Consider the following 56,775-nt stretch of genomic DNA (forward strand, 5'->3'; position numbering starts at 1 on the left):
GAGCATTGGAACCACCTGATCCCATCCCGAACTCAGCAGTGAAACGATGCATCGCCGATGGTAGTGTGGGGTTTCCCCATGTGAGAGTAGGTCATCGTCAAGATTAAATTCCGAAACCCCTATCTGCGTCTGCAGGTAGGGGTTTCGTTTTAGTAGAAGTCACCTATTTTGCTGGCACGTTACCGCTGTAACGGGCTGGTTACAGAATTTCTTGACGACCATAGAGCATTGGAACCACCTGATCCCATCCCGAACTCAGCAGTGAAACGATGCATCGCCGATGGTAGTGTGGGGTTTCCCCATGTGAGAGTAGGTCATCGTCAAGATTGAATTCCAGAACCCCTGTCTGCCAACGCAGACAGGGGTTTTGTCTTTCCGGGATCTGTAAAAGCTGGAGTCAGGTGCTGGCTTTGTGAGAATCACGAGTCGTTAAAACTGGTAGCTCACCGTGGCGGCAACGTTGCGCTCTTCACCCAAGTAGCAGAAGTCCAGGCTGGCACAAGACGCCACGTAAGACTCGTTGGATTGAAGGCCCTGGGTTTGAGTCGGAGTCGTCGACAGCGTGATGCCCGCCTGACGCGCGAATTGGTTGAGCGCATCGCTCAAGGGGCCGGCGGCAACGTGGTAGCGGTGGCTGCTGGCCTCGCTGCCCGGTGCCGCGAAGCCAAGTGTTGGCAGCAGGCCAACACCCAAAGCGGTCGAGAACAGCGCTGCGCGGATGGCGTGGCGCAAAACGCCTGATTCCGCTGCGTAATTGAGGGGGGGCTTACTGAAGGCGCGCGCAGTCATTGTAGATTTCCGTGGGAAGTCGCTGAAGTCAGAATTGAGGTACTTACTGACTAAGCCGGCCGTGCACGAAAAACCCGCCAAAATAATTCAAGCCTGCCGCTCCAGTGCCACCCACCAGCGAGTGCGGTAGCGCAGTTGCACAGGCAGGGTTTGCGGCAGGATGGCCAGCAGCTTGTCGGTGTCTTCGAGACGGAAGACCCCGGACAGCCGCAAGTCGGCAATGTCCGCCGAGCACGTCAGATAACCGTGCCGGTAGCGTGCGACTTCATTGAGGAAATCCCCCAGGCGCATGTTGCGGGTCACGATCAGGCCGTCGACCCAGGTACCGACATCCATGTTCAGCGGCGGTACCGGTTTCGCCTGGTGGTGATCGATCAGATAGCTCTGTCCGGCGTCCACCCGAATCGGCACACCGTCAGCGGCCAGCGGCGAATGAATCGCGACGATGCCACTGGTGACACTGAGTCGGGTGCAGTCGGTATCCTGGCGCAGGATGAAACGGGCACCTACCCCTTCATACACTCCGTGGCGACTGTGCACCCGTAACGGTCGATCAAACGAAGATCCTTCGTCGATTCCGCCACAGGTCACGATGATTTCGCCGCGAGTCAGTTTGATCAGCCGCTGCTGCGCGGTGTAATCCAGATCCACCGCACTGGCGGTGTTGAGCTCCAGGCGTGTGCCATCGGGCAGTTGGAAGCCGCGTCGCTCACCGGTGGCGGTGGAGAAGTCGGCGGTCCATGGTTGCCAGCCCACGGCCTCCTTGCCCAGCCAGGCGGCGGAGCCCATCAGCAACACGCCCGACAGCAGCTTCAGGGCCTGGCGTCGGCCCAGTCCCTGGGCACTGTTTTCCAGCGTGTTGAAGGCGACTTGGGCGCCAGGCACCGCCCGCAGGTTACTGCTCAGTTCGGCATGCAGGGATTGCACTCGTTGCCAGGCCAGTTCGTGTTCATGGTGTTCTGCCCGCCAGCTATCGCATTGCAGACGCAGCCTTGGATTGGTCGCGTTATTACGCAGCCGCAGCAGCCAATTGATGGCTTGCTTGACCACTTGCTGATGCGGCTCGCCGCGGCGATTCAGCACTAAGCTATCCACCGGCATCATGCTTCATACCGCAGCATGTAGCAGTGATACAGCGCGTCGGCCACATAACGCTCCACCGAGCGCAGGGACAAGCCCATCTGTTCAGCGATCTGCTTGTGGGTCAGTCCTTCGCACTGAGCCAGCAGAAACGCCTGACGCACTTTCGGCTTCAGGCCTTCAAGCAGGCGAGCGATGCTTTCGAGCAGTTCGAGCAGTTCGAGCACCAGTGCCAGCGCCTCGGCGCTCGGGGTTTCGGCCTCGGGCAAATGGACGATGCTTTCCAGGTAGGCGCGCTCGATTTCCTCACGGCGCCAATGATCGATCACCAGGCCCCGGGCGATGGTGCGCAGAAAGGCGCGTGGTGCCTTGAGTTCCAGGCGTTCGGTGCGTTGCAGCAGACGAACGAACGTGTCCTGAGCCAGATCCGCCGCATCGGCGGCGTTGCCCAGTCGAGCGCGCAGCCACGTGTTGAGCCAACCGTGATGGCTACAGTAAAGCGCCTGTACTGCGAACTCGGGTGAGGACATGAACGCGAAGCCTGGACGTCATAAATGATAATTAGTCGCATTGTTATCAAGGGCCGGGGAATTTGCAACTGCTGCTGAGCGTTACGTCAGTTGGACCGCGTTATCGTTCTTCGCGAGCAAGCCCGCTCCCACACTCGATCTTCAGTGAACACAATATTTGTGTACGACGTCGATCCAGTGTGGGAGCGGGCTTGCTCGCGAAAGCGGTGGACCAGTCACCGCTGAATAAAAGTCTTACACGAACAGCTTCAACACATTGTTCATCGCATCATCGGCAAACCCCTGCACGAATTCCTTGAACCCTGGCAACGCCTCGGCATCACCCCGGACCGGTTCGGCAATGATGGTCCAGGTCGCCCGCGACGTGTTCGCTCCCAGCGCTTCAACACTCATCGCCGCCCACAAGTTGGCCACGCCCAGGGTGTTGTAGATCGTGGTCCAGGTCATGCTCCGTGCCGGCTCATCCCGGGAGTTGAGTTGTTCGACCACCAGATTGCCGTCCCTGAAGAATTTCTTGCGCAGGGATGACACGCCTTCGCCGGTCATCTCGATGTGCGACAGTGCCGGAATGAAGCGATCGAAGCCGGCAAAGTTGCCGACCACGGCCCAGACTTGCGCGGCATCGGCCGGCACTTCCACCGACGCCACGACAGTGCAGCCTTGAGGGTTTTTGATCAGGGTATCGGGTTGCAGAGTGCTCATGGTATTGCTCCGTTCTTGGTTGAGATGATTCAGATAAAATTGATTTGTTTGAGGTAGTCGCAGCCGCGACGCAGCAGCGCCGGGGATTTTTCCGGGTAGTGCGCGCCCATCTGGCGCACGCCAGCGTGGGCGTTGTCGTGGCCAATCATCGAGATATCGCCGATGTCTTCTTCGAAGCCGTTGAGGTAGAAACCGAGTACGCCGAACAGCGCGTTGTCGCTGTCGACCTGGCCCAGTTGCTGCTGCCAGTCGGCGACGCTGACCATCGAAAACTCCCGGCCGGCCTCACGAAATGATGCGACGTAGGCGTCCCAGCTCAAGGGTTCGGGGTTGTGCAGGTTGAACACCGCTTTGTCGGGCTGATAGCGGCTGGCGTGGAAGGCAATGAAACGGGCGAGGAAATCCACCGGCATCAGGTCGAAATTCAGGGCGAATTCCGGTACCTGACCGAGCTGGATCGAACCCTTGAGCATCAGCATCAAACGATTCTTGTGCGGTTGGCAGACCCCCGTGAGGCTGTTGAAACTGATATTGCCGGGGCGATACAGATTGACCCGGACCCCACGCTCGCGAGCCCGCTCGAGGATGCGTTCACCCACCCATTTCGACAGGTTGTAGCCGTTCTTGATGTAGATCGGCGGGGTCGGTGCGGCAGGCAACTCAAGGACCCGCCCATCGGCGCAAAGGGTGCTGGAAGCCGAAAGCGTCGAGACGAAGTTGAAGATCTTTTTGCTGCGCCCTTCGCACAATCGCAGGCATTCGAAAATCGGTTCGACGTTGTCCCGCGCCAATGACTCGTAATCGAGGACGTGATTGACGTTGGCGGCGTTATGCACCAGTGCGCCAAACTCCCGGTCCAGTCGCTCATAGACATCCGCGGCGAGCCCCAGCCCGGGGCGGGTAATGTCCGCCGCATAAACCTGCACCCGGCTCAGGTCCAGATGCTCCAGACGGTTCTCTCGCATGGCATGAGCAAAGCGTTCGGCCGCCGATTGCCCGCCACCCTCCCGCACCAGGCAGGCGACTTCGCTGGTGCCCCGGGCCAGCAGTGCCTCGACGATGTGCACACCGACAAAACTGTTGGCGCCGGTGACGATCACCTTGTGCACGTCGCCCATGGCGCTCACCGGCAATGGCTGCACATCCAGCTCGCGGAAGGCGTCGGCCATGGCCTGTTCGCTCAACACTTGTTCGGTGCCGGAGCCACGAACCAGCGTCGCCAGTTTGCTGATGGTCGGCCGTTCGATGAAGCGGTTGATCGAGATGCTGCGACCGAATTCTTCACGCAATCGCAGGAGCATCCGCGACAACAGGATCGAGTGGCCGCCCAGGTTGAAGAAGCTTTCGTCGGTGGAAATTTCACTGGCTGGCAGTTCCAGCAACTCCGCCCAGATTGCCAATAACAGGGCTTCATCGGCACTGGCGGGCAAGCGCCGTGAGTGGTGTTCGGTAATGCTGACGGGCAGGTCGAGCAGCGCCTTACGGTCGACCTTGCCGTTGCTGGCGAACGGCATGCTCGACAGTTCGGTCCAGGCAATTGGCTGCATGTAGTCGGGCAGGAACTCAATGGCATGTGCTTTCAGCGCTTCGCGAGCGACACCAGGTTGCTCTTCCTGAGGCTGCGCGAGGAAGGCCAAAATCCGCCGTTGGCTGTCGATGACCACTGTCACCTGACGGTACATCTGACTGTCGCGCAGGCAGCGTTCGATCTCTTCCGGCTCGACTCGAAAGCCCCGGATCTTCACCTGGTTGTCCCGGCGTCCGCACAGCTCGATGCCCGCGCCGGTCCACTTGGCCATGTCGCCGGTGCGGTAGGCGCGCAGGCTCTCACCATTGGCCAGGCGCAGATTCAGATAGCGTTCGGCGGTCTGCTGCGGGTTATTCAAGTAACCCATGCACACCCCCGGGCCGACAATGTACAACTCGCCTACGGTCTGTTGCGCCACCGGTTGAAAATCCTCATCGAGAATCAGCACCTGGCTGTTCGCAATCGGCGCGCCGAGGGTGCGATTGCTGTCGCCGCTGCGCAGTTGTCGCGCGGTGATCAGCACCGTGGCTTCGGTCGGCCCATAGAGGTTGTAGAGCTTGCCCTGGCGAGTCAGTTGCTCGATGACACAGGGCTCGCAGACATCGCCGCCGGTCATGACATGCTCCAGGCACTGCAATTGATCCAGTGGCAGGATGCTCAACAGCGCGGGCGGCAAAAAGGCATGGCTCAGTCGTTGGTGGCGGATCAGTTCCACCAGTTGCAACGGGTCGCGACGTTGATCGTCGCTGGGCACGATCAACTCGGCACCCTGCAGCAGGGTCGGGAAAATATCGATCAGCGACGAGTCGAAACTCAGCGACGAAAACTGTAACACCCGGCTCTGTTCGGTCAGTTGCACGTAGTCGGCATACCACGTACTGAAGTGGGCGAGGTTGGCCTGGCTGAGTAATACGCCTTTGGGATGGCCGGTGGTGCCCGAGGTATAGAGCGCCATGCACGGCGCCGCGAGATCGGGGCGCGAGCGCATCAATGGTTGATCGAGGTTCACTTGATCGACACCGATCCGGGTGATGTCCAGGCCGGGCATCTGGGCCGCGAGCGGGTGTTGCCCGTCATGCAGCAACAATAGCGCCCCGGCATTCGACAGGATGTACTGCTGGCGTTGCAGTGGATGGCTTGGCTCCAGTGGCAGATACACCGCACCGCTGCCGAGAATCGCCAGAATCCCCGCATACAGTGCGCTGCATTTCGCCAGGCAGATCCCGACCACCAGTGGTCCCTGATGCTGATCGAGCAAGGGTTGCAGACGCTGCGCAATGGCGCGGCTCAGGGCATGCAGTTCGCGATAGCTCAGAGAGTTGCCGGCGACGTTCAGCGCCGGACGCTCGGGGCACTGGTTGAAGCGCTGCTCAAGGCGCTCGATCAGCGGTGTCTGCGCCAGTTGCAGCAGCCAAGGCGCTGCGGTGGTGTTGAGCCGATGGACGAACGCCAGGCTTTCCAGAAACAGCAGGCTCTCGATCTGCTCGAAGGAGGCGCAGGGTGCGGGTGGGGCGAGCAGAAAATACTCGGCATCCCGGGAGTAGCGGCTGATCAACAACGCAACCTGGTCCACCAGTTCAGCCACTGCTCGTACCCGCAACGCCTGACCGTTACCTGAAGGTTCATCGGCGATCGGCACCCGAGTCAGCAGCGTCGAGCCGAACTGGCACAGCAGGTCGAGCGGCGGCAGGCCTGAAGTTCCCGGCGCGCCGACGCCCAATTGCAGGGTCAGTCGCGGTGCATCGCCAAAGGAATGAACGGACAGGCTGGCGTCATCGATCAGCAAATCGACGTGACCCGTCGCCTGCTCGTCGAGGGAGGTCGACTGCCTTGGCGAATGACCCTGTTGTTCGAGTTCCAGCGCCAGGTCGGTCAAGGCCTGGCTGCGTCCAATAAGCAGAATGTCGAGACGTCTCATGATGTGCTCCTCGTTAAGCCAGGTAGTCGCCGAGGGCGTCTTGCACGCACGGCGAGTCGAGCAACGAACTGCTGCGGAAAAACCGCACGATGTTGGCGACCAGCGGGTGATGGCGATTGATCGGAAAGGCCAGTCCCGAGACTTCGCCCTTGAGTGCGCAGCGTGCGCCATCGCTGATCGGCAAGGACTCGATCAGCCGCAAGTCGAAGGACTTCTGGATGTCGTTGGTCAGGTACTGGCCGATGAACACCGGCAGGATGTGCGCAATGCAGCGACGGTCGTCTTCGCTTGCGGTGTGCCAGTAGATGCGTACCAGCCGCGTCCAGAAGCCGGAGTGGCGGCCCTCGTCGAGCAAATGGTCGGCCATCAAGCCCTTGATCGACTGCTTGACTGTATCGTCCTTGGCGAACGCCGCCACATCACCGGTCACGGTGTTCTCGGCGATGGCTACACAGATCAATTCCACGGCGCTGCGCAGGTGTTGCGGCGCGAGTGCGACGGCCGCCGGAATCGCCCGGCTCAATTCGATTTCATCCGGCAGCCCGATCGGCGTGATGCCGGTCATGGCGATGGTCTGCTGCATGAAATCCATGGCCACCAGCGCGTGGTAGTCCTCGTCCACCACCACCGTCATGGCGTCGTAACGGCAGGCGAACGGGAAGGCCAGCGGGAAACGGTTTTTCGCGATGCTGCGGGCGGTCTTGTCGACGATCTCGGTTTCGAAGATCACCACGTCATTGATGAACTTGTAGAGCGTCTGGACCAAGGCGAAGTCGCGCTGCCCGGGGCATTCGCGCAGGAAGGTTTCGCTCAGCACCAACGGCTGACGGCTCAAGGGATAAATCAGCTTCTCGTCGTTCTCCAGCACTCGTCGTGGACGGGTGCGGATGGTGGCGCGGCTCTCCCAGGCATCGGCGAAGGATTGGTAGTCGGCGGTGTTCATGCGTTCACCTCGGCTACCGGTTCGCTCATGCTCCGGCGCAGGCCATCCCACAGGGCGATGCGGCTTTCCACGGCTGCGATGGCGCTGGCATAGACGTCTTCTTCACGCTGCGGATCGCCATCGACCAGGCGGGCGAGGAGTTTTTCCGCCGCCGGGCCGTGGTCCTCGGAGTCGACCTCGATGTGCCGCTGCAGGTAATAACGGAAGGTCGGCGCTTGCTCGATACCGATGCCCCAGTCGTCGAGGATCCGCTGGAACATCTGCGGGATGACACCCTCACGACCATGCAGAAAGGCCGCTGCAACGCTATGGCCCGGCGCATGAAGGGCGGTGTGCAAGGTGTGGCGCACAAACTGCGCGGCTGCCGGATCGACATCCACACTTTGCAAGGCCACGTCATAGCTGACACCTTCCTGTTGCAGCGCCACGAAGCGTTCCACGGCGACCGTCCTTGCACCGACTTCGCGCATGGCATCCAGATACAGCTCGAAGTGGCTGTAGTGACCTTGGGCCGGACGGTCGTCGGACTCTTCACCCAACACTATCTCGTTGATCAGGCGCGCCGCCTGCGGATCTGGCGGCGGCAACCAGGGCAATTGGACGCAGGTCAATTCCTGTTGCAGGCGCTTGGTCAGGGACATGAAGTCCCACACCGCAAACACGTGGGATTCCATGAAGCGTTGAAGTGCCGGGAGTGAATGTATTTCAGAAAAGATCGGGTGTGCGCTCAGTTGTGCTTTTTTCTGATCGAGACGGTCTTTAGTCGATGTCATGGGTGCGCCTATAAGTGTGTGGTCAATAAGTAACGAGTGAATAAGGTTTTCTGCTGGCGAGCGGGTATCTCAAACTAATTGATCTGGGTTGGGTGTATATAAACTTTCTGATTACGGCCTGCCGGCCAATGTTCGTTGGTGGCGATGAAAAACTAATACACAAGTAAAGTTCTGATCAAGATATTTCTTTATTATTTTAAAGTTTAACTTTGTCGGGCGCGACAAGTTCCAATAAGACTTTTGGGTGAAGTTTTATTTGGTCGTAGTTACTCCTTCCGGCTTATATAAGTCAGAATCGAAACAGAGAGTGAATGCCTCACTCGAAGCAACTTTCAAATGGCTAGCGTCAAGGTGATCTGAGGGGGTGGAAGTTGGCCTGGGATCGCCGATTCTTCCTTTCCGGTGACAAGACTCCTTTCGTTGATTCTTGTTGCGAGGACTGCTCGCTCGTGCGGTGCGTCACCCGTTCATTATTCGTTGGCGGACCAAGCGTGAGCCTAATTCAAGGAAGCCGCCATCACCGAGTGGTGAATGCTCTCGGTGCAATGATCGGGTTTGAGGGTGGTGAGTCGAAGGCAGGACCTTGGAGGAGGGGATGCAATCACGGCAAGCGAGAGCGAGCAGTTCGCTTTGCTTGTTCAAGCCTGCCGCTGGAATTACTTCGGGGTTTTCCGGTTCTTTGCCTCGGGGCTTTCGAGGTAGCGCGTGATGACCTCGACCCCGCGATTGAGGTGTTGTTCGAGCATCTTCACCGAGCGTTCAATGTCGCGGTCTTCCACGGCCCGCAACATCGCCCGGTGATCTTCCTGGGACAGTTTGCCCAGGCCCATGGCTTCCAGGTTGAAGCGCAGGAAGCGTTCTTCCTCGTTCAAGCCGTCTTCCACCAGGTTCAACAGTCGCCGGTTCGGCGCCTTGTTGTACAACGTCATATGGAACAGACGGTTGAGCCGGCCGATTTCGGTGTAGTCGTGTTGTGTTTCCAGTTCATCGATGTAGCGGGCGGCCTGTTCAAAATCCTCGTTGGTCAGCAACGGGATCGACAAGCGCAGGGCTTCGGATTCCAACAGAATCCGCAGGGCGTAAGTTTCAACGGCATCGCCCTGAACCAGCGGCGCAACCACCGCACCTTTATGAGCGATCACGTTGAGCAGCGACTGGGCTTCGAGCTGGCGCAAGGCTTCGCGCACCGGCATCCGGCTGACGCCGAACAGATCGGCCAGGTCTTGCTGCCTAAGGGCGGTGCCGCAAGGGATGCGACCGTCGAGTATGGCAGCACGCAGGGTCTCTTCGATCACCGAGCGTGCCAGATGAGCAGGAATCGGCCCGCTGACCTTGATGCTGCTGAGAGGGTTGGGCTTCTGTGTCACTACAACGCACCCTGATTGACTGAGATGATTTTTGGATCCAATGAACAGTAGTAATGGTTATACAACATGTCAAACCGTGTAAAAGGCTATATCAAGAGTTTAGCGCGTCAGCAGTGATCGCACCGTGCCATTGTCTTTTACCGGGGCAGCCTTCACCATCACTCGACTCTATCTGCCCCATCTGGAAGCCTCGCCGTGGCGGCATGTTTTGCGATTCCCCGGACATTGCGCTGGCTATGCGGCGCGCTGCTGCTGGCCGGCATCATGCCGGGCGGTCTGCACGCGGACTGGGATTTTTCCCTGATCAGCCGTCGAGCGCAGGCATTATACGGACCGCTGGGCGAAGGTCAGCAACGCATCAATGCCTGGCAACAGTTGCTGGCCACGCAGAAGCAGATCAGCGAGCTGCAACAGCTCGACGTGGTCAACCAGTTCTTCAACAGACAGCTGCGTTACGAAGAGGACATCGACCTGTGGCGTCTGATCGATTATTGGCAAACCCCGATCGAAACCCTGTGGCAAGGCGCCGGCGATTGCGAAGACTTTGCTATCGCCAAATATTTCAGCCTGCGCCATCTCGGTGTTTCCAGTGACAAATTGCGTATCACCTACGTCAAGGCCGTGAGCCTGAACCGCGCCCATATGGTGTTGACCTATTACTCGAGTCCTGAGGCCGTGCCGCTGGTGCTCGACAGCCTGATTGATGCGATCAGGCCCGCCAGCCAACGAGCCGACCTGCTGCCGGTCTACGCTTTTAATGCCCAAGGATTGTGGCTACCGGGTGCCAAGGGCAACAAACAGGTGGGAGACACCAAACATCTGTCCCGTTGGCAGGATGTGCTGGAGAAAATGCAGGCAGAAGGTTTCCCGGTCGAGACGACCCACTAGGAGCACGCCCTCAGATGTCTCTGTTCAAACAGCTGTCGATGGCTCTCTGTCTGTTCCTGGTGGTCGCCTTCACCGGCAACTTCATCGTCAGCCTGGAAAGCTCGCGTGCCCAATACGTCAACCAGTTGCGCTCCCACGCCCAGGATGCCGCGACGGCGCTGGCGCTGTCCCTGACGCCGAACATTGACGATCCGGCAATGGTCGAGTTGCTGGTCAGCTCGATCTTCGACAGCGGGTATTACGCGAGCATCCGGGTAGTCGATCTGTCGAACGACAAGACCCTGGTCGAGCGCAGTGGCATGACGGCGGTGAGTCATGTGCCGGACTGGTTCGTCGACCTGATCGGTCTGGAACCGGCGGGCGGCGATGCCATCGTCAGCCGAGGCTGGGAGCAGGCCGCCAGGGTCGAAGTGGTCAGCCACCCGATGTTCGCGCTGGCCAAGCTCTGGCAGAGCGCATTGGGCAGTCTGGGCTGGCTGCTGATCTGTGGCATGGTCAGTGCGGTGCTGGGCGCGCTGTTGCTGCGCCGGCAACTGAAGCCGCTCGATTATATGGTCGAGCAGTCCCACGCCATCGCCCGTCGGGAATACCTCAGCCTGCCAGACCTGCCGCGCACCCCCGAACTGCGCCGCGTGGTGCAGGCCATGAACCAGATGGTCGAAAAGCTCAAGGCGCTGTTCCAGGAGCAGGCCGAGCGCAGTGAAAAACTGCGGGCCGAGTCCTATCAGGACACCCTGACCGGGTTGGCCAACCGGCGCTATTTCGAGATGCAATTGAACGCGTGGGTGAGTAATCCGGAGCAAGCCAGCTCAGGTTATCTGCTGCTGTTGCGGGTGAAGGATCTGGCCGGTTTGAACCAGCGCCTGGGCGGTCAATACACCGATGAACTGCTGATAGCGGTCAGCGAACAACTGTCCCGTGAGTGCGCCAGATACCCGCAAACGCTGAACCTCATCACGCGCATCCGTGGCGGCGAATTCGCCGTGCTGGCGCCGGGGCTGGTGCGCGAAGAAGCGCTGCAACTGGCGCAGAACATCGGCGCTGCGTTGGCCAGCCTGCACGCGACCGGCGCCACGGACGTGGCGTCGGTCGCCTCGGTCGGGCTGGCACCCTTTGATCATGGCGACTCGCCGCAGGCGATCCTGGGGCTGGCAGACCAGGCATTGGCGCAGGCCGAAGGCCAGGGTGAGAACTGGGTCTGCCTTGACCACAGCGCAGCGGCCGGGGTCGGTGATGACCACCATGCCTGGCACAGCTTGCTTGACCGGGCGCTGAATCAGCAGCGTTTCAAGCTGTATTTCCAGCCGGTGGTGGCCAGCCAGGACCGGCAATTGGTACTGCACTACAAAGTGCTTTCGCGTTTGCTCGACGAGCAGGGCCAGGCCATTCCCGCCGGGCGTTTCTTGCCGTGGCTCGAGCGTTTTGGCTGGACCGCGCGGCTGGACCACCTGATGCTGGACTTGGTGCTTGATCAAATGGCCGATCACCAAGAGTCGCTGGCGCTGAACCTCTCCCGCGCGACATTGGTCGATCCGCAGGCGCTGAATAAAATCTTCGAGATTTTACGTGCGCATTCCCATCTGGGATCGCGGCTGACCCTGGAAATCGGCGAGGAGCAACTGCCGGAGCAGGCGGTGCTTGAAGAGCTGACGCGGCGTCTGCGGGAGCTCGGGTTCTCATTGAGCCTGCAACACTTTGGCGGGCGCTTCAGCATGATCGGCAATCTGGCGCGGCTTGGGTTGGCCTATCTGAAGATCGACGGCAGCTACATCCGGGCGATTGACCGGGAGAGTGACAAGCGGGTGTTCATCGAGGCGATTCAGCGGGCTGCCCACAGTATCGATCTGCCTTTGATTGCCGAACGGGTCGAGACTGAAGGGGAGTTGTCGGTGATGCGTGAGCTGGGGGTGTATGGGGTTCAGGGGCGGTTGTTCGGGGAGCCGACGTCATGGAAGTAAGGCCTTCAACTTGCGTCGTCTGTGAGTCCGTATTCGCGAGCAGGCTCACACATTGATTCTCGGTCGAGCGCAGAACCTCATTCACTGGAGATCCCTGTAGGAGGCCGCCCAGCCTACGAAGAGGCTGCGCTTTCGCGCAGAGAACATGTCGATAAATCGGCAAATAATTTATCTTAAAAATCAATGAGATAAATTTTGTTCTATAAGAGCTGGCTTGCCGGCGAAGGCGTCAGCACAGACACCATCAGAGCTGGCGTGGGAACGATCGGATGGGGGACAGCGGCGTCGGAGATTTCCTTCAAGTTGTAGCGGTATTGGTGAACTTGTCCAGCTTCGGGACCATGGATAGTCTGGGATTGTCACTGAAAAAACGGTGACACGGACGTGCAAGTCCGAGTAAAAGACCCACCCAACCAATGCCACGAGCTTTCATCGAGCATTTATGCTCGTTGTAATCGCTTTATGGCGGCTGTGTGCGGGAGACCTTCGGGTCTGCCGAGGTTTCTGGGTGGCTTTACTCGGTCTTGCACCCCGCACATGGCTGCCACCTTATTCGCGTGCAAGCGAACCTGGTTCAGCTTCCATTTTTTAAGGAAACCCACCATGTTCAAGGTAACTCCGAACCCGCCAGAGGACTCTGGCATCTCGTCCCACGAATCCCTCGATTCCCCAAAACTCCCCGAAGCCGCCGAGCGCGCTCTCGATCATCATTTTCCCTCTCAGGAAAAACCACAGAAACCCCGCAAGAGCCTCCTCTTCTCCATATCTCCAGATATCCACATCGAAGCCCTTCTGGCCAACGCCTCCGAAGACCTGCTCTCGATCAGCGCCATCGCCGCCGACCTCGCCGACGATGTGGAAGGCTCACGCCGTTCTGTCGCCCTGGCGCTCAGCCGAATGGCCGATGGGGTTCATTTGTTGGTGGAACGGGCACTTGATCACCTTGAATCGCCGGAGATGATGCAGTCCCAGGCAAAGGTTTAGCGGGACAATCCTATGGTGAACTGAAGATCGCCTTCGCGAGCAAGCCCGCTCCCACATTGGATCTAGGCCGTACACAAATAATGTGTTCGCTGAAGATCTATTGTGGGAGCGGGCTTGCTCGCGAAGGCGTCAGTACAAGCGATGATGATACTGAAGACTAAATCAATCCCGCCTCATCATCGACCAAATGACTCAACCCACCCAGCGCCTCACGGGCCTGGGACCGGTCCATGAGCTTGGCTTGCGCGGCGGCCGGCAGATCAGTCACGCGGATCACCCCTTTGCTGGTCAATACCTGGATCAAGTCGTCGAGCACCCGGATCATGTCCAGGTCGCTTTGCTGGAGCTGTTTGAGGCTGGTCGCCATCACCTCGCTGGCGAACCAAACCTGCAGGTCTGGATGGTCGGCCGGCAGCGTTTCGGTGGCTTCGGCGTAGGCCTGGGCTTCCACGCGCATCAGTCGGCCTTCTGCATTGCGTTGCACATAGAACATGGTGCATCCCTCGAGCGTTGATTCCATGACAGCCAAGAGCAGCATAGGCCAATCGCCGGCTGTGCGGGTTCCTATGGCTACCCATGTAAACGTCAACAGCCCCTAGCCCGCGCCAAGTGCTGCCGGTGCAGCCAAACGCACGGAATCCTGGTCAGTGAGAAAACTGAGTTGAGCATCCAGTTTTCGACTGCTTACTTGTCGATCCCCAGCATCCCCAGCCAATCATTGGGAAATCGAACATTCAATGGCAATTGATCGATTCTCCAACGTGCCGGTAGTGGTTGATCAAACTTGGCAGCGACCTGCAATCCCATTTCGCTCGCGGCGAATGGCCCGCGCAGAACGAGTGGCGTGCGACTGGCACTGTCCACCGCCTGCACCACGTGAGCATCCAGCCATTCTCCGTCCGGCATATGCACTTTCAGTGGCTGACCCGTCTGCGCGTAGTTGATGTAAAGCGGTTCCAGATAGATCCACAGCAAGGGATCGGTCAACTGTTCCAGACGCATCAGCAGCGTGCCCGGGCCGACGTTCTCACCTGGCGAGACCAGCACTTCTGCTATCCGTCCACTCTGCGGTGCAGTCACTGACAAGGCTTCCAGCCGCGTCTTCAGCCATTGTTGTTCGGTGTTTTGCTGTATCACCTCCAAATCAAATCCTTGAGGTGATAGATGAGCTAACTGCTCACGACGTTCGAAAGCCAACAAATTCGATTGAAGTCCGTCGCGTTCGGCCTGCGCAGCCAGTACTTCTCCATGAGTAGCTGCGCCCTGCCGCACTAGGCTTTCCAGCTGCTGGACCCGTTGTTCTGCGCGATTTGTCGTGGCTCTGAGCAATTGACGCTCCTTTGTCGCCAAATCGTTATCGCCGAGCTGCCGGGGTGCAACGGGCATGGCTGCAAGCTGCAATAATCGGACGCGCCATTCCAGATTATCGACTTTGGTTAGCAGTTGGTCGGTCTGCACATGATCACCAGCGGTGACGAGCACTTGTTCGATCCGACCGGCCTCTCGTGCACGCACGTCCTGAATAGGCAGGTGCAGCTGTGCTGGCGCGTCAATCAGCAGAAAACCATAAAGCAGCTTGCCGACAAGCCAGAGTAACGGGCTGGCTACCAGGAACAGGATCAGATACCAACGTAGGCGAAATGCCATACGCTTGCCTGGGGCGTAGAGCACATTCAAACCATGTTCCTGAGTGGGGTTGTGCTCTTTATTGCTATTAAAACGAATCTTCATGAGCATCTCACCATTTTGGGAAGTCTCGCCAGGCTTGCCAGTCAATGCCGACAATACCCTGAGGTTGTAACTGGTCACGCCATACCGCTACCTGGCGTTGCATTTGTTCAGCGGAGGCGCCGGCCCAACTTTCAGTGGATGACAACTGGCGCTCGGCGCTCTGGGCCAGACGAAATTGCAGAGCCGGCCAACGCTGCGCAATCTCCCCTGCCAATTGCGCACTGTGCTGTGGATTGCGGGTATAAATCATCAGGCTGACCTGACCAATTCCGATTGCCGGGAGTACACAAGGCACGCAGGGGTGTCCGGCCTGGGGCGCCGCGAACCAGCGATGGTGGCTCGATATTTCTACTGGCCAATGACTGACCGCCGATGCCGCACTCAAAGTGTCGAGCCAGTCTTGCAGGCGTTGATCGGGTACCGGCCAGCCGAGTTGCTCAACTTCGAGATCCAGATGGAGGCTGGAAAACGCCAACCCCTGAAGTTTTTCCAATAAATTTGTTAATTTCCGGCGCTGCTGGGGCTCGATCCAGCTTGGGTCGCCAAGCAAAAGACTCACTTGCAGGCCGCTGCGTGCGGCCTCTTGAAGTAATTGATTAAGCGCCTGGCGAGTCGCCGACAGATTGCTCACCTGGGCAGCGTTGAGTCCAAGATAGACTTTCTCCATGCCGGCTTTACGCAATGCTTGCAGTTCCGTCGGACGACGCTTTGGGTCCAGTAAGGCTTCGCTGCTCCAGACATAAGTGGCCTGAAGCCATTTTTCCGGCTCGAACGAAATACTCTGACGTCGTGCCAGGGACGTGGAGGCCGTACCTGTTGCTGAGGTTTTCGGCTTGACCATTGGCGACCACTCCAAACGCTCGTCACCCAGCAATGCAGAAAACTGTGGGCTGTCTTCGGTGAAGAGATTCAGCTCTGCCTGACGCAACCAGGCGGCATGCCACGCGGCAATTAATTCGAATCCCGACTGGAAATAAATGCGCTCGGTGGTCAATAGGGTATTGAGGTTTTCATCGGCGTCGAGCTTGCCCCGAGCCTTTTCCTCATCAAGAGCCAGCGAGGCGGTACGCCATTGCTGGCTGCGCTGCCTGATTGACGCTTGCGCGGTACTTTGGGCGCGCAATGCCTTGCTCAGCTCCAGTCCCAACGAACGTTGTTCGGCCTCAACTCGGTCATTCGCCGCTTCGTAGCGTGCGTCGGCGACTTGTTGGCGAGCCCGCGTATTGCCGACCAGGTCGAAAGGCGTAGAGAAATTGAGACTGGCCACCAAGCCGCTGCCCGCTTTATCCGAACCGCTGCGATACTCCCGAGTGCCGGTCAGAGCGACATCGGAGTCAATCGACGAATACCAGGGGTTGTCTCGCTCTTTGTCGGCCAGATCACGCAGGTTTTGCTTTTCCGCTACCCTTGGATGTTGATTCAGCAGCGCCTGCCATTGAACCAATGGTTGTGGTTGTGGCGCCAGAGGCTCGGCCACTGCCTGGGCGCCATCGGGTAATACGCTCATGCTGATGCTGGCCAAATCTTCGCGTACATCTACTTCGATCCTGGTCAGCGCCTTGCATCGGGTTGAAAGCGCTTCCCACTCGTCTGACTGCAACTGACCTTCGGAGGCGCGCGACAAACCTTTTTGCACGCGCAGGCGAATCGCCTGACCCGCCTTTTTGGCCGCGGGAATGAGTTCACCGCAAAAAGCTGCTTCCTGTTGTACGCGCCACCAATCAGCGTATGCGCTACGCAATGCCAGGCGCTGGCTTACCTCCTCTAAAGCAATGCGTGATTGCTGTTGTTGGCGTTCGTACCGATTGGCTTGCAACAGGTCGAGCTGACGTTTAAGGCTACCCAACAGAGGATGGCGTACACCAAGACTAAAATTTCGACCGTAATAATCATCGCGGATTTCATCTGTGACCAACTCTTGAAAACGCCCGGAGCCAGCGCCGGCGTATACTTGCCATCCGGCCCTGTCTTGATGAAGCCTGGCTTCTGCGTCGAGGGCTCGAAGGTCAGCCTGGCCAGCACGCAGCAGAGGATCTGATTGTTGCTTATCTATCAATTCTTGAAGTGTCAGCGGTTGAGCCAGCAATGAAGTAGATGACAGCACTAAAGTTAGAGCAAAAAACACCGATCGCATGTTAAAACCTTGTGGCTTTTTTCAAGACCCACCATGGCGCCATGCTGCTTTCTTCATGGCCACGACGGAACACTTCATTGAGCATGGCGACTGCACTCCAGCTGCGCATAATCAACATGAACAGCGGATAAAGCGGCACTAGCAATCCAAAACGCAGGTCCTGTCGAGGCCGATCGGAAACCATTAACAGCATGGCCCCGAATAATAGTGCGGTGATCGTCAGGTACAGCAGATAGACCAGAGCAGACAAGACCAACAGCGTTGAGACAGGCAGGATGAACAATGCCAGTAAGGTGTAGCCCACAATGATGAAGGGCAGCGCCAATTGAAAAAAGAAGCCGCTGAGGAGGACCATCAAAAAGGTCCGCCACCCTAATAGCGTCGGATTTATACTATGGCTGTGCTTGCGAACGTACAGGAAAAAAAGGTCGCCGTCCCAGCGTAGTCTCTGCATGAGAAACTGTTTGAACGTCGTCGGTGCATCAGTATGGCCAATGGCTTCAGGTTCGAATGGAATTCTTAAGTTATGACGTCCGAAATAACTTTTGATTCGCAGTGTTATATCAAGGTCTTCTGCTGTATGAGTATCCCAGCCACCAATTTTCATAAGGAAACTGCGACGGAACGCGCCGAAGGCCCCAGAGATATTATTGACCAGATTCCATTCGGCCAATCCGATCTTCGATAGATGGATCGAAAGTAAGTACTCCAGCGCTTGCATCGCCGCAGTCATGGAACTCCAGGCATTACGAACGCGCAAGCTCCCAGCCACCGCCGGAACCGACGGGTCCGCAAAATGCCGCACCATGGCACTGACCATGTTGTTGTCAAACGATGTATCACCATCCAAGGCCATTACGATCTCGCCGCTGGCATGGGCCAGACCGGCATTCAATGAAGACACTCGGCCGCCACGCTGCCATTTCGCAATCGGACGCAGATGTCGTCGTGGATATAAATGAGGGTCTACCTGGAAGTCCCGTACAGCATGTAGCGTAGGCTGGTTCACGGTAGCACCGTCCACCACCGGTATCATCTCGATGTGTCCGGGGTAGGTTTGTTCGCACAGGCTTAATAGCGTCTGCTGTACATCCATCCCTTCGCTGTAGCAGGTGATGATACAAGACACTTTCGGTTGATAAAGGCTGAGTTGTGGGGTGCCGGTTTGCCGTCGTATGAACCAGCGCAATACTCCCAGCAACACCAGTGTATTGAACGGCAATTCAAGCAGCAGGAAGAACGGAAAGAGCATGTAGAACAATCGACTCAAACCATCCGGTCCCGCCAGTTGAGTGAGAATGTCCTGACTCTGATCGAAGAGTGGATTCATCGCTGCCTCAAGCCAGTTCACTGGCTAGACGGGCCAGCAACAATTCGGAGTTTTCCTGATCAAGCAGATCTTGTGGCGCGGTGCAACTGACGACACGCAGAGATATCTCACTGACCTCAGGTGTCGAAAACAACTCGGCGACTTGCACCAGACGTTGTTTGACACTCAGCAGTCCCTCGGTTCCAGTGTGCGGGAGCATGAGCCAGAGGAATTCTTCCGAGCTTCGGGAGCAACGATCGGTTTCCCTGACTGCTTGCTGCAAACGATCGACCAGACTGTCGACGAAGGCATGCCCACGGTGCTCGCCAAGTCGAAGAAGAGTATCGGTCAAGTTGACGAAGCGCAGACCAATCAGTGAAAAAGCCGGCTGTTTATGGCGGCGTACGATCTGAATTTGCCACGTGAGCAGGTCATAGAAATCTTTACCGCCCAGTAAATTGAGTCGCCCGAAGTGATTGCCCTCGTCAAACTCCTTATTAAAGCCTTGGCGGCAGCGCAAACGTCCTGCTTCAGTCAAGCGATAGTGCCTGATTTCGCGTACTCGCAGCTTGTCGGGGGCATGTGCCAAGCCACAATCCAGGCAGCGCGCCTGAACATCGGCGTCAATAAAAAATGCCTGACATGGCCGGCAGCGATAGTTTTCCAGCGGTCGATCATAGTCGCTACCAATGTGTCGCAATCGGTTCAAACAGTTAGGGCAAAGTAACATCCCGTCTTTCAGAAAATTCTCTTGGGCACCCACATGGCCACAGGTAAAGCAGTGCAGTGAAGGCTGGCGTGAAATGTCCAGGGCCTGGCATTCAGGGCATACATCAACATAGTTCAAGCGCCCCGAACCGCAGCCTGTACAGAGCCGGACGCGATCGACCAGTACACCCTCTTCCAGCCAGTCTTGCTGGGCCATCAGTTTCAACCAGACGAAGGTATTGATTTGCTCTTCCTCGGCCAAAACCTCCAGCAATGGGTAGCGATAATGCTGAGGCACCTCTGGATCGCGCAGTGCATGCACTTCTGCGCTAGAGCGCAACCACAACCACGAAAGCACCCGGCTTTCAAATCGATCCGACGCGCTCGCGCGATTAAAGAGACTGAACCGTGCTTTCCACAACCTCCAGAGCGGCGTTATTTCTTTGAGTTCAGAAGGGGGGGGACCATCGCCCAGCGCTTTGCACCAACCGTCCAGATCACGGCAGCAGTAAATCAAGCTGAAGCGATAAGACACATCCATACGCAGCTTGCGAAGCAATTGCCCCGCAGAGACACCAGGCATGTCAAGCAACAACACATCAAACGCGGGTGCGGCCAAAAGGCTGTCTGGATCGGTAAAGTGTTCCAATTCCAAAGAAGCAAAACCCGAAGTGAAATTGCCAAGAACAGCAATCCGGGGAGGTGAAGTGGGCATGATGGGGTACCTGGGGGAGCAGACAAATAACGCGAAGCAAGCGCAGATGAGAAATAGTAGCACTTCGTCAATAAACCGTCTATTTCGAGGGTTGGCGATGATTTTGATTTTATTCGTCAAAAAAATGACAAGCCTTCGGCGGCATAAAAGTGGCGCGGGCTTTCATGTGCGCCCGGCATGGGCGGAATCTCACGAGTTTTGGTCGACACCGGAAAAATTCTGCTTCAGTTCCGTTTACCACAAGCCGGATCTGCGGATGGCGGTTGAGGGTATGCTCTACCGGATTCGTTCATGCTGACCCAGGCATGGCACCCCCGTTTTGGACAAGGATCCGGCGCCGCGGTGGATGCGCGAAACCTGAAGTCCTGCTGCGACGAGACGTGGCTGGCGGCGCAACCTGTGTAGGAGCGATCCTTGTAGGACGAGGCTTACCCGCGAAGACGGCCTCAAATACGTCACATCTTTAAAAGGCCATATCATTATTCGATAATGATATTTAAATTTCAGTTCTTATATCTATAAAGTCACTTCCCTGCGTACCCTCCGACCAATCGGCGCGCCGCACGACACGAACCAACACGGGACCTCCGTGAGATTCTGATCGACGCGCGCGCCCTTGAGCGTGCCGTGCGTGGGAGTAATTTATGTCTGCTGCTACTGCTACCCCAAGCGCCGCGAGTATCGCGCCGCAAACGTTCGAAATCCGCCCATTCGCCGGCGCCGTTGGCGCCGAGATCATCGGCCTCGACCTGTCCCGCCCGATCAATGATCACGACTTCGCCCGAATTCACCGGGCGCACCTGGAACACCATGTTGTGGTGTTCCGCGATCAACACATCACCCCCGAGCAGCAAATCGCCTTCAGCCGCCGTTTCGGTGTGTTGCAGATCCACGTGCTCAAACAGTTCCTGCTGGCCGGGCACCCGGAAATTCTCATCGTTTCCAACATCATCGAAAACCGCCAGTCCATCGGTCTCGGCGACGCCGGCAAGTTCTGGCACTCCGACCTTTCCTACAAAGAACTGCCAAGCCTGGGCTCGATGCTGCACGCCCAGGAGCTGCCCTCCGAAGGCGGCGACACCTTGTTCGCGGACATGCACAAAGCCTGGGACAACCTGCCCGGGGCATTGCGCAAAGCCGTCGAAGGTCGCTCGGCGGCGCACTCCTATACGGCGCGCTACAGCGAGAGCAAATTCGAAGGCAATTGGCGGCCGACCCTGACGCCGGAGCAACTTGCCCAGGTCGCAGAAGTGGTGCACCCGATCGTGCGCACCCACCCGGAAAACGGCCGCAAGGCGTTGTTCGTCAGCGAAGGTTTCACCACCCGTATCGTCGGTTTGCCGGAAGACGAGAGCCAGCCACTGCTCGCCGAGCTCTACGCCCACAGCGTGCTGGCGCAGAACATCTATCGCCATCAATGGCAGGCCCACGACCTGGTGTTCTGGGACAACCGCTCGCTGATCCACCTTGCCGCCGGCTGCCCGAGCCATCTGCGCCGCAAGCTGTATCGCACCACCATCCAGGGCGACGCGCCTTTCTGATTTGTAGGAGAATTCCCATGTCCAAACGTCTTTCATTTGCCCCCTTGGCCGCGACGATCGGCCTGGGTTTGAGCCTGATCGCCGGCAGCCTGGTGGCGCCGACCGTGGCCCAGGCCGAAGGTGAAATCCGCATCGCCGAGCAGTTCGGCATTGTTTACCTGTTGCTCAACGTCGTGCGCGATCAGAACCTGATCGAGAAGTACGGCAAACAGGAAGGCCTCGACATCAAGGTCGACTGGACTCAGCTCTCCGGCGGTGCGGCGGTCAACGATGCATTGCTCTCTGGTTCGATCGATATCGCCGGTGCTGGCGTCGGTCCGTTGCTGACCATCTGGGACCGCACCCACGGCAAGCAGAACGTCAAGGCCGTAGCCTCGCTCGGCAACTTTCCGTACTACCTGGTGAGCAACAATCCCAAGGTCAAGACCATCGCCGATTTCACCGAGCAGGACCGCATTGCGGTGCCGGCGGTAGGGGTGTCGGTGCAGTCGCGCTTCCTGCAATACGCGGCTGCCAGGCAATGGGGCGACAAGGAGTTCAATCGCCTCGACAAGTACACCATCGCCGTTCCGCATCCTGACGCCACGGCGGCGCTGATCGCTGGCGGCACCGAATTGAGCGGGCACTTCTCCAACCCGCCGTTCCAGGATCAGGCGCTGGCCAATCCCAACGTGCATGTGGTGCTGAACACCTATGACCTGCTGGGCCCGAACTCGCCGACGGTGCTGTTCGCCACCGAGAAATTCCGCAACGAGAACCCGAAGACCTACAAGGCTTTCGTCGAGGCGTTGACCGAAGCGGCGCAGTTTGCCCAGAACGATAAGGGCGCGGCGGCCGACACTTACATCCGTGTCACCAAGGCGAAAATTGATCGCGCTGCGCTGTTGAAGATCATCGACAACCCGCAGTTCGAATTCAGCGTCACGCCGAAAAACACTTACCCGTTGGCCGAGTTTCTCTACCGGGTCGGCGCGATCAAGCACAAACCGGATTCGTGGAAGGATTACTTCTTCCAGGATGCCAAACCATTGCAAGGGAGCTGATAGAGATGAACGCCCCTGTGCAAGGCCACACGGCCAGCAACCCGATCGCGGCAGCCCGGGCGCTGTTGTCGGTCGACAAGGTCAGCCTGGAATACCGCACACCGCAACGTGTGGTTCGGGCGACCCATCAGGTCAGTTTCGAAATCGATCCGGCCGATCGCTTTGTGCTGCTCGGCCCGTCCGGTTGCGGTAAATCCACCTTGCTCAAGGCCGCCGCCGGATTCATCCAGCCTTGCGAGGGCGAGATTCGGCTGCAAGGGCAAACCGTCACTGCGCCGGGGCCCGACCGGATTGTGGTGTTCCAGGAGTTCGATCAGCTGCCGCCGTGGAAAACCGTCAAACAGAACGTGATGTTTCCGTTGCTGGCCTCCCGAACCCTTAAGAAAAAGGAAGCCGAAGAACGGGCCTTGCACTATCTGGAGAAGGTCGGGCTCGCCGCGTTTGCCGACGCCTATCCGCACACCTTGTCCGGCGGCATGAAGGCCCGAGTGGCCATCGCCCGGGCATTGGCGATGCAGCCGAAAATCCTGCTGATGGATGAACCCTTCGCCGCGCTCGATGCGCTGACCCGACGCAAGATGCAGGAAGAGTTGCTGCTGCTCTGGGAAGAGGTGCGCTTCACGTTGCTGTTCGTCACTCACTCCATCGAAGAAGCGCTGGTGGTGGGCAATCGGATTTTGCTGCTGTCGCCGCATCCGGGTCGCGTGCGGGCCGAAGTCCACAGCCATCAATACGATTTGCACAGCCTCGGCGGCGTGGAGTTTCAAGCGTCGGCGCGGCGCATTCATCGCTTGTTGTTCGATGAAAGCCAGTCACCGGAAACCGAGCGCGAGCTGGATTTTTCCGACATCCGCATCGCTTATTGAGCCATTGAAAGGAGTGCCCGATGAGCCGGTTTTCATCTGTGCGACAAGAATTCGAAACCGTTTTGCAGCCCCTGACGAGCGTGCCGCTGGAGCGTGAACTGCCGCTGGGTCAGCGTCTGTGGCAACAGGGCTGGATTCGTAAAAGCCTGATCCTGATTTTGCTGGCGGTGCTGTGGGAAGTGGTTGCCCGGATTCAGAACAACGACCTGCTGCTGCCAAGTTTTGTGCAAACCGCTCATGCGCTGTATGACGGCCTGCTCAGCGGCGAGTTACTGGGCAAGGTGTGGATTTCCCTGGTGGTGTTGCTCAAGGGTTACCTGATCGGCATCGTGCTGGCATTTGCCCTGACTACCTTGGCGGTGTCGACGCAGTTCGGTCGCGACCTGCTGAGTACGCTGACCTCGATGTTCAACCCGCTACCGGCGATTGCCCTGTTGCCGTTGGCACTGCTGTGGTTTGGCCTGGGGCAGAACAGCCTGATTTTCGTGCTGGTGCATTCGGTGCTCTGGGCCTTGGCGCTGAACACCTATGCCGGGTTTCTCGGCGTCTCGGAAACCCTGCGCATGGCCGGGCGCAACTACGGCCTCAAGGGGATGCGTTTTGTGTTGTTCATCCTGATTCCGGCGGCGCTGCCGTCGATTCTCGCCGGGCTGAAAATAGGCTGGGCCTTCGCCTGGCGCACGTTGATCGCGGCTGAATTGGTGTTTGGTGCAACCAGTGGTAAGGGCGGGTTGGGTTGGTACATTTTTCAGAATCGTAATGAGCTGTACACCGACAAGGTGTTTGCCGGGTTGGCGGTGGTGATTTTGATTGGGTTGCTGGTGGAGAATCTGGTGTTCGATACGTTGGAGCGGGTGACGGTGAAGCGGTGGGGGATGCAGCGGTGAGATAGGATTCCCGTGCCTATCTTCTTTGTCGAATGGTCATTCCCGAGGTTGACAGACCATCTAACCGATCCAGTGCTTGCCGTTGAAGTCGAGCGGAATGTCTTATTGCCGAAAAATCTCCTCCAACGGTTGCTGTATCAATAGGATCTATTGAGGATGATAAATACGCTTCATATTCAGGTAATGGCCTTGAGAACAGTGCAGGATCTTGTCTTGAGTAAGCGGGCGGTCGTTGACCAGCGGTCACAGGCAGCATCGTTGAGCTGTTGAGAGGATAGGCAGGTGGTAAAGATGGAGCGGCCCCCGGGGCGCCACGAGGAGGGTATGTCTCGAAGTAAGCAGGGGGACTGTTGCTAGGTCTTCTGAAGGAGGCCTCGTACCACCCTAAATGTCTAAAGTCAGTGCGCAGTGCCCGAGCACCAAGATAAGTTGAGGCTGCACCCGATATCACACTTGTAGCGGAAAGTAATTGAGTGGCTTGAGGAGCATAGTTAAACATTGCGGAAGCCCCGGCAGCGAGACCTGTTATCCCGGATAACGTCCCGAGACCGTTTGCTAGTCTAGCTCGCCCGCCATATATAAATAAACTACTAAGATTTAAGCCTGTTCCTAGAATGGAAGTAAAATATCCCAATGCCCCGATATTCCTTGCACTGGAAAGCAGTGCAAGTACGCTCCAATGTCCTGTCGGATCCGAACGGTTCACAGGATCCCCCACGCAATACATATACGGATTTAACCCACCCCGCCCAAACGGACCCCAGTTGTCTGGGCTATGAAAACGCATTAATCGGGGGTTGTAAGCACGGTAGCCGTTGCCCAGCAAATACCAGCAGGTTTGCGCCTCGCGCAGCTCACCGTTGAAGCCCAGCCGCGTCGCGACTTCCTGTTGCGCAGACTGATGGCCGTAGACGGCGTAAGCCAGGCGATTGATGTCATCGCCAACCACTTCGGCGAGCGCCGATTTTTGGCTATCAGTCGCCAGCAAAATGGTGCGTTGCGTGTTCGATTTCTGTTGATCGACCGGATCTGTTGGGGTCATGGAGCGGCCTTCCCGGGTAAATGAGCGAAGTGAGTGCCGTTCTTTGGTTTTACGCGCTTGTGCCAAGGTTGAGAACTATCAGAACTGCTAGGGTGCCGCCTCGCAAACCCGTACACGCTCATCTGTAGGAGCGAAGCTTGCTCGCGATGAATGTGACTCGGTCCCTAGGTAGACCGCGTTATCGTTTATCGCGAGCAAGCTTGCTCCTACAGGGGGGCAGGCTGTTAGCATTGCGTTTGAATCAATCCAGATCAGACATGAGTGCTCAGTATGCAACTCCCGGACATGAACCTCCTGGTCGCCCTCGACGCCTTGCTCGACGAAGGCAGTGTGGTGGGCGCCGCGCGGCGGATGAATCTCAGCCCGGCGGCGATGAGCCGCACGCTGACGCGAATTCGCGAGGCCATTGGCGATCCGATCCTGGTGCGCGCCGGTCGTGGTTTGGTGCCGACGCCCAAGGCGCTGGCGTTGCGCGAGCAGGTGCGGGATGTGGTCGAGCAGGCGGCGTTGCTGTTCCGCTCCGCCGATGAAGTGCAGTTGGGAAGCTTGCGGCGGCGGTTCAGTATTCGCGCCAACGATTTCTTCGTGGGGGTCTACGGCGGCAAGTTGTTCGACACGATGGAACGTCAGGCGCCGCACTGTGAATTGCGCTTTGTCCCGGAAGGCGATGGGGATGACGAAGCCTTGCGTGAAGGCCGCATCGATTTAAGCGTCAGTAACAACCGGCCGCTGATGCCGGAGGTGAAGGTGCAGAACCTGTTTTCCACGCACTTTGTCGGGTTGGTACGCGAGGACCATCCGTTGTTCGATGAAGAGATCACCGCGGAGCGCTACGCCGGTTTTTCTCATATCAGCATGTCGCGCCGGGGCATCGCCCGTGGCCCCATCGACACGGCGCTCAACGCCTTGGGATTGGAGCGGCGGGTGGCGGTGATTGCGCCGAGTTTCCATGCGGCGATGTTTGCGTTGCCTGATTCCGATTTGATTCTGCCTGTACCGAAAGAGGCGTTGCTGAGTGTGCGGCGTTTGGGGTTGAAGTTGCGTTCATTCACCCTGCCGATTCCGCTGCCGACCCTCATGCTGACCCAGGCCTGGCACCCGCGTTTCGACAAGGACCCGGCGCATCGGTGGATGCGCGAGACGCTGAAAGCCTGTTGCGACGAGACGTGGCTGGCCGCACAACCCACCTCAACCTGAACGCCAGCTCCTGCAGGGGTTTTGTATTGCTGCATGGAACGCACTTATAACTTGCCAATAAGTTGATTTTCGACAGCTGCCACGCTTCATAAAATGCCCCGGCATTCAATCCCGGAGCTGCAGTACATGACTTCCCTCACGGTCACGGCACCGCTCGCCGAGGCCAGCCCGGCCGCCGTCGTCGCGCCACCGGTGTTCGGCCCGCGAATCATCATCGGCCTGCTGGGCGTGTTGCTGGCGGTGCTGGTGTCGGGCCTGAACGAGATGGTGACCAAAGTTGCCCTGGCCGACATTCGCGGCGCGCTGGCGGTCGGCTACGACGAAGGTACCTGGCTGGTCGCCAGCTACGCCGCGACCTCGGTAGCCGCCATGGCGTTCGCACCCTGGTGTGCGGTGACGTTTTCGTTGCGGCGGTTCACCCTCTGCGCGATCAGTGCGTTCACCCTGTTGGGCGTGTTGTGCCCGTTCGCCCCGAACTACGAAAGCCTGCTGGTCATGCGCACTCTGCAAGGCCTGGCCGGTGGCGCGTTGCCGCCGATGCTGATGACCGTCGCGCTGCGTTTTTTGCCGGCTAACGTGAAGCTATACGGTCTGGCCGGTTACGCCCTGACGGCCACCTTCGGTCCCGGCCTCGGCACTCCGTTGGCCGGGTTATGGACCGAGTATGTCGGCTGGCAATGGACCTTCTGGCAAATCATCGCACCGTGCCTGATTGCCATGGTCGCGGTGGCCTACGGCTTGCCCCGGGATCCGCTGCGCCTGGAGCGTTTCAAACACTTCAACTGGCGCGGTTTGCTGCTGGGTTTCCCGGCGATCTGCATGCTGGTGATCGGCATCCTGCAGGGCAACCGGCTGGACTGGTTCGAGTCGAGCCTGATCTGCGGATTGCTCGGGGGCGGGCTGTTGTTGCTGGTGCTGTTCCTGATCAACGAATGGTCGCAGCCGATGCCGTTTTTCAAGATACAGATGCTCGGTGTCCGCAATCTGTCGTTCGCCTTGCTGACCCTGGCCGGGGTGCTGGTGGTGCTGTTGGCGGTGATCATCATTCCGTCGAGCTACCTGGCTCAGGTCCAGGGTTATCGCCCGGTGCAGACCGCGCCGATCATGCTGCTGGCGGCACTGCCGCAGCTGATCGCACTGCCTTTGGTGGCAGCGCTGTGCAACCTGCGCTGGGTCGATTGTCGCTGGGTGCTGGGCATGGGTCTCTGCATGCTGGTGCTGTCGTGCATCGGGGGTTCGCAGCTGACGTCGGTATGGATTCGCGACGATTTCTATGCGCTGCAACTGCTGCAGATCTTCGGTCAGCCCATGGCAGTGTTGCCGTTGCTGATGCTCTCCACCGGCAGCATCAGCCCCCTGGAAGGGCCGTTTGCCTCGGCCTGGTTCAACACCGTGAAAGGCCTGTCGGCGGTGATCGCCACCGGTGTGATCGAAGCGCTGACCACCTCGAGGCTGCACTTTCATTCAACCATGTTGGTGGACAGCCTCGGTAACTCGCCCTTGGCCGACAGCGACAGCGCGGGCCTTGCCCATCGATTGCATGAACAGGCCGTGGTGCTGACGGCTTCGGATCTTTATCTGTGCATGAGCGGCGTCGCCCTGGTGCTGATCCTGCTGATTTTCTGGCTGCCGACGCGGATCTATCCACCGCGCGCGCCGACTTGAATGCTCCACTGGAACAGAAGGTTGTTATGACGACTCAAGCAAAGCAAAAAGTGGCCATAGGTGCCGTCGCGGTGGTGGCGGTCGGTGTGCTGGTTTATCTGCTGGTGCCGGGGATTTTCGCCCAGCGTACGCACCAGAGCACCAATGACGCCTTTGTCTCGGCGGACTTCACTCTGGTGGCGCCGCGCGTGGCCGGGTTTATCAAGGATGTGCTGGTGGAAGACAACCAGCAGGTCAAGGCCGGGCAGCTGCTGGCGGTCATCGATGACCGCGATCTGCGCGCCGCCGCTCAGGCCGCCGACGCCGAGACACTGGTGGCGAGGGCACAACTGCAAAATGCGCGGGCGACCCTCGAGCGTCAGACTTCGGTGATCGCCCAGGCCCAGGCCACCGTCGTTTCCGCCAAAGCCGAGATGGCCTTCGCCGAGCATGAATTGAACCGCTACAACCACCTCGCCGGGGTCGGTGCCGGTACGGTGCAGAATGCTCAGCAAGCACGCACGCGCATCGATCAGGCCAGCGCGCGGTTGGCCAACGCCACGGCGGTACTGGCCGCGGAACGCAAGCAAGTGGAGATCCTTGCCGCTCAGCGCGACGCGGCCGACGGTGGATTGAAACGGGCGCAAGCGGCGCTGGAAATGGCCAGTTATGAGTTGTCCTATACGCGCATCGTTGCGCCTCAGGACGGCATGGTCGGCGAGCGTGCAGCGCGCGTCGGTGCGTACGTCACGCCCGGGAGCAAGATTCTGGCGGTGGTACCGCTCGCCCAGGCTTATGTGATCGCCAATTTCCAGGAAACCCAATTGACCGACGTGCAGCCGGGACAGAAGGTGCAGGTAAGCGTCGACAGCCTAGGCGGCGAAGCCTTGCGCGGACGTGTCGAGAGCATCGCCCCGGCTACCGGCGTGACCTTTGCCTCAATCAAGCCGGACAATGCCACCGGTAATTTCACCAAGGTTGTGCAGCGGATTCCGGTGAAGATTGTTCTGGAGTCTGGGCAACCGCTGGCTGAGCGGTTGCGGGTGGGGATGTCGGTGGAGGCGAGGATCGATACGGCAAGCGCTGGCGAGCGTGAGGTTGCGCAGCGATGAAGATTTTTGTCGACTGTTCTGACGCCTTCGCGAGCAAGCTCGCTCCCACAGGGGGCTGCGTCGTACCGGATAGAGTGGGCGCCACAGATAAAATGTGGGAGCTAGCTTGCTCGCGAAGAGGTCGGCTGCCTCAACTAACTTTTTGCGCCTTGCTCGTGATGAGCCTTTCAGCCTGCACCGTCGGCCCGGATTTCCAGAAACCCCAGGCGCAACAAATCGCCGAGTGGTCGAAACCGTCAACAGCCGCCGCCAGTCAAGCCATCACCGACACCATGGACGAACGCTGGTGGCAGGTGTTCGACGACCCGAAACTCTCGGGCCTGACCCAGAGCGCCCTGACCGACAACCTCGACCTGAAACTCGCCAGCAGTCGCTTGCAACAAAGCCGCGCGGCACGTCAGGTGATCACCGCCGAGCGCTATCCAAATACCGCCGCCACGGGCAGCTACGGGCGCAGACGCAACAGCGGCGAAGGCTTGAATGATCCGTCGGGCAACAACGGCGACTCGGCGTTCAACGTGTGGGACGCCGGCTTCTCCGCGTCCTGGGAGCTGGATTTCTGGGGTCGGGTACGCCGCGAAACCGAGGCCGCCGACGCCACTCTGGACGTCGCGGAAAACGACCGCCGCGGCGTGCTGATATCAGTACTCGCCGAAACCGCCCAGGACTACATTCAGCTACGCGGCGTGCAAAGTACCCGCGTCGTCACCGAGCAGAACCTCGACGTCGCTCGCCATAGCCTGAAACTCTCGCAGCTGCGCCTGGCCGGCGGGGTCGCCACCGATCTGGATGTCGCCGAAGCCGCCGCGCAGGTCGCCGCCATCGAATCGCGCCTGCCGGCACTGGAGCAGCGTCAGTCGCAACTGATCAACGCCCTGAGTCTGCTGATGGGCGAGCCGCCGCAGGCGTTGCATGCCGAGTTATCCACAGACGCTGCGGTGCCGCAAACCCCGCGCCAGGTTGCCATCGGGCTGCCGTCGCAACTGGCCGAACGCCGCCCGGACATCCGCCAGGCCGAAGCCCGCCTGCATGCCGCTACCGCCAGTATCGGCGTGGCCAAGGGCGATTTCTATCCGCGGATCACCCTCTCGGGCAGTGTCGGCTCCCAAGCCATGCAACTGAGCGATTTTGGTTCCTGGGGCTCGCGCTCATTCGGTATCGGTCCGCAGTTCAGCCTGCCGCTGTTCGATGGCGGACGCTTGCGCGGCATGCTGCATCTGCGTGAAGCACAACAGCAGGAAGCGGCACTGGCCTATCAGCAAACCGTACTGCGCGCCTGGCATGAGATCGATGATCAGCTGTCCGCCTACAACGCCAGCCAGCTGCGCCGGGACCGCCTTGCCGAAGCCGTACGGCAGAACCGGATCGCCTTGCGCACTGCGCAACAGCAATATGTGGAAGGGGTGGTGGATTTCGTCAACGTCCTGACCGTGCAAGGCGAGTTGCTGGCGACTCAACAACAGTGGGTCGAAAGCTCGACCGGGGTTTCGCTGGCGATGGTCGGGTTGTACAAGGCGTTGGGCGGGGGATGGGAGTCGGTGTATCCGGCGGTGGAGACGGCGCAGCGTTAAGGTTCGTCGGCGTGAACCGAAATAACGACCGACGCTGGAACTGCTTCACCTCACTCCTTCGACGACAAGTCCGCCATCCCCTTGAGCAATTCGATCGGCAGCGGGAAGACGATGGTCGAGGTCTTGTCCCCGGCAATCGAACTCAGCGTCTGCATATACCGCAGCTGCATGGCACCCGGCTGGCGGCCCAGCATTTCGGCGGCCTGCATCAATTTTTCCGAAGCCTGCAGTTCGCCTTCGGCATGGATCACTTTGGCCCGACGTTCCCGCTCGGCTTCGGCCTGTTTGGCAATCGCGCGAACCATCGATTCATTGAGGTCCACGTGCTTGATCTCGACGTTGGCAACCTTGATGCCCCAGGCGTCGGTCTGGGCATCGAGCACTTGCTGGATATCGACGTTCAAGCGCTCGCGTTCGGCCAGCAGCTCATCCAGTTCGTGTTTACCGAGCACCGCTCGTAACGTGGTCTGAGCCAGTTGGCTGGTCGCCATGAGGAAGTCTTCAACCTGGATGATCGCCTTCTGCGGATCGAGCACGCGGAAATACAGCACCGCATTGACCTTGACCGAGACGTTGTCGCGAGTGATGACGTCTTGCGGCGGCACGTCGAGGACCACGGTACGCAAGTCGACGCGAACCATCTGCTGGACCACTGGAATCAGCAGGATCAGGCCGGGGCCCTTGACCTGCCAGAAGCGCCCGAGCTGGAACACCACTCCGCGCTCGTATTCGCGCAGGATACGAAAGGTCGACCCCGCCAGTGCAATCAACAGTAACAGCAGCGCGGCAAAACCCAGTTGCAAGCCCATGGCTATTCTCCACCCGGCGCCGCGTCAGCCGCGGCCACTTCCAGCAGTAGTCCCTTGCGTGCCACCACCCGGACCTTTTGCCCGGGTTGCAGCGGTGTGGTGCTGAGTACTTGCCACTTTTCCCCTTGCAGATGCACCCAACCGTTATAGGCATTGCCGGCCAGCGACATCACCGGGGTCACGCTGCCAACCAGTCCGGCGTCGCCACTGACGTTTTCGCGCGGTCGGGTTTTCAGGGCGTGGATCAGCAGGAAGATCAACAGCAACGCACTGATCAGTCCCAGACCGATCATCAATGGAACAGGCACCTCGGTGTTGGTCAGAATCACCGCGCCGATCACGAACATCACAATGCCGCCCAAACCGATTACGCCGTAATTGGGCAAGGCCGCCTCGGCGATCAGAAACGCGATGCCAAAGGTGATCAGCCAGATCCCGATGGGGTTGGGCATCAGCAGGACAACCGTGTCCGCGGCGAAGACCGATCCGCTCAAGGCCAACGACAGCGCAACCGCACAGCAACGAATGTTCACTTGACCCTCCGGGAGAGTCATCGATGGTTCTTTATACAGTCTAGCTGAGCTATGAATTGTACGAATTTTGATCAGTTGTCGACTGCGTCCGACGGGCAGATTTCCCGCCGGATTCCCCCAGCGGGCCTAGACTTTCAATGGAGAGAAAAGCTTTAACCATAGTCCGCCTGACACTGTTGCGGACACCGAGGTGCATCATGCGTATGGCAAAAACCGTGCAGAACAGCCTGGACAAGGCGCACTGCGAATATGACATTGTTTCTCATCCGCACTCGGCCAGCAGCCTTGAAACCGCGCGGCTCGCGGGTATCCCTGCCGAACGGGTGGCCAAGTCGGTGATCCTCGACGACCAGCACGGGCATTTTTTGATGGCTGTGCTTCCGGCGAGTCGTCACCTGGACCTGAGTAAAGTCCGTGGCGGCAACGAATGGCAGATCACCCGGGAAAGCACCCTGCCGCACCTGTTCGACGACTGCGAACGCGGTGCCGTGCCTGCCTTGGGTGAGTCCTATGGAATGGACATGCTCATCGACCCAATGCTGACCCGGCAGAAAGACATCTACCTTGAAGCCGGTAACCACAACAGCCTGGTACACATGAGCGTGCCGGAATATCTGAAAATGGTGCCGCATGCAGAGGTGTGCGAGCTGAGTCATTGAGTACGGCGGTGTCAGTTATGGCGCCTTCGCGAGCAGGCTCGCTGCCACAGGACTTTCGCATTTCCTGTGGGAGCGAGGCTGCTCGCGAATAATATTTCAGTCACCCAGGAGCCCCGACATGGAATCTCCAACCCACAGCTTGCCATCGCTATTCAAGCAACTCGGCCTCCCCGATGACGCCGAAAGCATCGATAAATTCATCGCCACCCACTCACCGCTCAAACCCGAATTGCACTTGGCCGATGCATTTTTCTGGACCAAGAGCCAGGCGGAGTTTCTGCGGGACGATATTCTGGATGATGCCGATTGGGCGGAAGTGGTGGATCAGTTGGATGTGCTGCTGAGGAAGGGGCGGGGGGTGTAAAAACACGTCCTGCCCGTATGAAATTTGTTACAAAACTTGACCAGCTTTCCCGACAAATGTCATATTGATAGTTAGCAAACTAACAGTGTGTGTTGTCCTTCGTGCCGAAAAATCTCGACGTGCTCCAGATGAACATCAGCAGTTCCATGGTGGTGGCCGCCAGGCATTGGCGCAAGATCTGCCAGGCCACGCTGGTCAACTGTGGAATCTCCGAAGCCTGCGCCGTCCCGTTGTTGATGATCGGGCGATTGGGCGAAGGCGTTCGGCAGGTCACGGTGGCGCAGGCGGCGGGGATGGAGAGTCCGTCGCTGGTGCGTCTGCTGGATCAACTGTGTCATGCCGGCTACGTCTGTCGTACCGAAGATGCCCATGACCGGCGCGCCAAATGCCTGAGCCTGACCGCGACCGGTCGGGAGGTGGTACAGGCGGTCGAAACCGAATTGGTGCGCTTGCGTCACGAAGTGCTCGAAGGCATCGAGCAGAGTGATCTGGAAGCGGCGTTGCGGGTGCTCAAAGCTTTTGAATTGGCCAATCACTCACCGGTGGCCAATCCTTGAACGGTTTTTTTACCGGCATGCCTCCGGCGCGGGACTGGTTCTACGGTGTACGCACGTTCGCGGCATCGATGATCGCGTTGTACATCGCCTTGCTCATGCAAATGCCCCGTCCCTATTGGGCGATGGCCACGGTTTATATCGTTTCCAGTCCATTTGTCGGCCCCACCAGTTCCAAGGCGCTGTATCGCGCTGTCGGCACCCTGCTCGGCGCCGCCGCCGCGGTTTTTTTCGTGCCGATGTTCGTCCAGAGCCCCTATGTATTGGTGGTGGTCATTGCGCTGTGGACCGGAACCTTGCTGTTCTTGTCCCTGCACCTGCGCACCGCCAACAGTTACGCCCTGATGCTCGCCGGCTACACCTTGCCGCTGATTGCCTTGCCGGTGGTGGATAACCCGCTGGCGGTGTGGGACGTGGCGCAAGCGCGCACTGAAGAAATCTTCCTCGGCATCGCCGTTGCGGCGGTGGTGGGTGCAATGTTCTGGCCAAGGCGGCTGGCGCCGGTGTTCAACGATTCGGTGAGCAAATGGTTTACCGATGCTTCGACCTACAGTCGGCGATTCCTCAGCCGCAACGTGCAGCCGGACGAGGTCAGCGCCCTGCGCTCATCGATGGTCGCGACATTCAACACACTGGAATTGATGATCGGCCAGCTGCCCCATGAGGGCGCGCGGCCGCAAACCGTGCGCAACACCAAGGAACTGCGCGGGCGCATGATTCACCTGTTGCCGGTGATCGACGCGCTCGACGACGCGCTCTATGCCCTTGAGCGACGCACGCCCGAGCTGCTGGCCAGATTCTCGCCGCTGCTGACTGCAACCGCCGAATGGCTCGACTACAAAGATGCCGATCTCGGCCGTTGGCAGGCACTGAAAAACCAGCTCGAAGCCCTGCAACCCTCCACTGAAGCCTTGGACGAGCGCAAGCAGCTGCTGTTTTCCAATGCCCTGTACCGCCTCGGTGAGTGGATCGATTTGTGGCAGGACTGCCGCAGCCTGCAATACGCCATCCAGTGCGAAAGCCAGGACAGTTGGCGCGCGGTGTATCGGCACTGGCGGCTCGGGCGGTTGTCGCCGTTTCTCGACCGTGGGCTGATGCTGTATTCGGCGGCGTCCACGGTCACCGCGATCATCGTTGCCTCGGTGCTGTGGATTCTGCTCGGCTGGACTGACGGTGGCGCCGCGGTGATTCTGGCGGCGGTGGCGTGCAGCTTCTTTGCCTCGATGGACGATCCGGCACCACAGATTTACCGGTTCTTTTTCTGGACGGCGATGTCGGTGCTGTTCGCCAGCCTCTACCTGTTCTTGATCCTGCCTAACCTGCATGACTTCCCGATGCTGGTGCTGGCGTTTGCCGTACCCTTCATCTGCATCGGCACCCTGACGGTCAAGCCGCAGTTCTACCTGGGCATGCTGCTGACGCTCGTCAACACCTCGTCTTTCATCAGCATCCAGGGTGCCTACGACGCGGACTTCCTCAGCTTCGCCAATTCCAATCTGGCCGGTCCCATGGGTTTGCTGTTCGCCTTTGTCTGGACCCTGATCGCGCGACCGTTCGGTGCGGAATTGGCGGCCAAGCGCCTGACCCGTTTCAGTTGGCGCGACATTGTCCGCCTCACCGAGCCGGCCTCGTTGGCCGAACACCGGCAGTTGGGCGTGCAGATCCTCGACCGACTGATGCAGCATCTGCCGCGACTGGCCATGACCGGCCAGGACACCGGTATCGCGCTGCGCGAAGTGCGCGTGGCACTGAACCTGCTCGATTTGCTCGCCTACACGCCGCGCGTGTTCGGCGTGCCGCAGGCGCTGCTGCACCAGGTGGTGGCCGAAGTCGGCGAGTACTTCAAGGCGTGCCTGAAGGCTGGCGAACGTCTGCCGGCGCCGAGTCCGTTGCTGATGACCATGGACCGCGCGCGTCGCGCCCTGAATCGCGATTGCGATGTCGGCGCGCGTCTGCACCTGCTGCATGCCCTGAGCGGGCTGCGCCTGGCGTTGCTGCCGGGTGTGGAGTTCGTCGGCACAGCCGAACTCGAAGAACCGCTGCCCCATGGCATCGATGGAGCGCCTTTATGATCGGTGATCTGGATATCAGCGGAGTGTTCCTGCCGACGCTGCTGGTGCTGATGGGTATTACGTACGTGTTGTACCTGTTGGTGCACGGGTTGCTCACGCGCCTGCACTTTTACCGTCTGGTCTGGCACCGGGCATTGTTCAACGTGGCTCTCTACGCTTTGCTGCTCGGCGCCGTGGACTCACTCAGTCGATACCTGATGACATGAAAAAACCGTTTTTGACCCTCGGTCGCGTGGTTCTGACCCTGCTGATCGTGACCTTCGCCGTTGTCGTGGTCTGGCGCATGGTGATGTATTACATGTTCGCGCCCTGGACCCGGGACGGGCACATTCGTGCCGACATCGTGCAGATCGCCCCGGACGTCTCCGGTCTGATCCAGCAGGTGGACGTACGCGACAACCAGTGGGTGAAACGTGGCCAGGTGCTGTTCAGCATCGATCAGGACCGTTTCAAACTGGCTCTGCGCCAGGCGAAGGCGGCGGTTGCCGACCGCAAGGAGACCCTGGCTCAGGCGCAACGGGAAGCCAGACGCAACCGCGGCCTGGGCAATCTGGTGCCGGGCGAGCAACTGGAAGAAAGCCAGTCCCGGGTGGCCCGGGCCGAGGTGGCGCTGATGGAGGCCCAGGTCGCCGTGGACAGTGCCCAGCTCAACCTCGACCGCTCGACCATCCGCAGCCCGGTGGATGGCTACGTCAATGACCGTGCGCCGCGCAATCAGGAATTCGTCACCGCCGGACGCCCGGTGTTGTCGGTGGTGGACAGCCATTCCTTTCACATCGATGGCTATTTTGAAGAGACCAAGCTGGAGGGCATTCATGTCGGCCAGAGCGTCGACATTCGAGTGGTCGGTGACCGTGCACGCCTGCGCGGGCACGTGGAAAGTATCGTCGCCGGCATCGAAGACCGCGATCGCAGCAGCGGCAGCAATCTGTTGCCCAACGTCAACCCGGCGTTCAGTTGGGTGCGGCTGGCCCAGCGGATTCCGGTGCGGATCGCCTTCGACGAGGTGCCGGCGGACTTCCGCATGATTGCCGGACGCACGGCCACGGTGTCGATCATGGACGATCAGACCCGGGAGCCCGCGCGATGAGCAAGGCCACGGGTTTGGCGGTCGCCGGATTAGGGCTTTTGCTCTCGGCCTGTCAGGTGGTTGGGCCAAACTATCATTTGCCGGAGGAAGCCGCCGTCCACCGTGAAGACCTGCAGGCTGATTTGGCAGTGAACGGCACGAGTGTCGCCTCCGCGCCGGTGCCCGGCGATTGGTGGCGTTTGTACCAGGATCCCCGTCTGGACCAATTGGTGCAGCAAGCCATGGCGTCCAATACCGACTTGCGGGTAGCGGCGGCGAATCTGTCCCGGGCCCGTGCACAGGTCGACGAAGCGCAGGCAGCGGGCGGCTGGAGTGGCGGCGTGAAGATCGGCGCCCAGCGTTTGCAGGAGTCCGGCGAAGCGTTCTTGCTGCCGGAGAAAGTGCCGGTGGCCAATGTCGGCGACATCGGCATTACCACCTCGTATCAGTTCGACCTGTTCGGTACGTTGCAGCGCGGGATCGAAGCGGCCAAGGCGAATGCCGATGCGACTCAGGCGGCTGCGGATACGGCCCGGATCACCCTGGTGGCCGACGTCGTCCGGGCCTATACCCAGGTCTGCGCGGCCAACGAAGAGCGGGAAATCGCCCAACATTCCCTCGACCTCCAAGCCCAGGGCACCACGCTGATCCAGCGTTTGCGTGACGCCGGGCGTGGCGATGAAACCCAGGTCACCCGCTCGCAAACCCAATTCAAGTCGTTGCGCGCCGACATGCCTCGCTATGAAGCGGCGCGCCAGGCTGGGCTGTTCCGCTTGTCGATGCTGCTGGCTAAACCGGTCGATCAATTGCCGGCCGGCACCAGCCACTGCGCCGAACTGCCGAAAATCGCCCAATTGTTGCCGGTCGGTGACGGTGCAACCTTGCTCAAGCGCCGTCCCGACGTGCGGCAGGCCGAGCGCCGACTGGCGGCCGCGACGGCCGGAATCGGTATCGCCACCGGCGAGTTGTACCCGGACATCAGCGTCGGCGCGACTGTCGGTACCGTCGGCATCCTGGAGAACCTCGGCAACCCGGCGACCAATCGCTGGGGCTTCGGCCCATTGCTGACCTGGACCGTTCCCTCCAACGGCTCCCGGGCGCGAATCCGTGAGGCCGAAGCGACGACCCAAGGCGCGCTGGCGCATTTCGACGGCGTGGTGCTCAACGCCATCCGCGAAACCCAGACCGGCCTGGCCCAGTACTCCGCCTTGCTGCAGCGGCGCGATGCCTTGGCGGATGCAGAGCAGTCGGCGCAACTGGCCGCAGACCAGACCCACCGTTTTTTCACCGCCGGTCGCGCCTCGTTCCTGGCCGACCTGCAAGCCACGCGCACGTATACCGACGTACGGGCGCAACTGGCCTGGGCCAACACACAAGTTGCGATGAGCCAGATCGATTTGTTCCTGGCGCTGGGCGGTGGTTGGGAAAGCGGACGAACGCAAGCCTCGAACCCCGGCAAACCCTGAGGCCGTTGCTATGCTTTGATTTGATGAGATCAGCTCGCTGAACTCATCGATCCAGGCACGCGTTGGTCATGGGGATACCAATAATGAAAAACCCTTATGCTCCCGGCTTTTGGTGCGCTATTGCAGCGTTGGTGCTGCTCTCGGCCACTTATTTCTACGGCATCATGCTGGCCCATCAGATCGACACGGCACTGATTTTCCTCGACAGCGCCGCCGCGCTGATTGCCGTGATGGCTATCGTGGTGGTGGCTGTGGCGACGCTCCAGGGGCAGCGCATCAAGAAAAGACAATGCGAACGAGGCAAGACCCTGGTGCTGATCTGGGACACCAAGGTGGCTTTGCGTCGTGTCGAAACGGTGTTTGACCGGTATTTCTGGGGCAGTTACTGGCAACCGGGGCGCACATTTCAGGAAGTGATGGGCGAACTCACCGGCACGCCGCTGGAAAAAAGCCTCGAAGCCCTGAAAAAACAATGCCTGGAGCTGGACAAGCAGATCGCCGAAGACGGCCGGCACTGGCTCAATAACGCCCGTGAACTCGCCGATGTCGCCACCGCCATGGCCCGGGAGCGCTATCAACTGGACTTCTGCGACCCGCGCGCGGAAGTGACGGGCGGGGCGGTGATCAATCGGGATTTTGAGGTGTTGGTTTATACCTGGACGGCGCGGCTCAAGAGCTTTGATCATCAGTTGGATGAGATTGAGGTTCAGTATTCCTGATTCTGTATTGGCAGGACTGACGCCTTCGCGGGCAAGTCGGATCGCCGCACCGCTCGCTCCTACAGGGTTAGCGTCGTGCGCGATATTCGTGAACGATACAAATCCTGTAGGAGCGAGCGGTGCGGCGATCCGACTTGCCCGCGAAGACGATCTCATGACCGCCGAAACTCTCTCCCCCACGCACAGTCCATAGACACTCTTTAACCTTTAATCATTGGGTCGCCCGGTGCGCCTGATGCTAATCTGCACTCCACTTTTCAGCGGAGTCGAGCCGTAACCCGTCAAGGGTTCAGGGAAGACGACCACACCTTCAACAACGGACATTGACTGGGTCATTCATGAATAAATCAGCAGGCGTGCTTCTGGGAATTGTCGTCGCCATCGGTGCAATCAGTGCCGGCGGTGCCTGGTACACCGGTACCAGGCTCGAAGGCGTGCTCAACACCTCGATCGCCGACGCCAACAAGGAATTGCGGGCCGCGCTGGTGGGTTCCAACGGCACGGCGTCCCTGGAACTGGTGTCGCTGGAGCGCAATGTATTCAGCAGCACCGCGCACTATCGCCTCAAGGGCGAAGGCGAGATGTTCGGCGAAACACCGGTAGAACTGTTATTCGTCGATCATATCGAACACGGTCCGCTGCCGTTTTCGCGTCTGATGTCGTTGAAGTGGCTGCCGGTCATGGCCACCAGTCACTACGAACTGGAAAGAACCCCGACCACCGAAAAATGGTTCGTCGCGGCCAAGGATAAATCCCCGCTCACGGGCGTGGTCAACCTCGGCTACGACCACTCCACCAACGGCACCCTGCAAATGCTGCCGCTGGACGTGGCACTGGATGACAAGTCCAACCTGAAGTTTTCCGGCCTCAACCTCGACGTCGCGGCCAGCGCCCAAGCGCAGAAGGTCAAGGCCAACGGCTACATGGACAGCCTGATGCTGACCACAGTAGCTGAAGACCAGACGCCAGTGAAGATTGAACTGAACGGCCTGACGTTGGCCAGCAACCTGGAAAAAAGCACCTACGGCTACTACACCGGCGAGAACACCCTTGAGCTGACCGACAGCAAAACCACCTTCGGCGCCAGGCAGTCGATACTGGGTTTCAAGAAATTCGAGATGAAGAACAAGACCGAGGAATCGGGCACCAGCGCTTCAGGGCGTGCCGATTACAAGGTTGGCGAAGTGTCCTTCAACGGCAAGACTGTCGGCTCTGCGCAGATGGCCATGAGCCTGAAGAACCTCGACATCCCGGCGACCCTGTCGCTGGTGCAGATCTACCAGACCAAACTGCAACCGTACGAGAAAGCCGCCGCCGAGGCCGCTGCCGCCGGTGAACCCGTGCCAGAACTGATCCTGACCCCGGCCGAAGAGGCCCAGGTCAAGACCGGTCTGGAGAAATTGCTGGCCGCTGGCCCGCAAGTCGCCCTGGAGAATCTGTCGTTCAACACCCCCAACGGTGAAAGCCGCGCCAATCTGGTGCTTGACCTGACCAAGCCCAAGTCCATGGACTTGCCACCGGATCAACTGACCCGGCAACTGATCGCCCTGCTGGACTTCAATCTGCAGGTGTCCAAGCCCATGCTCGTTGATTTGCTTAGCGTCCAGGGGCAAATCGACGGCCAGACCGACGCCAAGCTCATTGCCGACCAGGCCACCGCCACCGCCGACATGTTCGCCAGCATGGCGGTCGGTACCCAGCTCGCAAAACTTGAAGGCAGTAGCATCGTCACGAAACTGCACTACGCTAACAATCAGGTGGAGTTCAACGGCCAGAAAATGACGGTCGAAGAATTTGCCGGGTTCGTTATGAGTAAACTTGGGGGGACTGGGACCATCCAGTAAAACCGGGGCTTACATACCGAACGCCCGGCCTCTGCTCCAAGCAGACGTCGGGCGTTTTGCTGTCTGGCATTTAAGACGGGACGATGGACGGCGCCTGCAGTTTCATGAATCTGAACAATTATTGTGTTCCCAATTACCCAGCGAGCTCGCATGCAAGACTGCCCTCAATAAAGTTTGGCTGGGTCACTTGGACCAGCTTTCCGTTACGAAAGGGCAAAGAGGGCATTGCGGCCCGGCTGGCCATGTAAGGATGCTGACGTATGCCGAGTATTGTTGCCCCTTTTGCTCAACGTGGTATGCGACCGCTGTTTCGCGTCGCGTTGTGCAGCCAGTTGATCTGGCCGATGTTAGCGTTTGCCAATACCCCTTACGACGAAATGGTGCTCGATGCCCGAGCCGGCCACTACACTCCCGCGTTGACTGAGTTGCGTCAGGTGCCGGCGGGCCAGGCCACCGCCAGTCAGATCAGCGATCACTTGCAGATCGCCAGTTGGGCCGGCCTGGACGCCGAAGTGATCAGGGTTTATGAAATCAAGGGGCGCAGTCTGGACCTGCCGGTTGAGGCCTTGACCGCCACGGCGCGGGCTTACCGCAACCAGCAGCGCTGGGACGATGCGAACCGGGTCTACAACAAGGCCCTGGCCATCGATCCGGACAACCAGGAATTGCAGCTGGGGCTGGCACTGACTCAGGCCGACTCCAGCAAGCCCGATCAGGCGGTGACGCGTGCCAGGGCACTGGTGGCGGCCCAACCCGATGACGTCTCCCGCCGAATGGCCCTGGGCTACGCCTTGAACCGTGCCGGTAAACAGTACGACTCGTTATTCGAATACGATCAGGCGTTTGTCCGTGCCGGTAACAAGCCAGACGTCGCCAAGGAGTACGTGGGTGCGATGCAACGTGCTCATCTGCCGGAGCCGGCCCTGCGCCTGGCCCGTCAGCGACCCGGCTTGATCGATCCGGTCACGACACGTCACCTCGAAGGTGACCTGGCCGCAGAACGTGTGCGCCTGGCTGAAATGCCTACCCGCAGCGAAGCGGAGCGCTATGTGATCGCTGATCGGGCCTTGGCCGATTACGACAAATTGATTGCCACCTGGTCCGCGGATCCGCAAGCTCACGATGACGTCATCCGCTGGCGCATCGACCGCATGGGTGCCCTCAAGGCCCGCTCGCGCACCGCCGAGGTCATCAGCGAACACCACAAGCTGCAGGCCGAAGGTGTGGAAGTGCCGACCTACGCCCAGCGTTGGGTCGCCGCGTCCTACCTGGACCAGCGCGAACCGGAAATCGCCTCCGATATGTATCGTGAGGTCCTGCTCAAGCCGGATGCCGATCCTGCCACCCGTTCGATAGACACCTCCGCGCTTTACTATGCCTTGCTCGAAAGTGGCGAGGCCGACGAGGCGCGCGTAGTCGCCGAGGATCTGGCCAAAACCCAGAGACCGCGCGTCGAGCTCAAGGGTCTGCCTGGAGGCAACCCCAACGACGAATGGATGGACGCGCAGCAACTCGCTGCCCAGGCCGGGACTTACAGTTACGATCTGCCCCATGGCGAGGAGCGCCTGCAGACCTTGGTCGATCAGGCGCCGGGCAACGTCAGCCTGCGTGTGGCTCAGGCCGATCTGTACCTGGCGCGGGGTTGGCCGCGGCTTGCCGAGAGCAAGCTCAAGGAAGTCGAGGCCATGGACCCGCGGGACCTGGGCCTGGAAGTCGCCCAGGCCCATACCGCCACGGACCTGCAGGAATGGCGGCAGATGGATACGCTGACCGACGACGTGGTCGCGCGTTTTCCCGAGAATAGTCAGGTGCAGCGCTTGAAACGTCAGCGTGAGGTGCATGACATGTTCGAAATGCGTGTGGAAGCGTTCGGCGGCAAGACTTATGGCGGTGATGACGACAACGTCGGCGCGGTCAACGGCAGTCGTGATTTCGGCATCGAAACCACCCTGTACAGCCCGCCCATCGGTGAAGACTGGCGCGTATTCGCCGGTGCCGGTTATGCCGAAGGCGACTTCCAGGAAGGAACCGGTAACCATAACTTCCAGCGCGTCGGGCTCGAACGCCGGACCCGCGACTTGACCCTGGAAGCGGAAGTCTCCAACCATTCCTATGGCTTCGGTTCCAAACAGGGCGCGCGTCTGGCATTCGCCCATGACATCAACGATTACTGGCAGTACGGCGCCAGCCTGGAGTACTTCGCGGCGGCGACGCCGTTGCGGGCCCTGAACAGCGACATCACGGCCAATGGCGGCAGCGGTTTCATACGCTGGCGCGCCAATGAAAGTCGCGAGTGGAAATTCGCGGTCAGCCCGTCCCACTTCAGCGACGGCAACGATCGTGTCGAAGGCTTGCTCACCGGGCGCGAAGGCATCTACAGCACCTCGAAGGTGCAAGTCGATCTGGGACTGGAAGTCGCCGCCAGCCACAACTCCCTGTCTGACGACGTGCCGTATTTCAACCCCAAGTCCGATCTCAGCGTCCTGCCGATGATCAGCGTCAATCACAGGCTCTACGAGCGCTATGAAACCCGATGGAGTCAGCAGTTCCAGGCCGGCGCGGGTTCTTACACCCAGCAAGGTCACTCCACCGGAGCCATGGGCCTGTTGGGCTATGGCCAGCGTTACAGCTGGAACGACGTAGTGGAGGTTGGCGGTATGTTAAGCGCGATCAACCGGCCATTTGACGGAGAGCGGGAAACCGATCTGCGCCTGTTGGTCGACCTTACTTTGCACTTCTAGAGGGGTTTGAAAATGCCATTAATGTCGCGTTTCCTCCTCCTGCTGGGAGTGCTGTTGATCAGCGCTTGCGCCCAGCAAGCCCCGGCCTTCGCGCCGCCATCCGAACGTCCGGTGGCGGAAAACGAAACCCCGTGGCCGAAAAACCATGTACTCGGCATCGCCTATCACGATGTCGATGACAAAGACCCCGATCAGGCGGTGGTGGCCGTGCGCACCGAACGCTTGATCGAGCAGTTGGCCTGGTTACGGGAGAACGGCTACCAGCCGGTCTCCATCGACCAGGTCCTGGCGGCACGCAAAAGCGGTCACGATCTGCCGCCCAAAGCGGTCGTGCTCAGTTTCGACGACGGTTATGCAAGCTTCTATACCCGGGTGATGCCGGTGCTGCGTGCCTATAAATGGCCTGCCTTGCTGGCGCCGGTCGGTACCTGGGTCGACACACCGCCGAACCAACCGGTGGATTTTGCCGGCCAGCCGCGCAAGCGCTCGGACTTCCTGACCTGGGATCAGGTACGGGAGGTTTCCCAGTCCGGACTGGTGGAGATCGCTGCGCACACCGATGCCAATCACAAGGGTATCCTGGCTAACCCCCAGGGCAACCTGCAGCCAGCCGCCACAACCCGGCGTTACGATCCCGTCGCCAAACGCTATGAGACCGAAGCCGAGTTCGAGGCCCGTCAGCGTGCCGACGTCGCGGCGATCTCGGAGAAAATCTTCAAGGTCACGGGTAAAAAGCCGCGAGTCTGGGTCTGGCCGTACGGCGCGGCGGACGGCAGCTCGCTGCAAATCATCAATGATCAGGGCTATCAGATGGCTTTGACCCTCGAAGACGGGCTCGACACCGTCGATACCCTGATGAGCAGCCCGCGTTACCTTGTTTCTTCTGACCCGGACGGCCCGCGCTTCGCCAACAGCGTCGTCTCGGTGCAGGCGAAAAATACGATGCGCGTCGTGCACGTCGACCTCGATAACGTCTACGATCCGGACCCGGCCCAGCAGGAAAGAAACCTGGGTAAACTGATCCAGCGCATGTCCGACATGGGCGCCAATACGGTGTTCCTGCAAGCCTTCGCCGATCCGAAGGGTGATGGCCTGGTGCGTTCGCTGTACTTCCCCAACCGTCACCTGCCGATGAGTGCCGACATTTTTGACCGCGTGGCCTGGCAGTTGCGCACTCGGGCCAATGTCAAAGTCTACGCCTGGATGCCAGTGCTGAGCTTTGCCCTGGATTCGAAGCTGCCGCGAGTGACGCGCTGGGATCCGGAAACCGGCAAGACGTCGGTCGATCCGAGCCAGTACATACGCTTGTCGCCCTACGATCCGAACGTACGGCGCATCATTGGTGAAATCTACGAAGACCTCGCGCGCATGTCATCGGTGAACGGCATCCTTTTTCACGATGACGCAGTGATGTCGGACTTCGAAGACGCAGGCCCCGACGCCCTCAAAGTCTATGCCGCCAATGGTCTGCCCGGTTCGATTGCCGCGCTGCGCGCCGATCCTGCCGTGATGCAGCGCTGGACGCGTTTCAAAAGCCGCTACCTGATCGATTTCACCAAGGAGTTGACTGCCAAGGTCCACGCCATTCGTGGCCCGCAGGTGAGTACGGCGCGCAACATTTTCGCTGAGCCAGTCCTCAACCCCGCCAGTGAAACATGGTACGCGCAGAACCTTGATGACTTCCTCGTCACATACGACTGGACGGCGCCGATGGCCATGCCGTTGATGGAAAAGCAGTCGTATGAAGAGTCCCATGCCTGGCTCGAGAAACTGGTCGCCACGGTCAAGGCTCGTCCCGGTGCGCTTGATCGCACCGTGTTCGAGTTGCAGGCACGGGACTGGACGAAACAGGACGATGCCGACATCGACGGCGAAACACTGGCCGAGTGGATGAGAGTGCTTCAGCGTCAGGGTGTCACCAGTTTTGGCTACTACCCCGACAACTTCCTCGACAATCTGCCGGAGCTGAAAGCCGTACGGCCCGCGCTCTCTAACAAGTGGAATCCATAACATGCTGGATAGACTTCTGGCTCTACTCGTTCTGGCGATCGTCCTGGGGATTCCCCTCGGGCTGATCTTTTTACTCACTGGCCAGTTCCTGATGGACTTCGTGTTCTTTTATCCACTGTTCATGTCGGGACTGTGGATTGCCGGGGGACTCTATTTCTGGCTGCACTGGGAGCGGCACTGGCCGTGGAAAGAAGACACCTTGCCGCCACCGTTGGCTGGCGAGCCATTGATTTCGATCCTCATCCCTTGCTTCAACGAAGGTGACAACGTCAGAGAGACCATCCATTCGGCGCTGGCCCAGCAGTATCCGAACATCGAGGTCATCGCCATCAACGATGGCTCGAAGGACGACACAGGTGCCGTGCTCGACGCCTTGGCCATGCAGGATCCGCGTTTGCGGGTACTTCACCTGGCGGAGAACCAGGGCAAGGCTGTGGCCCTGCGCATGGGCGCCATTGCAGCGCGTAGCGAGTACCTGGTGTGCATCGACGGTGATGCGCTGCTGGCACCCAATACCGCTGCTTATCTGGTCGCACCGCTGCTCGAAAACCCGCGTCTCGGCGCGGTGACCGGCAACCCGCGGATCCGTACCCGTTCGACCCTGGTCGGCCGGGTGCAGGTTGGCGAGTTCTCCTCGATCATCGGTCTGATCAAACGCACCCAGCGGGTCTTCGGGCGGATCTTTACCGTCTCCGGTGTGGTCGTCGCTTTCCGTCGCACGGCCCTGCACCGGGTCGGCTACTGGAGCACGGACATGATCACCGAAGACATCGATATCAGCTGGAAGCTGCAAATGGATCACTGGAGCATTTTCTACGAGCCCCGTGCGCTGTGCTGGATCCTGATGCCGGAAACCCTGGGTGGTCTATGGAAACAGCGTCTGCGCTGGGCCCAGGGCGGTGCGGAAGTGCTGTTCAAGAACATTCGCGGCATCTGGCAGTACCGTCATCGTTACCTCTGGCCGTTGCTGTTCGAATACTGCCTGTCCACCGGTTGGGCGTTCACTTTCCTGCTGTCGATGATTTTCTGGTTCGTGGGTCTGTACGTCGCGTTGCCGGAAGTCATCGCGGTTCACCGACTGTGGCCGCCGGCGTTTACCGGCTTGTTGCTGGCAGTGGTCTGCCTGATGCAGTTCGGGGTCAGCCTGATGATCGATCGCCGCTACGAACGAGGCTTGGGCAAGACCATGTTCTGGGTGATCTGGTACCCGTTGGTGTTCTGGTTGGTCAGTTTGCTCACCACCCTGGTCAGCTTTCCGAAAGTGCTGTTCCGCCTACATCAGAAACGTGCGCGCTGGGTCAGTCCGGATCGCGGTATTCGGCCGCTTGGTGCCGATGAAGAGGAGATCGTCAAATGAGAATTATTACAACTCGGCAGCGGCCAGTGCTTATTATGGTCGATGCCTTTTTCACCGTCCTGGCGTGGGCCGGATTCCTGTACTTGTTGGTCCTGGGTCTCTTGCCATTGATCGCCAGCCTCGACGGTCCCCGGTTTGGCGCTTCAGCGTACGACGCCCTCGGCACCCTGCAGATTTATTTATGGGTGGCGGCATTCAACGCCGTGGTCCTGATCGGTTGGGCGCGTTATCAACAGCGTAAAAGCAAAAGCTTCGCCCAGCGTCGACTGCCGGCCCCGGTCGTCGACGATCTGAGTTTGAGCAAAAGCTTCAAGCTGACCCGCGAACGGCTGCAAAAATTGCGCAGTCCAGGTTCGATGACCATTCACAATGATCATGATGGCGATATCTCGCAGGTCATCAGCCACTTCTTCACTATCGAATCCCGGCAACCGCTCTCCCTGCAGATCCTGGAGAATCCAAAAGTGGTGCGCCGTCCATCCGACGATGACGAAGGCAAAGAACCGTTGACCCGGGCCTGAGGCTGACACGTTCCCCCGGGGTGAATGACACCGATCCCCGGTAGGAGCCGGCTTGCTGGCGAAGGCGGCGGCACATTCGGTAGATGTGTTGATTGACAGACCGCTTTCGCTGCGGTGCGGCGATCCGACAAGCCAGTTCCTACAGAGGATTTACATCCCGAATCAGCCGCCACGCTTCATCCACCGGCAGCGGCTGTTTCATCCGTTCAGCGAGCATCGCCATCGCCCGCTCTTCATCACAGGCAACCGCCGCCGCCACTACTCCGTTCTTGCAAAACAGGCCGATAAAGGGCGGATGATACGGGTCGCCCTTGAATTCGACTTCGTCCCAGGCCTCGGCATGGCCCAGGTAGTCGTAGTTTTTGCCGAAGTGCCAAGTCCAGAAAAACGGCACGTCGAGGTAATGCTCGTCGCCGCCGAGCATGTTTGCCGCCGCGATCCGCGCCTGTTGCTGTGCCAGGCGCCAATGCTCGATCCGCTGAGGCTGGCCATTGAGCGGGAAGGTCGCGATATCACCGGCGGCCCAGAGCCCATCGGTCACGCGCATACCGCCGTCGACCGTCAGTGACTGATCTTTTTCCTTGGGCAAATCGGCAAAGGGGCCGGTTGCCGGGCTGACGCCAATGCCGACCAGCACCAGGTCCGCTGGCAAACGTTGACCGTTGTCCAGTTTCACCGCTTCCACCTTGTCGGTGCCTTCAATCTGCGCGGCTTCGCTGTCGGTGTGGAATACCACGCCGTGGGCCACATGCCGGGCACGAATGGCCTTGCCGACCGTGTCACCCAATTGCTTGGCGAAGGGTACGGCGTGGCGGGCCAGAACGGTGACGTCCAGACCGTATTCGCGCAGGGCTGAAGCAGACTCCAGGGCAATGAAACTGTCGCCGATGATCACCGCTCGCTGGCCAGGTTTCGCAGAGGCCAGAATCCGCTGCGCCTGATCCTTCGAGCGCAGCACGAAGACTTGCGGCAAGTCGGCACCGGGCAGTGTGAGCGGGTTGGGCGTACCGCCGGTGGCGAGCAGCGCGGCGTCATACGCCAGCGACTGACCGTCAGCCAGTCGCAGGGTTTTATTCGCAGCATCCAGGCTGGCCACTTCACCCTTTATTCGCTCGATCCGCTGCTCGTGGTAGAAGCTTTCATCACGCAGCGCAGGGACTTCCTCCGGCGGCATCTCACCGGCGATCACGAATTTGCTCAGCACTGTGCGGTCGTAGCCGGCGTCGGCTTCGCGGTCGATCAGCAGCACGCGGCCGCCGAAGCCTTTTTCGCGCAGCGCCGCGGCTGCGGCCGTACCCGCGGCACCGGCACCGATGATCAAGAACGTGCGCTCATCGTCAGCCGGCGGTGTGCTGCCAGCGGGCAGCGACCGGTCGTCGACCCAGACCTCGTCATCGCGCAGTTCAAGCGGATAGCGTTTGAGACTGTCCAGAGACGGCGGTTCACACAGCGCACCGTCTTCAATCCGGTACGCTGCCTTGTGCCAAGGGCAAATCAGGCGCCCATTACACAGCGCGCCCTCGGCCAGCGGCGCCCCGGCGTGGGGGCATTCACCCTGATAGGCGCGCAATTGATCGCCGACTCGCAGCAGGACGATTCTGGTGTCCGCAATCCGGACTTCCAGGCCACGGTTCTCGGGCACATCGGCGAAACGGGCAACGCGGTGCAGGGCCATGATCGCTCTCCTGACGGACGTTTCAGTTAAGAGTCCTGGGTTTCTCCCGAGGTTCAGCCAATTCCCGCTGCCACGGCACGAACGGTCCGGCTATAGTTTGCACGCCGACCACGGCCCCACCCGCACAAGGTGCTCCGGTATGACCCGATTGACCTCACTGAACCCTTGGCTGGCGGCCGTTGCAGTCGCCCTTTGCGTGCAAATTCCGGCGCAGGCCCAGGAGCGCTTCACCCTCAGCATTCCCGGTGTTTCGGACAATCGGCTGTTCACCTCGGCAGCCGCCAGCGATGCTGCCGGTTGTGGCGGCAAGAACCAGTCTCCGGCCTTGAGTTGGAACGCCGGTCCCTCGGGCACCTTGAGCTACGCCATCGTCATGCACGACCCGGACGGCCAGAAAGGCCTGGGTGTCGACCACTGGATTCATTATGGCATCAAGGCCACGACCCACCAGATCCCGGCCGGTGTCGGCGCTAAATCCGCCCTCGAAGGCGTGGGTGGCAGCAACAGCAAAGGCACTACCGGCTACGTTGGGCCCTGCCCGCCAGTCGGCGACAGCTCCCACCACTACATCATCCAGCTCTATGCCCTGGACCTTGCACCAGACGCCTTGCCCGCCGGCCTGAGCCGCGCGCAGCTGATGGAAAAAATCAAAGGCCATGTGTTGAAAAACAGCAGCGTGGTGCGGCGTTATCACCGCTGAAGTTTTTTCACTTCGGATTGGAATTGAAGACGAACTGAAGAGAAGAGCGGTCGCCCATTTGGCATCGACACCTGAAAGCGCGCACTATCAGCCCATAGCCGATGCGTTGGAGGATGCCGTGGCACAAAAAATCGACCGCATCGCCCAAATGCTCAATTGCCCGGTAAAGGGTGAGGAACTGCGGCGAGCAGTGACTGAGAGTCGTAAGGAGTTTCTTCTGGCCAAGCAGGAAGAAGAGGCTCTTGAGGAAGACGTCCTTGATGAAGAGTTGATCGAAGACGAAGACGACGACGATGAATACGACGAGTTCGACTGGACGACCGAATGAAAAGAGCGCCTCGGCGGTAAACGCCAACCTGTCGGGTAAACGCTGCGCCATTGTAGGAGCAAGCTTGCGCGCTGAAAAAACGCGTCGCCCCTGAGTCCATCGTAGGAACGCCTCCCGGAGCAAGCTGCCGAAACGGTGTGCGCAGAGCTTTACGCACTCGTTGATGGCATTGAAGCGGAGCAACGCAGCACTTAGCTACTCTTTCAAATTGCGGATCTCGACAAATCAGGACCCGCAATTTGAATGGTGGGTTGCCGCTATTCTGTGGTTTTTTCCTTCCGGGGCGCTGGTCCTCGCGTCAGCACTTTCACCACATCATCAACCAACGCCTTACTCAGCGCCGTCAAATAGTGCGCAGCCCAAGCGTGACGATCGCTTTCTCTGTCGTAGGCAGCATCTTTGGACAGTGCTTTGGCAAGGAACAGAAAATCGGAAGCCATGCCTAACGCATCGCTTAGAGGCACGCCGCGAGTGACGTGGAACACCGCCTGATCCGAGCAGTAGATGGCAGGTGTTAAACCGATGGTTTTCAGCTCTGATTGGTCAGTCATTTGTCACCTCCATTGGAGGAGGTGCGGTGGGAGTGCGATTGAAGATCGCGTTGAAGGGTAAATCGAATTTCGGACGGATTTGTGTTGCGCATGGTCTAGCTCCTTGACGAGGAACTGCCACTTTTTCGTTACCAAGCGAATAGGTGGCAGCTGTGCGCAGGTTGGTAAACCGGGAGTCAAGGAATCCGGCACGCCCGAAGACGTCCCACGCACAGCCGCCATAACTCAAAATTACGGGCATAAAAAAACGCCTGCAAATCTGATGGGGGCGCTGTTGCGCTCAACTCTCGGGTTACCAAGCCCGGTCGCTGAATTGGCAGCGACGGCGGAAGGGTATCGTGCAGGCTGATCTCCTGCAACCTTGAAATTGGTATGAGGTGCGATGGTTGCTGGAAGAGCGTCAGCAGCAATTTTGGCGCACTAGCCATGAAAATCACCCAAAAAATCGAACGGATCTGGCCCAAACCGCCGAACCGAACTGTCAAGTTTTCCTTGATGGTTGCCTCTGCGTTCATATGGTCACGACTACTTATCGGTAGTTGACGAGACGTCCTCAACTTTTATAATCGCCCACAACACGGCCCCTGTCGGTTGATGCGCTTCGGTGCTGAGACTGCTCAGGGGTTTTTTATTGCTTGGATTTTTCCGCCTTACCAATCGCGTTTCTGCCAGCCTTGTTCGATTCCCATCCCGTCCAAGCTGAGATTCAGATGGGTCAGTTTCGGATAGTCATTTTTGTAGTGCCTTCAAGTGTTTCCCCCAGTTCGATGATGGGTTGACGGGTTTGAGCGACGGGCTTACAGAGGCAAGTAGGTAAGCTTCAGCGGTATCAGTCGTTTGGTTTCCGAATCCGTCTGAGCGTAGTGTTCAATTAATGCCCGCACGAGGTTATCCAGCGTCCAAAGAGTGAGCGGCACACTGGCCCGCTCGGCCTCATAGTAGGCGTCTTTGCTGAAGCCACCGGTACTGACGTAAAGCCCGCGATCATCCTTGTGTCGGCCCCCGAGAAAACTACGGATTTGTTGACTGCCCATCTGGTCTTTGCGGTGTTTGACCTCAACGATGATCCGTGGATTCTCAAAACCGAAACCATCGGGTGATGCGATGATGTCTTTCCCGCGATCCGGTCCGGCTGGGGAGACCTGAGTCTTGTAGCCCATTGCACGCAAGATACCTGCGACCAGGTGCTGCATATCATCCCAAGGTAAGGCGTTGATCAAATCTTTGATCCGTTCGAGAGCCAGACTTTCCATGCCTGCCAGAGGATCGCTATCGGGATACTCCTCTTCTACTGAGGGTAGTGCAGGTGGCTTATCCCCAGCCGCCATCGCTTTCAGCTCTTGGAGCGCAAAGTCAGGTACCACGAAGACGGTAAGCGTGGAGCCGAGGCTATTCTTGCTGGCAGTACTCAGGCTGTCGCGGTCGACTTCCTGTGCTTGCCATAGCACCGGACGTGTCAATGACATTCCGAGGTCAGCTAGATCAGGATTGTGTTTGAAGTCGCCAGTGATTTTGCCCACTAAATAGGTACGGTTAGCGGGTGAGTAGGTCACTACCCAGTCACCGGGTTGAATTTCATTAATGAAGCGCCACACTTGCGAGGCGCCTGAAATAGCGGTGCCAGGTTTGATATTGGGTTCAATGTCTTGGTAGAGGCGAGTGACTTCCTTGCGCGTCATGCCAGGCTTGGCCAGGGGCGCAAGTTGCGACCATCCAATGGCGGCGACACCTCGGTCCCGGAAATCGTCGTATAACCGGCCGGACTCGCCACGGATCATCCACATTTTGGCCATATCACTTCCTTAGTTTTTGTAAGTCGCACTGGTGCATACGTTATTTGGCGTTGATCGCCATATGAACGGAGTGAGGAGAACGCAGGATAAGGTAGGTGGTGCAGGCACCGACAACAATTGCCGGATTCAGGACGCAAAAAAGCCCCAGACCCTGCGGCCTGAGGCTTTCTCGTTTCTACGTATGGTGCACCAGGCGGGATTCGAACCCACGACCCCTGCCTTCGGAGGGCAGTACTCTATCCAGCTGAGCTACTGGTGCAATGCGGGCGCCATGATACTCATAAGCGGTGCGGGCGTCCATGCTGCTGAATCGTCTGCGTTTTTCCAAGCGTAGCGGGTGTTCGCTACGTTGATCAGAAAAAATAGGCAAATGCGCCGTTTTCGTTCTTTTTTTCGAACAGCCTATTGTCCTTTACCCCCTTTGATCCTAGGATTCGTTTGAGATTTCAAACGCTCTTGTCTGGGTGCTGAACCGCACGAGTCCAATCCGTGCGCTATTTATGTGCTTCAGCCCGGTGAATGATTTCCCTGACGGCAGCCTTCGAGGCGCCTTTCTACAATCATAATTCGCTCCGCGCTGGTCGCGGTGCTGTTAAGGAAAGCCGACATGCAGCTTAAAGACACCCAGTTGTTCCGCCAGCAAGCCTTTATCGATGGCGCTTGGGTCGATGCGGACAATGGTCAGACGATCAAGGTCAACAATCCGGCAACGGGCGAAATTCTGGGCACCGTGCCGAAAATGGGCGCTGCCGAAACCCGCCGTGCGATCGAAGCCGCTGACAAAGCGCTGCCGGCCTGGCGTGCACTGACCGCCAAGGATCGCGCGAACAAGCTGCGTCGCTGGTTCGAACTGATCATCGAGAACCAGGACGACCTGGCTCGCCTGATGACCCTGGAGCAGGGCAAGCCATTGGCCGAAGCCAAGGGCGAGATCGTTTACGCCGCTTCCTTTATCGAGTGGTTCGCCGAAGAAGCCAAGCGCATCTACGGTGACGTGATTCCGGGCCACCAGCCAGACAAGCGCCTGATCGTGATCAAGCAGCCAATCGGCGTGACCGCTGCAATCACCCCGTGGAACTTCCCGGCCGCGATGATCACCCGTAAAGCCGGCCCGGCCCTGGCCGCCGGTTGCACCATGGTGCTCAAGCCTGCTTCGCAAACTCCGTTTTCCGCATTCGCTTTGGCTGAACTGGCCCAGCGTGCCGGCATTCCAGCTGGTGTGTTCAGCGTGGTGTCCGGCAGCGCCGGCGACATCGGCAGCGAGCTGACCAGCAACCCGATCGTGCGCAAACTGTCCTTCACCGGCTCGACAGAAATCGGTCGTCAGCTGATGGCTGAATGCGCCAAGGACATCAAGAAAGTGTCCCTGGAATTGGGCGGCAACGCGCCGTTCATCGTGTTCGACGACGCGGACCTGGATAAGGCTGTCGAAGGCGCGATCATTTCCAAGTACCGCAACAACGGCCAGACCTGCGTCTGCGCCAACCGTCTATACATTCAGGATTCGGTCTACGACGCGTTCGCCGAGAAGCTGAAAGTGGCCGTGGCCAAACTCAAGATCGGTAACGGTCTGGAAGACGGCACCACCACTGGCCCGCTGATCGACGAAAAAGCCGTGGCCAAGGTGCAAGAGCACATCGCTGACGCGGTCAGCAAAGGCGCAACCGTTCTGGCGGGTGGCAAGGTCATGGAAGGCAACTTCTTCGAGCCGACCATCCTGACCAACGTGCCGAAGAACGCTGCGGTGGCCAAGGAAGAAACCTTCGGTCCATTGGCTCCACTGTTCCGCTTCAAAGACGAAGCCGAAGTGATCGCGATGTCCAACGACACCGAGTTCGGCCTGGCCTCGTACTTCTATGCCCGCGACCTGGGCCGTGTGTTCCGTGTGGCGGAAGCCCTGGAATACGGCATGGTCGGCGTCAACACCGGGTTGATCTCCAACGAAGTCGCGCCGTTCGGCGGCATCAAGGCGTCGGGCCTGGGCCGTGAAGGCTCCAAGTACGGCATCGAAGATTACCTGGAAATCAAATACCTCTGCCTGGGCATCTAAGCCCGGGCCAGGCATTGCTGCAAACGCAAAGGGCACGAGAGCGCTGTCCCTTTGCGCGCTTCAACCGCAATTTTCTCGGTGGCCGGGAACGCTGTGGCAGTCGATCATCGCATGCTGCCGCAGTTGCCTCCCCGCCGCATTTTCCTTGAGCCACGCCGCCCGATGAGCGGCGAATGAGGACTGTATGAGCAAGACTAACGCATCCCTGATGAAACGCCGCGAAGCCGCTGTACCACGCGGTGTTGGCCAGATTCACCCGATCTTCGCCGAGTCCGCGAAGAACGCCACCGTGACCGATGTCGAAGGTCGCGAGTTCATCGACTTCGCCGGCGGTATCGCCGTGCTGAACACCGGTCACGTGCACCCGAAAATCATCGCCGCGGTGACCGAGCAGCTGAACAAGCTGACCCACACCTGCTTCCAGGTCCTGGCTTACGAGCCGTACGTGGAAGTGTGCGAAAAAATCAACGCCAAGGTGCCAGGTGATTTCGCCAAGAAAACCCTGCTGGTGACCACCGGTTCCGAAGCCGTGGAAAACTCGATCAAGATCGCCCGTGCCGCCACTGGCCGTGCCGGCGTGATTGCGTTCACCGGCGCGTACCACGGCCGTACCATGATGACCCTGGGCCTGACCGGTAAAGTTGTGCCTTACTCGGCCGGCATGGGCCTGATGCCAGGCGGCATCTTCCGCGCGCTGTACCCGAACGAACTGCACGGTGTGAGCATCGACGATTCGATCGCCAGCATCGAACGCATTTTCAAGAACGACGCTGAGCCGCGTGACATCGCTGCGATCATCATCGAGCCGGTTCAGGGTGAAGGCGGTTTCTACGTCGCTCCTCAAGCCTTCATGAAGCGTCTGCGCGCCTTGTGCGACCAGCACGGCATCCTGTTGATCGCTGACGAAGTGCAGACTGGCGCTGGCCGTACCGGCACCTTCTTCGCCATGGAACAGATGGGCGTTGCCGCCGACCTGACCACCTTCGCCAAATCCATCGCCGGCGGCTTCCCGCTGGCCGGTGTCTGCGGCAAGGCAGAATACATGGACGCCATCGCGCCAGGCGGCCTGGGCGGCACCTATGCCGGTAGCCCGATCGCTTGCGCCGCGGCCCTGGCCGTGATGGAAGTCTTCGAAGAAGAGAACCTGCTGGACCGCTGCAAGGCTGTCGGCGAGCGTCTGGTGACGGGTCTGAAAGCCATCCAGGCCAAGTACCCGGTGATCGGCGAAGTCCGTGCCTTGGGCGCGATGATCGCGGTCGAGCTGTTCGTCGATGGCGACAGCCACAAGCCGAATGCACCAGCGGTAGCCGCTGTTGTGGCCAAGGCTCGCGACAAGGGCCTGATCCTGCTGTCCTGCGGCACTTACGGCAACGTTCTGCGCGTGCTGGTTCCGCTGACTTCGCCGGACGAGCAACTGGATAAAGGTCTGGCGATCATGGAAGAGTGCTTCTCGGAGCTTTGATTTAAAGTGCTCCGATGAAAGTGTGAGCTGATCGACAAAAAACCCGCTTCGGCGGGTTTTTTTTGTTCCCCGAAACCCACCGCGCTGTACCGAGACGCAAATCCTGAGCGGGCTTGTCAGCGAAGGGGCCATAAACAAAATCTCAAAGGGCGTGCGCTTCTCGAGGTTCGAAAGCGGCCACCACAAAGCTCGCCCGGATGGCGAAGTGTCTTTGAAATAGGGGATTTTGAGCTAAGTTCCGGAGGGTGCGCCCGCGAACGGGGCGCACCGATCAACGGTGTCAGACGGTAGTGGCAGGACGCAGGGAGTAGGTTTTCAACTGGTCGGCGAAGTCGCGCAGGGACTGGATACCGCTGGCTTCGGCTTCGTGTACCCAATCCTTGATGGCGGCCAGCATGTCGTGACCATTAGAGCTGGTCTTGAGCCAGATCTGCTGCAAGGCCAGGCGTTTCTCGTAGATTACCTTCAGCGCCTGACTGTGCTCGAGCATGGCCTGGATGCGAATGTGGTGTTTTTCATCCAGCAGGCTGGTTTCCCG

The 56,775-nt window shown here is 59.3% G+C and carries 50 protein-coding genes, 1 tRNA gene, 2 rRNA genes and 1 pseudogene (1 of these 54 only partly in view); 32 read left to right on the plus strand and 22 right to left on the minus strand.

Annotated features, from left to right (window positions below; all coding sequences use genetic code 11):
• Positions 1-103, plus strand: a 5S ribosomal RNA gene (gene rrf, locus F8N80_RS27660); the annotation flags it as partial.
• A 107-nt stretch (positions 104-210) separates the two neighbouring features.
• Positions 211-326 (plus strand): 5S ribosomal RNA (gene rrf, locus F8N80_RS27665).
• A gap of 103 nt (positions 327-429) precedes the next feature.
• On the opposite strand, the gene F8N80_RS27670 is transcribed toward rrf (F8N80_RS27665), so the two are convergent.
• The 8 genes from F8N80_RS27670 to F8N80_RS27705 form a co-directional block, all read right to left on the minus strand.
• Positions 430-789 carry a hypothetical protein gene (locus tag F8N80_RS27670; RefSeq protein ID WP_191633000.1) on the minus strand — a complete coding sequence of 120 codons (360 nt, stop codon included), beginning with the start codon at positions 787-789 and terminating at the stop codon, positions 430-432.
• Between the two features lie 87 nt (positions 790-876).
• On the minus strand, positions 877-1,890 hold the full coding sequence (locus F8N80_RS27675; RefSeq protein ID WP_150785139.1) for a FecR domain-containing protein: 1,014 nt from the start codon (positions 1,888-1,890) through the stop codon (positions 877-879).
• Entirely contained in the window at positions 1,890-2,399 is a 510-nt protein-coding gene (locus F8N80_RS27680; RefSeq protein WP_150746400.1) for a sigma-70 family RNA polymerase sigma factor, read from the minus strand. The genes F8N80_RS27675 and F8N80_RS27680 overlap by 1 nt, the downstream gene beginning before the upstream one ends.
• Before the next feature lie 234 nt (positions 2,400-2,633).
• Positions 2,634-3,101, minus strand: a complete 468-nt coding sequence (locus tag F8N80_RS27685) for an SRPBCC family protein (RefSeq protein WP_150746401.1) — start codon at positions 3,099-3,101, stop codon at positions 2,634-2,636.
• Positions 3,102-3,130: 29 nt separating this feature from the next.
• Positions 3,131-6,547, minus strand: a complete 3,417-nt coding sequence (locus F8N80_RS27690; protein WP_150746402.1) for a non-ribosomal peptide synthetase — start codon at positions 6,545-6,547, stop codon at positions 3,131-3,133.
• A 13-nt stretch (positions 6,548-6,560) separates the two neighbouring features.
• The gene (locus tag F8N80_RS27695; RefSeq protein WP_150785140.1) at positions 6,561-7,490 is read right to left on the minus strand and encodes a diiron oxygenase; all 930 of its coding nucleotides are present in this window, start codon (positions 7,488-7,490) and stop codon (positions 6,561-6,563) included.
• Entirely contained in the window at positions 7,487-8,263 is a 777-nt protein-coding gene (locus F8N80_RS27700; protein WP_150746404.1) for a DUF3050 domain-containing protein, read from the minus strand. The genes F8N80_RS27695 and F8N80_RS27700 overlap by 4 nt, the downstream gene beginning before the upstream one ends.
• Positions 8,264-8,919: 656 nt before the next feature.
• Positions 8,920-9,630 (minus strand): GntR family transcriptional regulator, encoded by a 711-nt coding sequence (locus F8N80_RS27705; RefSeq protein ID WP_150746405.1) that lies wholly within the window; start codon positions 9,628-9,630, stop codon positions 8,920-8,922.
• Between the two features lie 195 nt (positions 9,631-9,825).
• On the opposite strand from F8N80_RS27705, the gene lapG reads away from it, so the two are divergent.
• The 3 genes from lapG to F8N80_RS27720 all read left to right on the plus strand — a co-directional run bounded on the left by lapG (position 9,826) and on the right by F8N80_RS27720 (position 13,460).
• Positions 9,826-10,518 (plus strand): cysteine protease LapG, encoded by a 693-nt coding sequence (lapG, locus tag F8N80_RS27710; RefSeq protein ID WP_150785141.1) that lies wholly within the window; start codon positions 9,826-9,828, stop codon positions 10,516-10,518.
• A 14-nt stretch (positions 10,519-10,532) separates the two neighbouring features.
• Positions 10,533-12,476 carry a cyclic di-GMP receptor LapD gene (lapD, locus tag F8N80_RS27715; protein WP_150785142.1) on the plus strand — a complete coding sequence of 648 codons (1,944 nt, stop codon included), beginning with the start codon at positions 10,533-10,535 and terminating at the stop codon, positions 12,474-12,476.
• Between the two features lie 603 nt (positions 12,477-13,079).
• Positions 13,080-13,460, plus strand: a complete 381-nt coding sequence (locus F8N80_RS27720) for a DUF6124 family protein (protein ID WP_150785143.1) — start codon at positions 13,080-13,082, stop codon at positions 13,458-13,460.
• 157 nt (positions 13,461-13,617) lie between these two features.
• Here the strand turns inward: F8N80_RS27720 and F8N80_RS27725 are convergent, their stop codons facing one another.
• The 5 genes from F8N80_RS27725 to F8N80_RS27745 form a co-directional block, all read right to left on the minus strand.
• On the minus strand, positions 13,618-13,953 hold the full coding sequence (locus F8N80_RS27725) for a tryptophan synthase subunit beta (protein WP_150785144.1): 336 nt from the start codon (positions 13,951-13,953) through the stop codon (positions 13,618-13,620).
• Positions 13,954-14,144: 191 nt separating this feature from the next.
• Entirely contained in the window at positions 14,145-15,191 is a 1,047-nt protein-coding gene (locus tag F8N80_RS27730; RefSeq protein ID WP_150746409.1) for an HlyD family secretion protein, read from the minus strand.
• Positions 15,192-15,198: 7 nt separating this feature from the next.
• The gene (locus F8N80_RS27735; protein ID WP_150746410.1) at positions 15,199-17,325 is read right to left on the minus strand and encodes a TolC family protein; all 2,127 of its coding nucleotides are present in this window, start codon (positions 17,323-17,325) and stop codon (positions 15,199-15,201) included.
• A 1-nt stretch (position 17,326) separates the two neighbouring features.
• Entirely contained in the window at positions 17,327-18,655 is a 1,329-nt protein-coding gene (locus tag F8N80_RS27740; protein WP_150785145.1) for a glycosyltransferase family 2 protein, read from the minus strand.
• A gap of 7 nt (positions 18,656-18,662) precedes the next feature.
• Positions 18,663-20,057: a diguanylate cyclase domain-containing protein gene (locus F8N80_RS27745; protein ID WP_150785146.1), complete on the minus strand. Its 1,395-nt coding sequence runs from the start codon at positions 20,055-20,057 to the stop codon at positions 18,663-18,665.
• Between F8N80_RS27745 and F8N80_RS31290 the strand changes: the two genes are divergently transcribed.
• From F8N80_RS31290 to F8N80_RS27770, 6 genes and pseudogenes are all read left to right on the plus strand, one after another.
• Complete coding sequence (locus F8N80_RS31290; RefSeq protein WP_191632998.1) at positions 20,056-20,355, plus strand: hypothetical protein; 300 nt, start codon at positions 20,056-20,058, stop codon at positions 20,353-20,355. The genes F8N80_RS27745 and F8N80_RS31290 overlap by 2 nt on opposite strands.
• Positions 20,343-20,462: pseudogene (locus F8N80_RS27750) on the plus strand (LysR family transcriptional regulator); the annotation flags it as partial. The gene F8N80_RS31290 and the pseudogene F8N80_RS27750, both read left to right, overlap by 13 nt.
• 239 nt (positions 20,463-20,701) lie before the next feature.
• Positions 20,702-21,598 carry a TauD/TfdA dioxygenase family protein gene (locus F8N80_RS27755; RefSeq protein ID WP_150746413.1) on the plus strand — a complete coding sequence of 299 codons (897 nt, stop codon included), beginning with the start codon at positions 20,702-20,704 and terminating at the stop codon, positions 21,596-21,598.
• Between the two features lie 17 nt (positions 21,599-21,615).
• Positions 21,616-22,641 carry an ABC transporter substrate-binding protein gene (locus F8N80_RS27760; RefSeq protein WP_150785147.1) on the plus strand — a complete coding sequence of 342 codons (1,026 nt, stop codon included), beginning with the start codon at positions 21,616-21,618 and terminating at the stop codon, positions 22,639-22,641.
• A gap of 5 nt (positions 22,642-22,646) precedes the next feature.
• On the plus strand, positions 22,647-23,507 hold the full coding sequence (locus tag F8N80_RS27765) for an ABC transporter ATP-binding protein (protein WP_150785148.1): 861 nt from the start codon (positions 22,647-22,649) through the stop codon (positions 23,505-23,507).
• 20 nt (positions 23,508-23,527) lie between these two features.
• Positions 23,528-24,394: an ABC transporter permease gene (locus F8N80_RS27770; RefSeq protein ID WP_150746416.1), complete on the plus strand. Its 867-nt coding sequence runs from the start codon at positions 23,528-23,530 to the stop codon at positions 24,392-24,394.
• Between the two features lie 16 nt (positions 24,395-24,410).
• Here the strand turns inward: F8N80_RS27770 and F8N80_RS27775 are convergent, their stop codons facing one another.
• Entirely contained in the window at positions 24,411-25,436 is a 1,026-nt protein-coding gene (locus F8N80_RS27775; protein WP_150785149.1) for an RHS repeat-associated core domain-containing protein, read from the minus strand.
• 270 nt (positions 25,437-25,706) lie between these two features.
• Between F8N80_RS27775 and F8N80_RS27780 the strand changes: the two genes are divergently transcribed.
• From F8N80_RS27780 to F8N80_RS27795, 4 genes are all read left to right on the plus strand, one after another.
• A complete protein-coding gene (locus F8N80_RS27780) occupies positions 25,707-26,633 on the plus strand; it encodes a LysR family transcriptional regulator (RefSeq protein ID WP_150746418.1) in 927 nt (308 codons plus the stop codon).
• Positions 26,634-26,759: 126 nt separating this feature from the next.
• Positions 26,760-28,298 carry an MFS transporter gene (locus tag F8N80_RS27785; RefSeq protein ID WP_150785150.1) on the plus strand — a complete coding sequence of 513 codons (1,539 nt, stop codon included), beginning with the start codon at positions 26,760-26,762 and terminating at the stop codon, positions 28,296-28,298.
• Positions 28,299-28,324: 26 nt separating this feature from the next.
• Positions 28,325-29,389, plus strand: a complete 1,065-nt coding sequence (locus F8N80_RS27790; RefSeq protein WP_150785151.1) for an HlyD family secretion protein — start codon at positions 28,325-28,327, stop codon at positions 29,387-29,389.
• A complete protein-coding gene (locus F8N80_RS27795) occupies positions 29,386-30,960 on the plus strand; it encodes an efflux transporter outer membrane subunit (protein ID WP_150785152.1) in 1,575 nt (524 codons plus the stop codon). The genes F8N80_RS27790 and F8N80_RS27795 overlap by 4 nt, the downstream gene beginning before the upstream one ends.
• Before the next feature lie 50 nt (positions 30,961-31,010).
• Here F8N80_RS27795 and F8N80_RS27800 read toward each other — a convergent pair whose 3' ends face one another.
• Positions 31,011-31,769: a slipin family protein gene (locus tag F8N80_RS27800; RefSeq protein ID WP_150746422.1), complete on the minus strand. Its 759-nt coding sequence runs from the start codon at positions 31,767-31,769 to the stop codon at positions 31,011-31,013.
• Between the two features lie 2 nt (positions 31,770-31,771).
• Positions 31,772-32,302, minus strand: coding sequence for an NfeD family protein (locus tag F8N80_RS27805; protein WP_150785159.1), 531 nt, complete (start codon positions 32,300-32,302; stop codon positions 31,772-31,774).
• Positions 32,303-32,499: 197 nt separating this feature from the next.
• Here F8N80_RS27805 and F8N80_RS27810 point away from each other — a divergent pair, with 197 nt between their 5' ends.
• The 13 genes from F8N80_RS27810 to pgaD all read left to right on the plus strand — a co-directional run bounded on the left by F8N80_RS27810 (position 32,500) and on the right by pgaD (position 47,678).
• Positions 32,500-32,961 carry an aminoacyl-tRNA deacylase gene (locus tag F8N80_RS27810; protein ID WP_150746423.1) on the plus strand — a complete coding sequence of 154 codons (462 nt, stop codon included), beginning with the start codon at positions 32,500-32,502 and terminating at the stop codon, positions 32,959-32,961.
• A gap of 118 nt (positions 32,962-33,079) precedes the next feature.
• The gene (locus F8N80_RS27815) at positions 33,080-33,325 is read left to right on the plus strand and encodes a DUF2789 domain-containing protein (RefSeq protein ID WP_150746424.1); all 246 of its coding nucleotides are present in this window, start codon (positions 33,080-33,082) and stop codon (positions 33,323-33,325) included.
• 128 nt (positions 33,326-33,453) lie between these two features.
• A complete protein-coding gene (locus F8N80_RS27820) occupies positions 33,454-33,882 on the plus strand; it encodes a MarR family winged helix-turn-helix transcriptional regulator (protein ID WP_150785153.1) in 429 nt (142 codons plus the stop codon).
• Positions 33,879-35,951: an FUSC family protein gene (locus F8N80_RS27825; protein ID WP_150785154.1), complete on the plus strand. Its 2,073-nt coding sequence runs from the start codon at positions 33,879-33,881 to the stop codon at positions 35,949-35,951. Before F8N80_RS27820 ends, F8N80_RS27825 begins: the two co-directional genes overlap by 4 nt.
• Positions 35,948-36,157 carry a DUF1656 domain-containing protein gene (locus F8N80_RS27830; protein ID WP_150746427.1) on the plus strand — a complete coding sequence of 70 codons (210 nt, stop codon included), beginning with the start codon at positions 35,948-35,950 and terminating at the stop codon, positions 36,155-36,157. Before F8N80_RS27825 ends, F8N80_RS27830 begins: the two co-directional genes overlap by 4 nt.
• Positions 36,154-37,041: an efflux RND transporter periplasmic adaptor subunit gene (locus F8N80_RS27835; RefSeq protein WP_150785155.1), complete on the plus strand. Its 888-nt coding sequence runs from the start codon at positions 36,154-36,156 to the stop codon at positions 37,039-37,041. The genes F8N80_RS27830 and F8N80_RS27835 overlap by 4 nt, the downstream gene beginning before the upstream one ends.
• Positions 37,038-38,486, plus strand: coding sequence for an efflux transporter outer membrane subunit (locus F8N80_RS27840; RefSeq protein ID WP_150785156.1), 1,449 nt, complete (start codon positions 37,038-37,040; stop codon positions 38,484-38,486). Before F8N80_RS27835 ends, F8N80_RS27840 begins: the two co-directional genes overlap by 4 nt.
• Positions 38,487-38,569: 83 nt before the next feature.
• Positions 38,570-39,205: an NADH:ubiquinone oxidoreductase subunit N gene (locus tag F8N80_RS27845; RefSeq protein ID WP_150746430.1), complete on the plus strand. Its 636-nt coding sequence runs from the start codon at positions 38,570-38,572 to the stop codon at positions 39,203-39,205.
• 338 nt (positions 39,206-39,543) lie between these two features.
• On the plus strand, positions 39,544-41,049 hold the full coding sequence (locus F8N80_RS27850) for a YdgA family protein (protein ID WP_150746431.1): 1,506 nt from the start codon (positions 39,544-39,546) through the stop codon (positions 41,047-41,049).
• 260 nt (positions 41,050-41,309) lie between these two features.
• Positions 41,310-43,790 carry a poly-beta-1,6 N-acetyl-D-glucosamine export porin PgaA gene (gene pgaA, locus F8N80_RS27855; RefSeq protein ID WP_150785157.1) on the plus strand — a complete coding sequence of 827 codons (2,481 nt, stop codon included), beginning with the start codon at positions 41,310-41,312 and terminating at the stop codon, positions 43,788-43,790.
• Positions 43,791-43,802: 12 nt separating this feature from the next.
• Positions 43,803-45,800, plus strand: a complete 1,998-nt coding sequence (gene pgaB, locus F8N80_RS27860; RefSeq protein ID WP_150746433.1) for a poly-beta-1,6-N-acetyl-D-glucosamine N-deacetylase PgaB — start codon at positions 43,803-43,805, stop codon at positions 45,798-45,800.
• A gap of 1 nt (position 45,801) precedes the next feature.
• A complete protein-coding gene (gene pgaC / locus F8N80_RS27865) occupies positions 45,802-47,157 on the plus strand; it encodes a poly-beta-1,6-N-acetyl-D-glucosamine synthase (RefSeq protein WP_150746434.1) in 1,356 nt (451 codons plus the stop codon).
• Complete coding sequence (gene pgaD / locus F8N80_RS27870; RefSeq protein ID WP_150746435.1) at positions 47,154-47,678, plus strand: poly-beta-1,6-N-acetyl-D-glucosamine biosynthesis protein PgaD; 525 nt, start codon at positions 47,154-47,156, stop codon at positions 47,676-47,678. The genes pgaC and pgaD overlap by 4 nt, the downstream gene beginning before the upstream one ends.
• Positions 47,679-47,817: 139 nt before the next feature.
• Here the strand turns inward: pgaD and F8N80_RS27875 are convergent, their stop codons facing one another.
• Positions 47,818-49,353: an apoptosis inducing factor family protein gene (locus F8N80_RS27875; protein WP_150785158.1), complete on the minus strand. Its 1,536-nt coding sequence runs from the start codon at positions 49,351-49,353 to the stop codon at positions 47,818-47,820.
• Between the two features lie 139 nt (positions 49,354-49,492).
• Here F8N80_RS27875 and F8N80_RS27880 point away from each other — a divergent pair, with 139 nt between their 5' ends.
• Positions 49,493-50,053 (plus strand): YbhB/YbcL family Raf kinase inhibitor-like protein, encoded by a 561-nt coding sequence (locus F8N80_RS27880; RefSeq protein WP_150746437.1) that lies wholly within the window; start codon positions 49,493-49,495, stop codon positions 50,051-50,053.
• 58 nt (positions 50,054-50,111) lie between these two features.
• On the plus strand, positions 50,112-50,381 hold the full coding sequence (locus F8N80_RS27885) for a hypothetical protein (protein ID WP_224790771.1): 270 nt from the start codon (positions 50,112-50,114) through the stop codon (positions 50,379-50,381).
• A 257-nt stretch (positions 50,382-50,638) separates the two neighbouring features.
• Here F8N80_RS27885 and F8N80_RS27890 read toward each other — a convergent pair whose 3' ends face one another.
• The 4 genes from F8N80_RS27890 to F8N80_RS27905 all read right to left on the minus strand — a co-directional run bounded on the left by F8N80_RS27890 (position 50,639) and on the right by F8N80_RS27905 (position 52,984).
• The gene (locus tag F8N80_RS27890) at positions 50,639-50,932 is read right to left on the minus strand and encodes a DUF3077 domain-containing protein (protein WP_150746439.1); all 294 of its coding nucleotides are present in this window, start codon (positions 50,930-50,932) and stop codon (positions 50,639-50,641) included.
• 176 nt (positions 50,933-51,108) lie between these two features.
• Entirely contained in the window at positions 51,109-51,447 is a 339-nt protein-coding gene (locus F8N80_RS31295; RefSeq protein WP_191632999.1) for a hypothetical protein, read from the minus strand.
• Between the two features lie 282 nt (positions 51,448-51,729).
• A complete protein-coding gene (locus tag F8N80_RS27900) occupies positions 51,730-52,725 on the minus strand; it encodes a restriction endonuclease (protein WP_150746440.1) in 996 nt (331 codons plus the stop codon).
• A gap of 182 nt (positions 52,726-52,907) precedes the next feature.
• A tRNA-Arg gene (locus tag F8N80_RS27905) sits at positions 52,908-52,984 on the minus strand.
• A 348-nt stretch (positions 52,985-53,332) separates the two neighbouring features.
• Here F8N80_RS27905 and gabD point away from each other — a divergent pair.
• Both gabD and gabT read left to right on the plus strand, forming a co-directional pair.
• A complete protein-coding gene (gene gabD, locus F8N80_RS27910; protein ID WP_150746456.1) occupies positions 53,333-54,775 on the plus strand; it encodes an NADP-dependent succinate-semialdehyde dehydrogenase in 1,443 nt (480 codons plus the stop codon).
• Positions 54,776-54,959: 184 nt separating this feature from the next.
• On the plus strand, positions 54,960-56,237 hold the full coding sequence (gene gabT / locus F8N80_RS27915; protein ID WP_150746457.1) for a 4-aminobutyrate--2-oxoglutarate transaminase: 1,278 nt from the start codon (positions 54,960-54,962) through the stop codon (positions 56,235-56,237).
• 280 nt (positions 56,238-56,517) lie between these two features.
• On the opposite strand, the gene desA is transcribed toward gabT, so the two are convergent.
• On the minus strand, positions 56,518-56,775 hold the end of the coding sequence (gene desA, locus F8N80_RS27920; RefSeq protein WP_150746458.1) for a delta-9 fatty acid desaturase DesA. Its footprint extends 930 nt past the window's final position; only the last 258 of its 1,188 coding nucleotides appear in the window; its start codon lies off the right edge, out of view; the stop codon is at positions 56,518-56,520.

Origin of the sequence: Pseudomonas fluorescens (genome assembly GCF_902497995.1) — a bacterium.
In the GTDB taxonomy this organism is placed as follows: Bacteria; Pseudomonadota; Gammaproteobacteria; order Pseudomonadales; family Pseudomonadaceae; genus Aquipseudomonas; species Aquipseudomonas fluorescens_BK.

What these genes read in the sequence shown, in the direction of transcription:
- F8N80_RS27720 (WP_150785143.1), top strand. Translation starts at nt 13,080, where the DNA reads ATGTTCAAGGTAACTCCGAACCCGCCAGAGGACTCTGGCATCTCGTCC.
- F8N80_RS27740 (WP_150785145.1), bottom strand. Translation starts at nt 18,655, where the DNA reads ATGAATCCACTCTTCGATCAGAGTCAGGACATTCTCACTCAACTGGCG.
- F8N80_RS27820 (WP_150785153.1), top strand. Translation starts at nt 33,454, where the DNA reads ATGAACATCAGCAGTTCCATGGTGGTGGCCGCCAGGCATTGGCGCAAG.
- pgaD (WP_150746435.1), top strand. Translation starts at nt 47,154, where the DNA reads ATGAGAATTATTACAACTCGGCAGCGGCCAGTGCTTATTATGGTCGAT.
- pgaB (WP_150746433.1), top strand. Translation starts at nt 43,803, where the DNA reads ATGCCATTAATGTCGCGTTTCCTCCTCCTGCTGGGAGTGCTGTTGATC.
- F8N80_RS27800 (WP_150746422.1), bottom strand. Translation starts at nt 31,769, where the DNA reads ATGGGCTTGCAACTGGGTTTTGCCGCGCTGCTGTTACTGTTGATTGCA.
- F8N80_RS27875 (WP_150785158.1), bottom strand. Translation starts at nt 49,353, where the DNA reads ATGGCCCTGCACCGCGTTGCCCGTTTCGCCGATGTGCCCGAGAACCGT.
- F8N80_RS27725 (WP_150785144.1), bottom strand. Translation starts at nt 13,953, where the DNA reads ATGTTCTATGTGCAACGCAATGCAGAAGGCCGACTGATGCGCGTGGAA.
- F8N80_RS27790 (WP_150785151.1), top strand. Translation starts at nt 28,325, where the DNA reads ATGACGACTCAAGCAAAGCAAAAAGTGGCCATAGGTGCCGTCGCGGTG.
- gabT (WP_150746457.1), top strand. Translation starts at nt 54,960, where the DNA reads ATGAGCAAGACTAACGCATCCCTGATGAAACGCCGCGAAGCCGCTGTA.
- F8N80_RS27695 (WP_150785140.1), bottom strand. Translation starts at nt 7,490, where the DNA reads ATGAACACCGCCGACTACCAATCCTTCGCCGATGCCTGGGAGAGCCGC.
- F8N80_RS27890 (WP_150746439.1), bottom strand. Translation starts at nt 50,932, where the DNA reads ATGACTGACCAATCAGAGCTGAAAACCATCGGTTTAACACCTGCCATC.
- F8N80_RS27730 (WP_150746409.1), bottom strand. Translation starts at nt 15,191, where the DNA reads ATGAAGATTCGTTTTAATAGCAATAAAGAGCACAACCCCACTCAGGAA.
- F8N80_RS27840 (WP_150785156.1), top strand. Translation starts at nt 37,038, where the DNA reads ATGAGCAAGGCCACGGGTTTGGCGGTCGCCGGATTAGGGCTTTTGCTC.
- F8N80_RS27785 (WP_150785150.1), top strand. Translation starts at nt 26,760, where the DNA reads ATGACTTCCCTCACGGTCACGGCACCGCTCGCCGAGGCCAGCCCGGCC.
- lapD (WP_150785142.1), top strand. Translation starts at nt 10,533, where the DNA reads ATGTCTCTGTTCAAACAGCTGTCGATGGCTCTCTGTCTGTTCCTGGTG.
- F8N80_RS27810 (WP_150746423.1), top strand. Translation starts at nt 32,500, where the DNA reads ATGCGTATGGCAAAAACCGTGCAGAACAGCCTGGACAAGGCGCACTGC.
- F8N80_RS27775 (WP_150785149.1), bottom strand. Translation starts at nt 25,436, where the DNA reads ATGACCCCAACAGATCCGGTCGATCAACAGAAATCGAACACGCAACGC.
- F8N80_RS27745 (WP_150785146.1), bottom strand. Translation starts at nt 20,057, where the DNA reads ATGCCCACTTCACCTCCCCGGATTGCTGTTCTTGGCAATTTCACTTCG.
- F8N80_RS27880 (WP_150746437.1), top strand. Translation starts at nt 49,493, where the DNA reads ATGACCCGATTGACCTCACTGAACCCTTGGCTGGCGGCCGTTGCAGTC.
- gabD (WP_150746456.1), top strand. Translation starts at nt 53,333, where the DNA reads ATGCAGCTTAAAGACACCCAGTTGTTCCGCCAGCAAGCCTTTATCGAT.
- F8N80_RS27700 (WP_150746404.1), bottom strand. Translation starts at nt 8,263, where the DNA reads ATGACATCGACTAAAGACCGTCTCGATCAGAAAAAAGCACAACTGAGC.
- F8N80_RS31295 (WP_191632999.1), bottom strand. Translation starts at nt 51,447, where the DNA reads ATGAACGCAGAGGCAACCATCAAGGAAAACTTGACAGTTCGGTTCGGC.
- F8N80_RS27845 (WP_150746430.1), top strand. Translation starts at nt 38,570, where the DNA reads ATGAAAAACCCTTATGCTCCCGGCTTTTGGTGCGCTATTGCAGCGTTG.
- F8N80_RS27900 (WP_150746440.1), bottom strand. Translation starts at nt 52,725, where the DNA reads ATGGCCAAAATGTGGATGATCCGTGGCGAGTCCGGCCGGTTATACGAC.
- F8N80_RS27755 (WP_150746413.1), top strand. Translation starts at nt 20,702, where the DNA reads ATGTCTGCTGCTACTGCTACCCCAAGCGCCGCGAGTATCGCGCCGCAA.
- F8N80_RS31290 (WP_191632998.1), top strand. Translation starts at nt 20,056, where the DNA reads ATGATGGGGTACCTGGGGGAGCAGACAAATAACGCGAAGCAAGCGCAG.
- F8N80_RS27780 (WP_150746418.1), top strand. Translation starts at nt 25,707, where the DNA reads ATGCAACTCCCGGACATGAACCTCCTGGTCGCCCTCGACGCCTTGCTC.
- F8N80_RS27685 (WP_150746401.1), bottom strand. Translation starts at nt 3,101, where the DNA reads ATGAGCACTCTGCAACCCGATACCCTGATCAAAAACCCTCAAGGCTGC.
- F8N80_RS27760 (WP_150785147.1), top strand. Translation starts at nt 21,616, where the DNA reads ATGTCCAAACGTCTTTCATTTGCCCCCTTGGCCGCGACGATCGGCCTG.
- F8N80_RS27770 (WP_150746416.1), top strand. Translation starts at nt 23,528, where the DNA reads ATGAGCCGGTTTTCATCTGTGCGACAAGAATTCGAAACCGTTTTGCAG.
- F8N80_RS27680 (WP_150746400.1), bottom strand. Translation starts at nt 2,399, where the DNA reads ATGTCCTCACCCGAGTTCGCAGTACAGGCGCTTTACTGTAGCCATCAC.
- F8N80_RS27670 (WP_191633000.1), bottom strand. Translation starts at nt 789, where the DNA reads ATGACTGCGCGCGCCTTCAGTAAGCCCCCCCTCAATTACGCAGCGGAA.
- F8N80_RS27815 (WP_150746424.1), top strand. Translation starts at nt 33,080, where the DNA reads ATGGAATCTCCAACCCACAGCTTGCCATCGCTATTCAAGCAACTCGGC.
- pgaA (WP_150785157.1), top strand. Translation starts at nt 41,310, where the DNA reads ATGCCGAGTATTGTTGCCCCTTTTGCTCAACGTGGTATGCGACCGCTG.
- F8N80_RS27675 (WP_150785139.1), bottom strand. Translation starts at nt 1,890, where the DNA reads ATGCCGGTGGATAGCTTAGTGCTGAATCGCCGCGGCGAGCCGCATCAG.
- pgaC (WP_150746434.1), top strand. Translation starts at nt 45,802, where the DNA reads ATGCTGGATAGACTTCTGGCTCTACTCGTTCTGGCGATCGTCCTGGGG.
- F8N80_RS27690 (WP_150746402.1), bottom strand. Translation starts at nt 6,547, where the DNA reads ATGAGACGTCTCGACATTCTGCTTATTGGACGCAGCCAGGCCTTGACC.
- F8N80_RS27795 (WP_150785152.1), top strand. Translation starts at nt 29,386, where the DNA reads ATGAAGATTTTTGTCGACTGTTCTGACGCCTTCGCGAGCAAGCTCGCT.
- F8N80_RS27835 (WP_150785155.1), top strand. Translation starts at nt 36,154, where the DNA reads ATGAAAAAACCGTTTTTGACCCTCGGTCGCGTGGTTCTGACCCTGCTG.
- F8N80_RS27850 (WP_150746431.1), top strand. Translation starts at nt 39,544, where the DNA reads ATGAATAAATCAGCAGGCGTGCTTCTGGGAATTGTCGTCGCCATCGGT.
- F8N80_RS27765 (WP_150785148.1), top strand. Translation starts at nt 22,647, where the DNA reads ATGAACGCCCCTGTGCAAGGCCACACGGCCAGCAACCCGATCGCGGCA.
- F8N80_RS27735 (WP_150746410.1), bottom strand. Translation starts at nt 17,325, where the DNA reads ATGCGATCGGTGTTTTTTGCTCTAACTTTAGTGCTGTCATCTACTTCA.
- F8N80_RS27830 (WP_150746427.1), top strand. Translation starts at nt 35,948, where the DNA reads ATGATCGGTGATCTGGATATCAGCGGAGTGTTCCTGCCGACGCTGCTG.